This is a genomic window from Homoserinimonas aerilata (assembly GCF_006716125.1).
GTDB lineage: Bacteria > Actinomycetota > Actinomycetes > Actinomycetales > Microbacteriaceae > Homoserinimonas > Homoserinimonas aerilata.
In genome coordinates this window covers 56709-111360 of the sequence record NZ_VFOM01000002.1, presented here as the reverse complement: position 1 = coordinate 111360, position 54652 = coordinate 56709, and the positions used below count along the sequence as shown (strand labels likewise).

64 protein-coding genes (2 of these 64 only partly in view) are annotated in these 54652 nt (G+C 68.1%); 18 read left to right on the top strand and 46 right to left on the bottom strand.

Going from position 1 to position 54652, the window contains the following annotated elements; all coding sequences use genetic code 11:
- Positions 1-56, bottom strand: the beginning of a protein-coding gene (locus tag FB562_RS10700) for a dihydrolipoyl dehydrogenase family protein (RefSeq protein WP_141881295.1). The gene continues 1336 nt to the left of window position 1, outside the view; the window shows 56 of its 1392 coding nt (coding positions 1-56); the start codon lies at positions 54-56; the stop codon falls past the left edge of the window.
- A 278-nt stretch (positions 57-334) separates the two neighbouring features.
- Between FB562_RS10700 and FB562_RS10695 the strand changes: the two genes are divergently transcribed.
- Positions 335-1192, top strand: a complete 858-nt coding sequence (locus tag FB562_RS10695) for a DNA/RNA non-specific endonuclease (RefSeq protein ID WP_246081460.1) — start codon at positions 335-337, stop codon at positions 1190-1192.
- A gap of 67 nt (positions 1193-1259) precedes the next feature.
- On the opposite strand, the gene FB562_RS10690 is transcribed toward FB562_RS10695, so the two are convergent.
- From FB562_RS10690 to FB562_RS10625, 14 genes are all read right to left on the bottom strand, one after another.
- Entirely contained in the window at positions 1260-1604 is a 345-nt protein-coding gene (locus tag FB562_RS10690) for a carbon storage regulator (protein ID WP_141881294.1), read from the bottom strand.
- A gap of 13 nt (positions 1605-1617) precedes the next feature.
- Positions 1618-2688: an FMN-binding protein gene (locus FB562_RS10685; RefSeq protein ID WP_141881293.1), complete on the bottom strand. Its 1071-nt coding sequence runs from the start codon at positions 2686-2688 to the stop codon at positions 1618-1620.
- Complete coding sequence (locus tag FB562_RS10680) at positions 2663-4714, bottom strand: flagellar biosynthesis protein FlhA (RefSeq protein WP_141881292.1); 2052 nt, start codon at positions 4712-4714, stop codon at positions 2663-2665. Before FB562_RS10680 ends, FB562_RS10685 begins: the two co-directional genes overlap by 26 nt.
- 10 nt (positions 4715-4724) lie before the next feature.
- Complete coding sequence (locus tag FB562_RS10675) at positions 4725-5867, bottom strand: EscU/YscU/HrcU family type III secretion system export apparatus switch protein (RefSeq protein ID WP_141881291.1); 1143 nt, start codon at positions 5865-5867, stop codon at positions 4725-4727.
- The gene (locus FB562_RS10670; protein ID WP_141881290.1) at positions 5868-6635 is read right to left on the bottom strand and encodes a flagellar biosynthetic protein FliR; all 768 of its coding nucleotides are present in this window, start codon (positions 6633-6635) and stop codon (positions 5868-5870) included.
- A 4-nt stretch (positions 6636-6639) separates the two neighbouring features.
- Positions 6640-6912 carry a flagellar biosynthetic protein FliQ gene (locus tag FB562_RS10665; protein WP_141881289.1) on the bottom strand — a complete coding sequence of 91 codons (273 nt, stop codon included), beginning with the start codon at positions 6910-6912 and terminating at the stop codon, positions 6640-6642.
- Entirely contained in the window at positions 6912-7664 is a 753-nt protein-coding gene (fliP, locus tag FB562_RS10660) for a flagellar type III secretion system pore protein FliP (protein WP_185740564.1), read from the bottom strand. Before fliP ends, FB562_RS10665 begins: the two co-directional genes overlap by 1 nt.
- Positions 7665-7798: 134 nt before the next feature.
- Entirely contained in the window at positions 7799-8275 is a 477-nt protein-coding gene (locus tag FB562_RS10655) for a FliO/MopB family protein (RefSeq protein WP_141881287.1), read from the bottom strand.
- Position 8276: 1 nt separating this feature from the next.
- Positions 8277-8987: a flagellar motor switch protein FliN gene (gene fliN, locus FB562_RS10650; protein WP_141881286.1), complete on the bottom strand. Its 711-nt coding sequence runs from the start codon at positions 8985-8987 to the stop codon at positions 8277-8279.
- Positions 8988-9027: 40 nt separating this feature from the next.
- Positions 9028-9927: a flagellar motor switch protein FliM gene (locus FB562_RS10645; RefSeq protein WP_141881285.1), complete on the bottom strand. Its 900-nt coding sequence runs from the start codon at positions 9925-9927 to the stop codon at positions 9028-9030.
- A 155-nt stretch (positions 9928-10082) separates the two neighbouring features.
- Positions 10083-10976 carry an OmpA/MotB family protein gene (locus FB562_RS10640; protein ID WP_185740539.1) on the bottom strand — a complete coding sequence of 298 codons (894 nt, stop codon included), beginning with the start codon at positions 10974-10976 and terminating at the stop codon, positions 10083-10085.
- Positions 10973-11767: a motility protein A gene (locus FB562_RS10635; protein WP_141881284.1), complete on the bottom strand. Its 795-nt coding sequence runs from the start codon at positions 11765-11767 to the stop codon at positions 10973-10975. Before FB562_RS10635 ends, FB562_RS10640 begins: the two co-directional genes overlap by 4 nt.
- Positions 11767-12087, bottom strand: a complete 321-nt coding sequence (locus tag FB562_RS10630; RefSeq protein ID WP_141881283.1) for a flagellar FlbD family protein — start codon at positions 12085-12087, stop codon at positions 11767-11769. Before FB562_RS10630 ends, FB562_RS10635 begins: the two co-directional genes overlap by 1 nt.
- A gap of 251 nt (positions 12088-12338) precedes the next feature.
- Positions 12339-13091: a sulfite exporter TauE/SafE family protein gene (locus tag FB562_RS10625; protein ID WP_185740563.1), complete on the bottom strand. Its 753-nt coding sequence runs from the start codon at positions 13089-13091 to the stop codon at positions 12339-12341.
- 165 nt (positions 13092-13256) lie between these two features.
- On the opposite strand from FB562_RS10625, the gene FB562_RS10620 reads away from it, so the two are divergent.
- The 9 genes from FB562_RS10620 (at position 13257) to FB562_RS10580 (ending at position 21335) form a co-directional block, all read left to right on the top strand.
- Entirely contained in the window at positions 13257-13736 is a 480-nt protein-coding gene (locus tag FB562_RS10620) for a histidine kinase (RefSeq protein ID WP_141881281.1), read from the top strand.
- A 91-nt stretch (positions 13737-13827) separates the two neighbouring features.
- Positions 13828-14673 (top strand): DUF4097 family beta strand repeat-containing protein, encoded by an 846-nt coding sequence (locus tag FB562_RS10615; RefSeq protein ID WP_141881280.1) that lies wholly within the window; start codon positions 13828-13830, stop codon positions 14671-14673.
- A complete protein-coding gene (locus FB562_RS10610; protein WP_141881279.1) occupies positions 14670-15605 on the top strand; it encodes an ATP-binding cassette domain-containing protein in 936 nt (311 codons plus the stop codon). The genes FB562_RS10615 and FB562_RS10610 overlap by 4 nt, the downstream gene beginning before the upstream one ends.
- Complete coding sequence (locus FB562_RS10605) at positions 15602-16447, top strand: ABC transporter permease (RefSeq protein ID WP_141881278.1); 846 nt, start codon at positions 15602-15604, stop codon at positions 16445-16447. The genes FB562_RS10610 and FB562_RS10605 overlap by 4 nt, the downstream gene beginning before the upstream one ends.
- A 50-nt stretch (positions 16448-16497) precedes the next feature.
- On the top strand, positions 16498-17508 hold the full coding sequence (locus FB562_RS10600; protein WP_221625407.1) for a FecCD family ABC transporter permease: 1011 nt from the start codon (positions 16498-16500) through the stop codon (positions 17506-17508).
- The gene (locus FB562_RS10595) at positions 17505-18629 is read left to right on the top strand and encodes a FecCD family ABC transporter permease (RefSeq protein ID WP_221625406.1); all 1125 of its coding nucleotides are present in this window, start codon (positions 17505-17507) and stop codon (positions 18627-18629) included. Before FB562_RS10600 ends, FB562_RS10595 begins: the two co-directional genes overlap by 4 nt.
- Entirely contained in the window at positions 18626-19471 is an 846-nt protein-coding gene (locus FB562_RS10590) for an ABC transporter ATP-binding protein (RefSeq protein WP_141881277.1), read from the top strand. The genes FB562_RS10595 and FB562_RS10590 overlap by 4 nt, the downstream gene beginning before the upstream one ends.
- Positions 19472-19485: 14 nt before the next feature.
- Positions 19486-20484 carry an ABC transporter substrate-binding protein gene (locus FB562_RS10585; RefSeq protein WP_141881276.1) on the top strand — a complete coding sequence of 333 codons (999 nt, stop codon included), beginning with the start codon at positions 19486-19488 and terminating at the stop codon, positions 20482-20484.
- A gap of 56 nt (positions 20485-20540) precedes the next feature.
- On the top strand, positions 20541-21335 hold the full coding sequence (locus tag FB562_RS10580) for an alpha/beta fold hydrolase (RefSeq protein ID WP_141881275.1): 795 nt from the start codon (positions 20541-20543) through the stop codon (positions 21333-21335).
- A gap of 125 nt (positions 21336-21460) precedes the next feature.
- On the opposite strand, the gene FB562_RS10575 is transcribed toward FB562_RS10580, so the two are convergent.
- The 16 genes from FB562_RS10575 to FB562_RS10500 all read right to left on the bottom strand — a co-directional run bounded on the left by FB562_RS10575 (position 21461) and on the right by FB562_RS10500 (position 35030).
- Positions 21461-22636 carry a flagellar hook protein FlgE gene (locus FB562_RS10575; RefSeq protein ID WP_141881274.1) on the bottom strand — a complete coding sequence of 392 codons (1176 nt, stop codon included), beginning with the start codon at positions 22634-22636 and terminating at the stop codon, positions 21461-21463.
- Between the two features lie 29 nt (positions 22637-22665).
- Positions 22666-23094: a flagellar hook assembly protein FlgD gene (locus tag FB562_RS10570; RefSeq protein ID WP_141881273.1), complete on the bottom strand. Its 429-nt coding sequence runs from the start codon at positions 23092-23094 to the stop codon at positions 22666-22668.
- Between the two features lie 45 nt (positions 23095-23139).
- Entirely contained in the window at positions 23140-24531 is a 1392-nt protein-coding gene (locus FB562_RS10565; protein WP_141881272.1) for a flagellar hook-length control protein FliK, read from the bottom strand.
- A complete protein-coding gene (locus FB562_RS10560) occupies positions 24528-24968 on the bottom strand; it encodes a flagellar export protein FliJ (RefSeq protein WP_141881271.1) in 441 nt (146 codons plus the stop codon). Before FB562_RS10560 ends, FB562_RS10565 begins: the two co-directional genes overlap by 4 nt.
- Complete coding sequence (locus FB562_RS10555; protein ID WP_141881270.1) at positions 24965-26293, bottom strand: FliI/YscN family ATPase; 1329 nt, start codon at positions 26291-26293, stop codon at positions 24965-24967. Before FB562_RS10555 ends, FB562_RS10560 begins: the two co-directional genes overlap by 4 nt.
- Complete coding sequence (locus tag FB562_RS10550; RefSeq protein ID WP_141881269.1) at positions 26290-26901, bottom strand: FliH/SctL family protein; 612 nt, start codon at positions 26899-26901, stop codon at positions 26290-26292. The genes FB562_RS10555 and FB562_RS10550 overlap by 4 nt, the downstream gene beginning before the upstream one ends.
- Positions 26891-27910 carry a flagellar motor switch protein FliG gene (gene fliG, locus FB562_RS10545; RefSeq protein ID WP_141881268.1) on the bottom strand — a complete coding sequence of 340 codons (1020 nt, stop codon included), beginning with the start codon at positions 27908-27910 and terminating at the stop codon, positions 26891-26893. Before fliG ends, FB562_RS10550 begins: the two co-directional genes overlap by 11 nt.
- A complete protein-coding gene (gene fliF / locus FB562_RS10540; RefSeq protein WP_141881267.1) occupies positions 27907-29496 on the bottom strand; it encodes a flagellar basal-body MS-ring/collar protein FliF in 1590 nt (529 codons plus the stop codon). The genes fliG and fliF overlap by 4 nt, the downstream gene beginning before the upstream one ends.
- Positions 29496-29825: a flagellar hook-basal body complex protein FliE gene (fliE, locus tag FB562_RS10535; RefSeq protein WP_141881266.1), complete on the bottom strand. Its 330-nt coding sequence runs from the start codon at positions 29823-29825 to the stop codon at positions 29496-29498. Before fliE ends, fliF begins: the two co-directional genes overlap by 1 nt.
- A complete protein-coding gene (locus FB562_RS10530; protein ID WP_141881265.1) occupies positions 29825-30217 on the bottom strand; it encodes a flagellar basal body rod protein FlgC in 393 nt (130 codons plus the stop codon). Before FB562_RS10530 ends, fliE begins: the two co-directional genes overlap by 1 nt.
- Before the next feature lie 55 nt (positions 30218-30272).
- Entirely contained in the window at positions 30273-30614 is a 342-nt protein-coding gene (locus FB562_RS10525) for a flagellar basal body rod protein FlgB (RefSeq protein ID WP_141881264.1), read from the bottom strand.
- Between the two features lie 232 nt (positions 30615-30846).
- Positions 30847-31182, bottom strand: coding sequence for a hypothetical protein (locus tag FB562_RS10520; RefSeq protein ID WP_141881263.1), 336 nt, complete (start codon positions 31180-31182; stop codon positions 30847-30849).
- 3 nt (positions 31183-31185) lie between these two features.
- Positions 31186-31695, bottom strand: a complete 510-nt coding sequence (locus FB562_RS10515) for a flagellar export chaperone FliS (protein WP_342777296.1) — start codon at positions 31693-31695, stop codon at positions 31186-31188.
- Positions 31692-33077 carry a flagellar filament capping protein FliD gene (gene fliD / locus FB562_RS10510; RefSeq protein WP_141881262.1) on the bottom strand — a complete coding sequence of 462 codons (1386 nt, stop codon included), beginning with the start codon at positions 33075-33077 and terminating at the stop codon, positions 31692-31694. The genes FB562_RS10515 and fliD overlap by 4 nt, the downstream gene beginning before the upstream one ends.
- A gap of 136 nt (positions 33078-33213) precedes the next feature.
- The gene (locus tag FB562_RS10505; protein WP_141881261.1) at positions 33214-34065 is read right to left on the bottom strand and encodes a flagellin N-terminal helical domain-containing protein; all 852 of its coding nucleotides are present in this window, start codon (positions 34063-34065) and stop codon (positions 33214-33216) included.
- Positions 34066-34208: 143 nt separating this feature from the next.
- Positions 34209-35030: a sigma-70 family RNA polymerase sigma factor gene (locus tag FB562_RS10500; RefSeq protein ID WP_141881260.1), complete on the bottom strand. Its 822-nt coding sequence runs from the start codon at positions 35028-35030 to the stop codon at positions 34209-34211.
- A gap of 430 nt (positions 35031-35460) precedes the next feature.
- On the opposite strand from FB562_RS10500, the gene flgN reads away from it, so the two are divergent.
- Genes flgN through fliW form a run of 4 tightly spaced genes read left to right on the top strand, consistent with a single transcriptional unit; the run spans position 35461 to position 38689 of the window.
- On the top strand, positions 35461-35943 hold the full coding sequence (flgN, locus tag FB562_RS10495) for a flagellar export chaperone FlgN (RefSeq protein WP_141881259.1): 483 nt from the start codon (positions 35461-35463) through the stop codon (positions 35941-35943).
- An 8-nt stretch (positions 35944-35951) separates the two neighbouring features.
- On the top strand, positions 35952-37367 hold the full coding sequence (flgK, locus tag FB562_RS10490; protein WP_141881258.1) for a flagellar hook-associated protein FlgK: 1416 nt from the start codon (positions 35952-35954) through the stop codon (positions 37365-37367).
- A 3-nt stretch (positions 37368-37370) separates the two neighbouring features.
- The gene (flgL, locus tag FB562_RS10485; protein ID WP_141881257.1) at positions 37371-38255 is read left to right on the top strand and encodes a flagellar hook-associated protein FlgL; all 885 of its coding nucleotides are present in this window, start codon (positions 37371-37373) and stop codon (positions 38253-38255) included.
- On the top strand, positions 38252-38689 hold the full coding sequence (gene fliW, locus FB562_RS10480) for a flagellar assembly protein FliW (RefSeq protein WP_141881256.1): 438 nt from the start codon (positions 38252-38254) through the stop codon (positions 38687-38689). Before flgL ends, fliW begins: the two co-directional genes overlap by 4 nt.
- 18 nt (positions 38690-38707) lie before the next feature.
- Here the strand turns inward: fliW and FB562_RS10475 are convergent, their stop codons facing one another.
- The gene (locus FB562_RS10475; RefSeq protein ID WP_141881255.1) at positions 38708-39223 is read right to left on the bottom strand and encodes a DinB family protein; all 516 of its coding nucleotides are present in this window, start codon (positions 39221-39223) and stop codon (positions 38708-38710) included.
- A gap of 43 nt (positions 39224-39266) precedes the next feature.
- Here FB562_RS10475 and FB562_RS10470 point away from each other — a divergent pair, with 43 nt between their 5' ends.
- Both FB562_RS10470 and FB562_RS10465 read left to right on the top strand, forming a co-directional pair.
- Entirely contained in the window at positions 39267-39575 is a 309-nt protein-coding gene (locus FB562_RS10470) for a DUF2470 domain-containing protein (RefSeq protein ID WP_246081459.1), read from the top strand.
- A gap of 119 nt (positions 39576-39694) precedes the next feature.
- Positions 39695-40336, top strand: coding sequence for a biliverdin-producing heme oxygenase (locus FB562_RS10465; protein ID WP_141881253.1), 642 nt, complete (start codon positions 39695-39697; stop codon positions 40334-40336).
- A gap of 523 nt (positions 40337-40859) precedes the next feature.
- Here FB562_RS10465 and FB562_RS10460 read toward each other — a convergent pair.
- Positions 40860-42149, bottom strand: a complete 1290-nt coding sequence (locus FB562_RS10460) for an ATP-dependent DNA helicase (protein ID WP_141881252.1) — start codon at positions 42147-42149, stop codon at positions 40860-40862.
- A 92-nt stretch (positions 42150-42241) separates the two neighbouring features.
- Here FB562_RS10460 and FB562_RS10455 point away from each other — a divergent pair, with 92 nt between their 5' ends.
- Complete coding sequence (locus tag FB562_RS10455) at positions 42242-43279, top strand: hypothetical protein (protein WP_141881251.1); 1038 nt, start codon at positions 42242-42244, stop codon at positions 43277-43279.
- 92 nt (positions 43280-43371) lie between these two features.
- Here FB562_RS10455 and FB562_RS10450 read toward each other — a convergent pair whose 3' ends face one another.
- Positions 43372-45333, bottom strand: a complete 1962-nt coding sequence (locus tag FB562_RS10450) for a bifunctional copper resistance protein CopD/cytochrome c oxidase assembly protein (protein WP_221625405.1) — start codon at positions 45331-45333, stop codon at positions 43372-43374.
- A gap of 190 nt (positions 45334-45523) precedes the next feature.
- Here FB562_RS10450 and map point away from each other — a divergent pair, with 190 nt between their 5' ends.
- Positions 45524-46306, top strand: a complete 783-nt coding sequence (gene map / locus FB562_RS10445) for a type I methionyl aminopeptidase (protein WP_141881250.1) — start codon at positions 45524-45526, stop codon at positions 46304-46306.
- A 58-nt stretch (positions 46307-46364) separates the two neighbouring features.
- Here map and FB562_RS10440 read toward each other — a convergent pair whose 3' ends face one another.
- From FB562_RS10440 to FB562_RS10385, 12 genes are all read right to left on the bottom strand, one after another.
- Positions 46365-46652 carry an HU family DNA-binding protein gene (locus FB562_RS10440; protein ID WP_141881249.1) on the bottom strand — a complete coding sequence of 96 codons (288 nt, stop codon included), beginning with the start codon at positions 46650-46652 and terminating at the stop codon, positions 46365-46367.
- Between the two features lie 131 nt (positions 46653-46783).
- A complete protein-coding gene (gene rpsN, locus FB562_RS10435; RefSeq protein ID WP_141881248.1) occupies positions 46784-47089 on the bottom strand; it encodes a 30S ribosomal protein S14 in 306 nt (101 codons plus the stop codon).
- 2 nt (positions 47090-47091) lie between these two features.
- Positions 47092-47259: a 50S ribosomal protein L33 gene (gene rpmG, locus FB562_RS10430; protein ID WP_141881247.1), complete on the bottom strand. Its 168-nt coding sequence runs from the start codon at positions 47257-47259 to the stop codon at positions 47092-47094.
- A complete protein-coding gene (gene rpmB / locus FB562_RS10425; protein WP_141881246.1) occupies positions 47259-47495 on the bottom strand; it encodes a 50S ribosomal protein L28 in 237 nt (78 codons plus the stop codon). The genes rpmG and rpmB overlap by 1 nt, the downstream gene beginning before the upstream one ends.
- Before the next feature lie 153 nt (positions 47496-47648).
- Positions 47649-48044: a Fur family transcriptional regulator gene (locus tag FB562_RS10420; RefSeq protein WP_141881245.1), complete on the bottom strand. Its 396-nt coding sequence runs from the start codon at positions 48042-48044 to the stop codon at positions 47649-47651.
- An 11-nt stretch (positions 48045-48055) separates the two neighbouring features.
- Positions 48056-48952 (bottom strand): metal ABC transporter permease, encoded by an 897-nt coding sequence (locus FB562_RS10415; protein WP_141881244.1) that lies wholly within the window; start codon positions 48950-48952, stop codon positions 48056-48058.
- Positions 48952-49818, bottom strand: coding sequence for a metal ABC transporter ATP-binding protein (locus tag FB562_RS10410; RefSeq protein ID WP_141881243.1), 867 nt, complete (start codon positions 49816-49818; stop codon positions 48952-48954). Before FB562_RS10410 ends, FB562_RS10415 begins: the two co-directional genes overlap by 1 nt.
- A gap of 65 nt (positions 49819-49883) precedes the next feature.
- The gene (locus tag FB562_RS10405; protein WP_141881242.1) at positions 49884-50879 is read right to left on the bottom strand and encodes a metal ABC transporter solute-binding protein, Zn/Mn family; all 996 of its coding nucleotides are present in this window, start codon (positions 50877-50879) and stop codon (positions 49884-49886) included.
- Between the two features lie 105 nt (positions 50880-50984).
- Complete coding sequence (locus tag FB562_RS10400) at positions 50985-52334, bottom strand: dihydrolipoamide acetyltransferase family protein (RefSeq protein ID WP_141881241.1); 1350 nt, start codon at positions 52332-52334, stop codon at positions 50985-50987.
- Positions 52335-52362: 28 nt separating this feature from the next.
- Entirely contained in the window at positions 52363-53349 is a 987-nt protein-coding gene (locus FB562_RS10395) for an alpha-ketoacid dehydrogenase subunit beta (RefSeq protein ID WP_141881240.1), read from the bottom strand.
- Entirely contained in the window at positions 53346-54461 is a 1116-nt protein-coding gene (locus FB562_RS10390; RefSeq protein ID WP_246081458.1) for a thiamine pyrophosphate-dependent dehydrogenase E1 component subunit alpha, read from the bottom strand. Before FB562_RS10390 ends, FB562_RS10395 begins: the two co-directional genes overlap by 4 nt.
- A 118-nt stretch (positions 54462-54579) precedes the next feature.
- A protein-coding gene (locus FB562_RS10385; RefSeq protein WP_246081457.1) for a histidinol-phosphate transaminase crosses the window boundary here: on the bottom strand, positions 54580-54652 show its end. It continues 1010 nt past the right edge of the window; the window shows 73 of its 1083 coding nt (coding positions 1011-1083); its start codon lies beyond the right edge, outside the window; the stop codon is at positions 54580-54582.

Sequence of the window (54652 nt, the reverse complement as noted above, 5' to 3'; positions counted from 1 at the left end):
TTCTCCCCGACCGGCCCTGCTCCGATCACGATGACGTCATATTCGGTGGTCGACATGGTCCTCCTCGTCTGCGTGCGGCCCGGTTCCGCGCTGGCCCGGTTCGCGGCCAGCCTAGGTCGCGTTGCTGCGAGCGTCGAGGGTGGATGCCCAGCCCGTGCCCAGAAAACGAGGAGAAAGCGGCGTAAGGCGGTGAAAACCTCCGCGATGTGGTGCCGATGGCAGATTTCCTCCTCGTTTTCGGGGCGCGGGCTCAGCATCCGCCCCTGTGAATCGCGCGCGAAGCCGACGACAATGACAGGGTGAGCGAACGCACGCGGATGATCGCAGGCACCGGATGCCCCGCACGATGACGCAGGACGACGCGCCCGGATACGACCCCGGCTTTCTCGGGGTCGACGTGCCGCTGCCCCTGCCGACCGTGCACCGCGAGCTGCGGCGCCTCGACTACACGCACTTCACCGTGCTGCTCGACCCCGCGCGGCGGCTCGCGGCGGCCACCGCCGTCACCATCGACGGTGCCCGGCTCAGGTCTGTCACGCGCGGCGACCACTGGCATCTCGACGAGCGCGTTCCTCCCTCCGAGCAGGCAGGGCCGGAGCTCTACGCTCACAACGATCTCGATCGTGGGCATCTCGTGCGGCGGCGCGACCCCTGCTGGGGCGATGCCGCCACCGCGGAGCGGGCCAACCGCGACAGTTTCGCGTACACGAATGCCGCACCCCAGGCGGCCACCTTCAACCAGGGCCGGCAGCTCTGGGCCGGGCTCGAAGATCATGTGCTCGCCTACGCTGAGGATCACGGGCACAGGGTGAGCGTCATCACCGGGCCCGTGCTCGACGCAGGCGACCCCGTCTACCGCGGCGTCGGCATCCCTCTGCTCTTCTTCAAGGTCGCCGCCTGGCGCGGGCCCGCCCTGCAGTCGGCCGGTTTCGTGCTTGATCAGAGTCCGGCGCTCGACGATATCGACATGGGGGCCGTGGCCGGCGCGGTGCCGCCGCTGGGGCCGTTCCGCACCTTCCAGGTGCCGGTCGCGCAGATCGAGGCACTCGCCGGCCTGCGTCTGGGCCCGCTCACCGCGGCCGATGTGCTCGCGCGGCCGGGCATCCGCGGCCCTCAGCCTGTCGCGAGGTCGAGCTGGGTGCCGCTCGAACGGGCATCCGACATCACGCTCGTGCCCGCAGGGCAGCGCTGACCTCGGCACAGAAAGCAGACGAGTGGCGGATGCTCGGCTCGAGCAGGTCCAAGGAGGCGGGGTCGAACTATGCGGGGTCGGCCGAGCCCGCACCAGCCGCAGGCGACTCAGGCTCAGCAGAAGAAGGCTCAGCAGAAGAGGCCTCAGCCGGAGAGGCCTCAGCAGCAGCCTCGGCCGGCAGCGCCAGCCCGAGCGCGGCCTTGAGCTGGGCTTCGGCGTCGTCGGAGGAGAGCTGCGCGGCGGCAACGTTCGCCTCGGTGACGGCCTGCACGATCTCGGCCCGCTGGATCTTGACGCCACGCGGGGCGTCGATGCCGATGCGGATGCCGTCGCCGCGGCCTTCGAGGATGGTGATGACGATGTCGTCGCCGATGAGCACCCGCTCCCCCGGTTTACGCGTCAACACCAGCATGCGCCCAGCCTATCTAACCGTCGTAGTCCCAGCTCACGGGCAGGCCGAGCTCGCGCACCGTTTCTGGGCTGACGGTCGCCTCTCTGCCGATGCCGGCCACCGCATCCGGTGTCGCCACGGACGAGAGCGCGACCACCCAGCGGGCCGTGTCGTCGGCCTTGCGGCCCGCGTCGACGGCGAGCCACAACTGGTCGGCCCGCAACTCGACGAGCGACTGCGCCTGCCGGGCCACCGTGTCGCCGGGGGTGAGGCCGTAGGCGACGATGACGAAGCGTTCGCGTTCGACGCCGCGCGCCCTGGCGGTGATGGCCCCGCGCCGGTCGTCGATGCGGCTGAGCCCTTCGGCGACGGCCGCCCCGGCGACGACGACATCGGCGGGCACCGTGAATGACATGGCGCGGGCGACGGCGAGCGCCTCCGCGGCGAAGCCGACCACGACGACGAGGTCGCCGACGCCGCGTGCGAGCGGCGGGGCTGCGGGCACGCGCGGTGCTGCGGGAGGCATGGGGGTGGCTCCGCGTGAGGAGGAGAATCCGGATGCGGTGCCCGCCTGCGCGTAGGCGGTCGCGCCCGCGGCGGCGAACCCTGTTGCGGTCGCCTCCGGCTCGGGCACCTCGGTGACGGCCTGCAGTTCGTCGAGGATGGCCGCGAATTCGCGGGACGCCGTCGACACGGGCGCGACGGAGAGCGGCACGCCCGAACCGACGGAAGCGGATGCGGCGGAGCCGGGCCCCGAGCCACCAGACGCCGAAGCAGAGGATGCAGGAGCAGAAGACGCCGAAGCAGCCGCACCCGGCCCGAGCGTCTGCTCCGTGGCATCCGCCTCATCGAGAAGTGCGGCCAGGCCGACGCGCGCGCTGCCGTCGAGCGTGTGCGCGTCGACCGCCTCGCGCACTGTGCCGCCGGGCCTGTCGGGCACCTCGACGGTGGCCTCGTAGCGGCGGGTGGCGAAGAAGCCGCCGAGGCCGCCCGTGGTGACCTGCTCTATGGCGACGATGCGCGCATCCGCACCGTGTTCCTCGCGGGCGCGCTGCCTCACCTCGTCGAGGCTGCCGCCGTCAAGCCGGAATCTGCGCGGTGACACGAACCACCCCCACGGTCTCGATGTCGACGTTCGCGGCGGTCACTTCCTGGTACGAGAGCACGGGCAGCCCGCCGATCTGCGCGGCGACGATGCGCCGGATGGCGGGGCGCAGGGCGGGGGCGCAGACGAGAACCGCGCTGCGCCCGGCGGCCTCCTGCACGGTGGCGATCTCCTTGACGGAGCCGATGATGGCCTCCAGCGCCTGCGGTTCGAGCAGCAGCTGGGTGCCCAGCTCGGAGGGGCGCATGCTCTCGAGCATGGACTGCTCGAGCATGGGGTCGATCATCATGACGCGCAGAAGAGTGCCCTCGCTGTGCCGGCTGGTGATGGCGGGGCCGAGCGCCTGGCGGGCGGCCTCGATGAGCCCCTCCGGGTCGGTCGACGCCTTGGCGCGCAGAGACAGCGCCTCGTAGATGCGCGGCAGGTCGTTGATGGGCACCTGCTCGCTGAGCAGCCCCTGCAGCACGCGCTGCACCTCGGCGAGGCTGAGCGGGTGTGGCACGAGCTCGTCGACGGCGGCCGGGTTGACCTGCTTGACGCCCTCGGTGAGCACGCGCACATCCTCGCGGGTGAGCAGCCGGGCCGCGTTGGCGGTGACGAGCGAGGAGAGGTGGGTGACGAGCACGGAGACGCGGTCGATGACGGTGGCGCCCATCATCTCGGCGCTGTGGCGCATCTCGCCGGGAATCCATTTGCCGGCGAGGCCGAACACGGGCTCGATGGTGGCGGGGCCGGGCAGCGTGTCGAGGTTGTCGCCGAGGGCGAGCACCTTGCCGCGCGGGGCGACACCGCGGCCCGCCTCCACGCCGGCGATGCGGATGACGTAGCTGCCGGCGGGCAGCTCGACACTGTCGCGGGTGCGCACGGGCGGCACGACGACGCCGAGGTCGAAGGCGATCTTGCGGCGCAGGGCGCGCACGCGGGCGAGCAGATCGTCGGATGCTCCGGAGACCAGGTCGACGAGGTCGGGCGCGAGCTGGATCTCGAGGGCGTGCACCCGCATCTGCTCGATGAGGTCCTCCGTGGTGTCGCCGGGTGGCACAACGGCTGCGGCGATCTCCTCCGCCTCCGCGTCTGCGGCCTTCTTCGCGTCGTTCGCCTTGATGCGCTGCGAGGCGATGATGAGCACCGCCCCGACGATGATGAAGGGGAGGATCGGCATGCCGGGGATGAGCGCCATCACGATTGCGGCGCATCCGGCGATCATCAGCGCCTGACGCGACTGGGTGAGCTGCTGCGACGAGGTGGAACCCATGTCTTCTTCGACATTGGAGCGGGTGACGATCATGCCGGTGGAGACAGCCATCAGCAGTGCCGGGATCTGGGTGACCAGACCGTCGCCGATGGTGAGGATCGTGTACGTCTCGAGGGCTTCGCCGATCTCCATGCCGTGCATGGCCATACCGATGGCGAGCCCACCGACGGCGTTGATGATGACGATGATGATGCCGGCGATGGCGTCACCCTTGACGAACTTGGATGCACCATCCATGGCGCCGTAGAAGTCGGCCTCGGCGGAGACGGAGGCGCGGCGGGTGCGGGCCTCAACATCGGTGATGAGCCCGGCGTTGAGGTCGGCGTCGATGGCCATCTGCTTGCCGGGCATGGCGTCGAGCGTGAAGCGGGCCCCGACCTCGGCGACGCGCTCGGCACCCTTCGTGACAACAACGAACTGGATGACGACGAGGATGAGGAAGATGACGGCACCGATGATGAGCGAACCACCGACGGCGACATGACCGAACGCCTCGATGACCTGCCCGGCGTAGCCATTGCCGAGCACGAGGCGGGTGGAAGCAACGTTGATGCCGAGGCGGAACAGGGTCGCCACCAGCAGCAGCGACGGGAACACCGAGAAGTCGAGCGGCTTCTTCACGAACATGCTGGTCAGCAGGATGACGAGCGCGAACAGGATGTTCAGGATGATGAGCACGTCGAGCAGGCCGGCCGGAATGGGCACGACGAGCAGCAGGATGATGCCGACAACCCCCACGGGTACGGCGAGCATCACAAGGTTGCGTTTCATGTCAGGCCTTTCACGAGCTCTCGGCCAGCGCGGCGAGTGGCCGTGCTGCGCTGACGCGGGGGAATGCCGGCGTTGTGCCGGCGATGGTGTGGGTTCCGGATGCCGCGCCACGCTTCTTGAGGGCCATGACGAAGGCGAGAATGCGGGCGACGGCGTCGTACAGTTCTGCGGGGATTTCGTGCCCGAGCTCACAGGCGGCGTGCAGCGCGCGGGCGAGCGGAATGTCGCGCACCATGGGCACACCCTTCGTCTCGGCTTCCTCGCGGATGCGCGCGGCGATGATGCCCGAACCTTTGGCGACAACGCGGGGGGCGGACTTTCCGGGCTCATATTTGAGCGCGACGGCGACATGTGTGGGGTTGACGAGCACGACATCCGCATCGCCGATGGCTGCGATCATGCGGTTGCGGCTCATGGCGAGCTGGCGGGAGCGGCGCTGCGACTTGATGAGGGGGTCGCCGTCGGTGTTCTTGTTCTCGTCGCGCACCTCCTTCTTGGTCATGCGCGTCTTCTTGCGGTTGCGCTTCATGACGACGAAGACGTCGGCGGCGGCGAGAACGAGGCCGGCGGCGACGGCGAACTGCAGCAGCGCGGCCGCCCCTCCCCCTGCCGCCTCGATCAGCGCGGTGACGGAATGGCCGCCGGCAGACATGAGCACAGGCATGAGGCCCTGGATGACAAGGAACAGCACGAGCCCGACAACGGCCGTCTTGAGCAGCGCCTTCGCCCCCTGCCAGAGCGCCTGCATGCCGAAGGTGCGCTTGATGCCGGCAACGAGGTTGAACTGTTCGAACTTGCCGCGGAACTTCTTCAGATGGATGCCACCCTGAGCGGCAGCACCGATGACGACGATCACAAGAACGGCGACGAGCATCGGGCCCAAGATCACCATGATCGCGCTCAGACCCTCGCCGAGCAGTTCGAGCGCGACCAGCGGGTCGGGCGCTGCCGCGATGGTGGCGACACCGAGAAGCTGATCGATGCCCGCTGCGGATGCCGCGGCAATGGTGCCCGGGATGGCGACGGCGGCGGCCCCCACACCGAGCCATGCGGTCACATCCTGTGACTTGGAGAGCTGCCCCTTCTCGCGCACATCCTTCATGCGCTTCTCGGTGGCCTGCTCTGTGCGTTCGCCTGAAGGCTCCTCGGCCATCTACCTCACCCCCAGCACGGTATCGACGGCCTCGCCGGCGAGTGAGCTGACGATGCCGGGCAGCGCCGCGAAGACGACGACGGCCAGGGAGAGCGTGAGGAAGATCTTCAGCGGGAAGCCGAGCGCGAAGGCGTTCAAGGCGGGCGCGACCCTCGTGAGCAGGCCGAGCCCGGCATCCGCCAGGAACAGCACCACCAGCAGCGGGCCGGCGATCTGCACGGAGGCGAGGAACATCTGGGTGACGCCGGCGATCATGGTCTGCGCCGTGCCGGCCAGATCGACGCCACCGCCGAGAGGCATCGCGGTGAAACTGCGGACGAGACCGCCGATGACCAGCTGGTAGGCGCCGGAGCTGAACATGAGCGCGATCGCCGTCATGTGGAACAGGCGCGAGAACTGGGCACCGTTCACCTGCGAGCCGGGGTCGAAGGCCTGCGCCATCTGAAAACCACCGAACATGTCGATGAGGCTTCCGGCCGACTGCAGCGCAGAGAACACGATGAAGACGAGGAAGCCGAGCACGGCACCGACCACGATCTCCATGACGAGCGCACCGAAGAACTCGGCCTCGCTGAGCGAACCGAGCGTCGAATACTGGGCGACGACCTGTGGCGACACGGCCAGCGCCAGCCCGATGGCGAGCGTCGCCTTCACGCGCGCGGGGAACGCGCGGTACGAGAACGGCGGCGCGATGACCACGAACGCGGTCATGCGCACGGCGGCGAGCATCACCGCCTCAAGCCACACCAGATCCAGTTCGACGCCCATGCGGTCACCCGCCCAGAAGCGCAGGGATCATGTCGAACAGGCGATGCGTGAAGGAGACGATCTCGCTGATCATCCAGTGCCCGCAGACGACGAGCGCGATGGAGACGGCGGCCGCCTTCGGCACGAACGAGAGCGTCACCTCCTGGATCTGCGTGATCGACTGCAGCAGAGAGATCGCAAAACCCACCGTGAGAGCGGTGACAAGGATCGGCGCCGACAGCTTCGCCGCAATCAGGAGCCCCTGCATCCCGATGTCGAGGACCGCACTGCCGTCCATCAGCGGTAACTCTCTACGAGGGAGGTGATGATGAGGCCCCAGCCGTCGACCAGCACGAAGAGCAGGATCTTGAACGGCAGCGAGATCATGACGGGCGGAAGCATCATCATTCCCATCGACATGAGCGCCGCGGCGACGACCAGGTCGATGACGAGGAACGGCACGAAGATGACGAAGCCGATGATGAACGCCGCACGCAGCTCCGAGATCATGAACGCGGGGATCAGCGTGGTCAGCTCGACCGCGGAAGGATCTGCCGGGTTCTCGATGCCGCCGGCGCGGGTCATCAGCGCCAGATCCTCCTCACGGGTCAACGAGAGCATGAACTGTCGCAGCGGTTCGGATGCCCGCTCCAACGCCTGCGTGAAATCGATCTGCCCCTCAAGATAAGGCTCCACCCCGGTCGTGTTCATGTCGCCGATGACCGGCGCCATGATGAACAACGACAGGAACAGGGCGAGACCAGCAAGCACCTGGTTCGGCGGGATCGACGGCAGCGCGAGCGCATTGCGGGTCATCGCCAGCACAACGAAGATCTTCGTGAACGACGTCATCATGAGCAGCAGCGCGGGCGCCACCGACAGCAGCGTGATGCCCAGCAGGGTGACGATCGACGACGACGGGGTGCCGTTGGGTCCATTGATCTCGATCGACAGGCTGCCGATGTCGTCGAGTGGCGCCACGGGGGCGTTCGGGTCCGTCGGATCCGTCGGCGGGTCGACGGCGTAGGCAGCCTGCAGACCCAGGTTCATCACTGCGATGACCGTGATCAGCGCGAACAGCAGGAGGGCAAGGGTTCTGGGGTTGAGCCAGGGCCGCGCCTCGGAGGCGAGGACGAGAGGCGCGCCACCACGGCCCCGCAGCCCGCGGCCATTTCCGAACCCCATCAGAGGGCCTTGCGGAGAGTCGCGGCAGCCTGCTTCCAGGTCTGCGGCGACAGGATGCTGCCAGCCAGAGCGCCGGAAGCGGCAGAACGCGACGCCTCGCTGCCGTCCTGCGTGAACAGCGGCTTCACTACGCGCAATGCCCCAGCATCCGACTGCGCCTGCCCGAGCGAGCGAGCGAAACTGGGCTTCTCCTCGGAGTCAAGAGCGGGCACGGACTCGAGCACGGGCTCCGGCATCTCGGCGGACTGCAGCACGGAGACACCGTGCTCGGTCACGCCGAGCACAAGCCTGCTGCCCTCCACGTCAACGACCACGAGTGACGCCTTCTGGCCGAGCGACTGCCGCGTGACCACGGTCACGGCCTTCGCCGACGGGCGCTTCACACCCCGCGTGAGGCGACGGTGCAACCACCACACCAGCGCCAGCACGGCCGCCAGCGAGACGGCCACGCGCAGCGCGACGAAAAGATCTTCCACGTCAGGCCACGCCGTCAGCGACATCGAGGATGGTGGTGATGCGCACGGCGTAGTCCTGGTCGACGACCACGATCTCGCCGTGGGCGATGAGGCGACCGTTGAGCAGGATGTCGGCGGGCGCGCCGGCCGAACGGTCCAGCTCGATCACGGCGCCAGGCTCAAGGCCCAGCACGTCGCGCACCGACATGCGGGTGCGGCCCAACTCGACCGTCAACGCCATCTCGACGTTGTTGATGCGGCCCAGCTTGCCGACGACCTCGTCGTTGCTCAGCCGGGCCGCACCACCCACGGTGCCGGACTCGCGAATGCGGATCGCAAACCAGCCGGCGGTGTTGCCCCCCTCGGACGTCAACTCGAACACCGCCGTGGCCTTGTCGGAGAACAGCGCGGACGCATCCGCCTCGACCGCGTCGCCCAGAACACCCGAACCCAGAACACCCGTCGCCGCCTCAAGGGCAGGGCGAAGCACATCGACGGCCGACACCAGCGTCGCCTCGCCGGCCGCAGCCGCAACCGCCTGCGCATCGAACAGAACGATCGCGACATCGGCGGCGGTTGCGCCGACGAACGACGCAGAGACAGCGGATGTCGCGGCGAGGGCGGCCGCGCGGCCATCCTTCGCGACGACAGGCGTCAGGGTCGAAGCGCTCGGCAGCTGCCGAACGAGAGCGGCTACCGCGTCAGAGCTGAGGGTGCTGGTGAGAACTGTCATGGCTGATCCTTAGGACGATTGGAGAGCTGGATGTGAAAAGTCAGGCCGTGGAGACCACGACGCAGGCGAGGCGAGAACCATTCGAGCCGACGGCGGCGCGGCCCATAGGCTGCCCCTCCACGGCCACCTCGAGCGGCCTGTGCTGCGGATGCGGGATGGGAAGCAGATCGCCGACCGCCAGGTTCAGCACCATGCTGGGCCTCACCATCGCCGGCTCGAGCCGCAACGACACCGACACCGGCGCCGACGCGACCTGCGAACGCATCAGGCGCGGCGCATCCGTAACCGCACTCGTCGGGTTGGCGTCGCCCAGCTGCGGCAGCAGAACCTCAGCCGGAACAGCGACAGTCGCCTTGGCGGTGCTCTCACCGACACGGATGTCGAAGCCCGCCACGATCATCAGATCGCTCGTCGCCGCCGCCTGGGCGAACTGCGAGTTGTACTGGAAACCATCGACGGAGACCCTGTTCACGAGGAGCGCGCCCAGCGAGTAGCGCAGATCCTCCAGCGCGTCATCCATGAGGCGACGCACGAGCGCCTGCTCGACCTGCGTGAACTTGCGCTCGCCCGTGTTCGTGGTGGCACCGTGGCCGCCGAGCATGTACGTGATCCACGACAGCGCCGCAGAAGTGGGGAACTGGATGACGGCCTTCGAGTCGATGTCGTCGACCGCGAGCAGCACCATCGCCGTCGTCGACGGCAGAGACGCGGCGTACTCGTCGTAGCTGAACATGAGCACCTGCTCGCAGGTGACCTGCGACAGCACGCGGACCTTCGCCGTCAGCTGGGTACCCCACTGGCGGGCGAACGTCTCGAAAGCGAGCTCGAGCACGCGCGAATGCTCACGGGCGAGCGTCGTGGGGCGGCGGAAGTCGTAGAGTTCGACCGTTCCGCCGGCACGCGAAGCGCCGCCTGCTGCTGAATGTTCCTGGACCGTCACATCCAGCACTATCGGCAGGCACCGTAGAAGGGTTAGTCGACTCCGTCGCGGGTTGAGGAGGCGCGCCAGCGCCGTCTCGAAACCTCAACCGGCTGAAGTATCCGCTGGTCGAGGTGTCGCGAAGCGGCAGTCTCGAGACCGGCCTTGAGAATTCGCTAGTGCGCCGCCTCCGTCTTCTGTTGCTCTGTGACCGACGCCGGCTCGGAGGAGACGGTCTCAGCATCCGCCGCCGTTCCGGGTTCCGGCACGGTCAGCTCGCCTGACTGCAGTTTCGGGATGAGCGCCCGCACCGCCTCCGGCAGCGCGGAGAGCACGACGATGTCGACGCGGCGGTTGGCGGCCAGTTCGCTGTCGGCGGTGCCCGCGACGAGCGGCCGGGCCGAGCCGAAGCCGACGGCGCCGACCCTCTCCGCGGGAACCCCGGTCCACTCCACCAGGTAGCGCAGCACGGTGGTGGCGCGGCCGGATGCCAGCTCCCAGTTGGTGGGGAACGGCACGACCGCGGGCCGGCCGTCGGCGTGACCCTCGACCGAGACGCCGTAGCCGCTGCCCGCGACGGGCGGGCCGGCCGCGTTGAGCACCCGGGTGGCGACGCTGCTCAGCTCGGTGCGGTTCGTCTCGAAGAAGGTCTCCGAGCCGACGAGGCGCACCGTCAGCCCGCGCTCGTCGATCGTGAACGAGACGCTCTTCTCGAGCCCGTCGCCGGCGAGGTTCGAGCGGATGTGCTCCCGCAGTTCTTCGAGATGGTTGAGCTCGAGAGAGGCGATCTCGATGTCGGTGAAGCCCTCCCCCTCCTCCGAGACGAGCTCGGCGGGCACGACGACGCCGGTGGCCGTGTCGACGGTCTCGCTTGACTCCTGGCCGAAGCCGGTCGCGAGCGAGTTCTTGAGCGCCTCGAACTTGTCCTGGTCGACGGCCGACATGGCGAACAGCACGATGAACATACACATGAGCACGGTGACCATGTCCATGTAGGAGGCCATCCAGCGCTCATCCGGATGCTCTTCGGCCGCCTCGGCCTTCTTCTTGCGTCGTTGCGGCAGACTCATGCCGCATCCTTCTGCTTGTCCTTCTGCTTGTCCTTCTCCTTGAAGGATTCAGCCGGCACCATTGCGCGCAGCCGCTCGCCGAGCAGGCGCGGCTGGCTGCCGGACTGCACCGCGAGCACGCCCTCCATGAGCAGCGTCATGTGCTCCGTCTGCAGGTCGGTGAGACGACGGATGCGGGTGCCGATGGGCAGCCAGATGAAGTTGGCGGAGAGCAGACCCCACAGTGTGGCGACGAAGGCGGTGGCGATCATGGGGCCGAGCGTTGCGGGCGATTCGAGGTTCTCGAGCACGTGGGTGAGCGAGACGACGGTTCCGATGATGCCGACGGTGGGGGCGTAGCCGCCGAGCTGACCGAAGAAGCGTGACCCGGTGCGGCCGGCACGCGCCTTCGTCTCGATCTCGTCTTCAAGCATCATCCGCAGTTCTTCGCCGTCGGTGCCGTCTGCGATGTTCTGCAGGGCGCCCTTCAGGAAGGGGTCGTCGACCTCGTCGGCCTCCTGCTCGAGCGAGAGCAGCCCTTCGCTGCGCGCCTTCTCGGCGAGCTCGACGACCTTCTCGATGGTCTCCTGAGGTTTGGCCGTCTTGCCGCGGAACGCCCCGGGGAGGGTTTTGACGGCGGTGACGAAGTCCCTGAGGGTGCCGCCGGCGATGCCGATGGCGATGGTGGCGCCGAACACGAGCACCATCGGTGCGGGCAGGAGGAGCGCCTGAACGTGGGCGCCCTCGAGCGTGATCATCGCGTACAGGGAACCGAACGCGATGACGATTCCGATTATGGTTGCGGGATCCATCAGTTCTTCCTCGGTCGCAGCGGCACGGCGTCGGCCGGCGGCTCAGTGTCGGGTTCGGTTCCGTCGACGTCGTCGGATGCGGGGGGCACGAGGCCCAGCTGCCAGCCCGGATGCGGTTCGCTGGCGGCGGTGTGGGCGAGGGCGATCACGCGAGCGCGGTAGTTCGCGATGCTGTCGATGATCTCGCCGATGGACTCGGTGACGATGTACTTTGCCCCGTCGACCATCACAAGGGTCGTGTCAGGGCTCGCGTGGATGCGCTCGATGAGGTCAGGATTGATCGCGAACTGCCGATCGTTCAATCGCGTGACAATGATCATCGTGCCCGTCCATAGGTCGTGTACTGCGCCGCCCATCCTGGGCCTGCATCAACCACTATCGGCCGGGTGTGGGCATGCGTTAGTGGCGTTTCTGGGCCCGCTCAGCGGATGTCGGGGTGTCGGCCGCCATGCTCCACCCTTCACCGACGCTGTGCAGGAGATTCGTCCGGGCACGCCGGGGTGGCGCCATCCCGGGCCGCGTGTCGCGGCAGATCTCCTGCACAACCGCGACGATGCGGCCGCCGGCGGAGTCAGCCGCCGAAGTTCTCCACATAGACGTCATGCCCGACCTTGATGATGAGCGCGGCGACGACCACGATGAACGCGATGCGGATGAACTTGTTGCCGCCGGCGACCGCCATGCGCGAGCCGGTGTAGCCGCCCAGCATGTTGGTGAAGCCCATGCCGATCGCGAGCGCCCACAGCACGTAACCCTGCGGGATGAAGAAAAGCAGGGCGCCCACATTGGTGGCGACGTTGACAATCTTGGCCTTGGCGCTGGCGAGCACGAAGTCGTAGCCGAGGGCGGTGATGAGCGCCATGATGAGGAAGGTGCCGGTGCCTGGCCCGATGAGTCCGTCGTAGAAGCCGATGACGAGGCCCAGGATGGCGGCGATCACGTAGTGCTTGCCGCCGGAGTGGCGGAGCGCGGCGATACTGCCGAGGTTTGGTTTGGCGATGGTCACAACCGCGACCACCACGAGGGCGACCACGATGATGGGCTTGAAGACCTCGACGGGCAGCATGGATGCGAGGGTCGCGCCGCCGTAGCTGCCGACAAGGGCGACGCCGGCCATGGGCAGGGCGGTACGCAGGTCGGGGTGGGCGCGGCGGTACCAGGTGACGGCGCTCGTGGTGGTGCCAAAGAGCGAGGCGAGCTTGTTGGTGGCGAGTGCCTGAACGGGGCTGATGCCGGGAACGAGCAGAAGGGCGGGCAGCTGCAGCAGCCCCCCTCCGCCGACAACGGCGTCGATCCAGCCAGCCGCGAAGCCCGCAACAAGCATGAGGATCAGGATGTTGAGGGTGATGTCACTGCCGAGGATCGAGCTGATGTCCACCGCTCCCCCTCACTGATCTGCAGCCTCCAATCTACGCGCCGACGCAACGCGACCAGCACCATGACACCACTTTCTATTGACACGACACCACAGTGGTGTCACACTGGTGTCATGGAACTGGGAAGGTATGTCGACGAACTTCAGCGCACCCTGCTGGAGGCCACCGAACACGGCACCGAAGACACCCGCACCGTCGCAGAGCGACTCGCAGGCGGCCTGGATGCCGCGACCCGCCTCGTGCTCCTCGACGCCCTCTCCGCAGCCGCCGGCGAGATCACCCGCGATCTCGCCCCCGGCTCGGTCGACGTGCGACTGCGCGGCCGCGAGGTCGAGTTTGTTGTCAGCCAGTCGACCACCGAATCCGACGACACAACAGCCGCCGTCGACCTCGACGATGTGAGCACCTCGCGGACCACCCTCCGCCTCCCTGACGCCCTCAAGGCACAGGTCGACGAGGCGGCGAGCGCCGATGGCGTCTCGGTCAACACGTGGCTGGTGCGCGCTGTCGCATCCGCCCTCAACCCCAGACAGCGACGCACCGCCCAGCGCACCCTGCGCACGGGCGACAACTTCGCAGGCTGGGCGCGCTAGGGCCGCCCGCCTAGGGTATTCGCCCGCATCATCCCACGAGCCCCGCACCAGCGGGGTGGATCGAACACGCCCACAGGAAGGGTCCATCAGCATGCCCACATTCACCACCCCAACCCCCATCGACCTCGCCATCAAGTGGCAGGTTGGAGCCATCGAGATCGTCGCCGGCGAGCGTACCGACACGGTCGTCACCGTCACCCCCACCAACCCGGAGAAGGCGGCAGACCTCCGCGGCGCCGAGGACACCCGGGTCGAGTTCGACGGCGAACGCCTCACCATTGTCGGGTCCAAGCCGAGACTCGCCATCGTCGGGCCCAAGGAGTCCGTCGACCTGAAGGTCGAACTGCCGGGCGGCTCCCGCCTCACCGCCGAGATCGCAATGGGCAGAATCCGCACCGTCGGCACCCTCGGCGCCACCCGCATCAAGGATGGGATGGGTGCCGTGGAGCTCGACACCGTCGGCGACCTCTGGCTGCGCGCCTCGCACGGTAACGCCACAATCGGCACGATCGAGGGCAACGCCGAGATCACCGCCGACCACGGGCAGATCCGCATCGGCGATGCCGGCGGGGATGCGAGCCTCAAGGCATCGCACGGCAGCATCCAGATCGAGCGCTCCAGTGGCGACGTCGGGGCATACCTCGCGTACGGTGACCTCCGCATCACCGACGCCCGGGCATCCGTCACCGGCAAGACCGCCTACGGCAGCATCGAGCTGGTCGAGGTCTCGGCGGGTTCGATCGATGTTGAGACCGCGTTCGGACAGATCGCGCTCGGCGTGCGGGATGGGGTGCCCGCGTGGCTCGACCTCTCGTCGAAGAGTGGCCACGTGCGCAACCGACTCGACACAGACCGCGCACCCGACGGTTCCGAGCAGAGCGTCGCTGTGCGCGCCCGCACCAACTTCGGCGACATCACCGTGGAGAGAACAGCATGAGCACTCCAGCAATCGAGGTCAACGGCCTCCAGAAGCGGTACGGCGACAAGACCGTGCTGGACGGGGTCGACCTGAGCGTCGAGGCCGGCACGGTCACCGCCCTTCTCGGCCCCAACGGTGCAGGCAAGACCACGACCGTGCACATCCTCAGCACCCTCGTGCGGCCCGACGGCGGCACGGCGGCGATCGACGGATGCGATGTGGTCGCCAATCCGACCGGCGCGCGCGCCGCGATCGGCCTGACTGGCCAGTTCTCCGCCGTCGACACACTGCTCACGGGCGAGGAGAACCTCATGCTCATGGCCAGGCTGCGCCACCTCGGCGCGAAAGCGTCGCGGGCCCGCACGGCCGAGCTGCTCGAACGGTTCGACCTAGTTGAGGCCGCGCGCACGCCGCTCGCCACCTACTCGGGCGGCATGCAACGCCGTCTCGACCTCGCCATGACGCTCGTCTCTGCGCCGAGCGTGCTGTTCCTCGACGAGCCCACCACTGGCCTCGACCCGCGCAGCCGCCACACCATGTGGGACATCGTGCGGGAGCTCGTGGCCGACGGCACCACCGTGCTGCTCACCACCCAGTACCTCGACGAGGCCGACGAGCTTGCCGATCGCGTGGCCGTGCTTGACAATGGCCGCATCGTCGCCGAGGGCACCCCGGCCGAACTCAAGCGGCGCGTGCCCGGCGGCCACATCCGCCTCAGCTTCGCGGATGCCACAGCCCTGGCCGCCGCATCCGCCCTGCTCGACGACTCAACCCCTGACGAGGCGTCACTCACACTGAGCGTTACCGGCAGCGAAGACTTCGGCGCACTTCGCACCGTGCTCGACCGCCTCGGCGACGCACGCCTCGAACCCACCGATCTCAGCATCCACACCCCCGATCTCGACGACGTGTTCTTCGCCCTGACCGGCACGAAGGGAAACCTGTCATGACCACCATCGCCACCCCGCCGAGGCCCGCCCCACCTGCGCATCGACCTGCCGGCGGCAGCCACACCGTCGCCGACTCAATCACGATGCTGCGCAGAAATCTGCTGCACGTCGTGCGCTATCCGGGGCTGTCGATCTTCGTCATCGGCGGCCCGGTTGTGTTCCTGCTGCTGTTCGTGTTCGTCTTCGGCGGCACACTGGGCGCGGGTCTCCCCGGCGTGGACCCGGATGGTGGGCGCGCCGCCTACCTCGCCTACGTGATGCCGGGCATCCTCGCCATCACGATCGCGGGCACGGCTGGCGGCGTCGCCACGACCGTTTCGATGGACATGACGGAGGGCATCACCGCCCGGTTTCGCACCATGGCGATCTCACGCAGCGCGGTGCTCGCCGGCCATGTGCTGGGCAACACGGTGCAGTCGATCGTCGCCGTCGCGCTGGTGTTCGGGGTCGGGTTCGCTCTCGGGTTCCGCCCGGTCGCCGGTCTGCCCGAGTGGCTTGCGGCGGCGGGCCTCGTCGCCCTCTTCTCGGTCGCGATCAGCTGGCTGGCCGTCGGCATGGGTATGCAGGCGAAATCGGTCGAGACCGCCAGCAACCTGCCGCTCATCCTGACCGGTCTGCCATTCCTGGGCAGCGGCTTCGTGCCCACCGACTCCATGCCCGGATGGATGCAGGGCTTCGCCCTGTACCAACCGTTCACCCCGTTCATCGAGACGGTGCGTGGCCTGCTGCTCGGCACCCCGCTCGGCTGGGAGCCTGCGCTGGCCGTCGGCTGGAGCATCCTGATCGCGGGCGCCGGCTTCGCGTGGTCGATGGTGCTCTACGAGCGCAAGTCGGTGCGCTGAACATTCTCACATCGACTGCAAGCGAGCTTAGGTAAGGCTACGCTTAGGCAATGCTCAGCGTGATCGCCACCCGCACCAAGCGCGCGACGGTCATCGGCATGCTCGCACTAGCGGTCGTCGCCATCTCGCTCGCGAGCCTCATGCTCGGCAGCAACCACCTGAGCCTTGACGCAGTCCTCACAGGACTTTTCGACCCCAGCCGCGATACGGGCGCCGTGGTGTGGGGCTCGCGCGTACCACGTACGGTGCTCGGGACGCTGGTCGGCGCGTGCCTCGGTGTGGCCGGCGCGGTCATGCAGGGCCAGACCCGCAACCCGCTCGCCGACCCCGGCATCTTCGGCGTCTCCGCCGGCGCCAGCCTCGCCATGGTCATCGGCGTCTACGTGCTCGGCACCAGCTCTGTGCTCACCACACTGTGGCTCGCCCTCGTCGGCGCGACCCTCGCGAGCGTCGTCGTGTTCTCGGTGGCTGCCCTCGGCCGCGGGCTCAGCAGCCCGGTGCCCCTCGCCATCGCCGGCACCGCCGTCTCCGCCCTGCTCGTGGCACTCACGTCCTACCTCGTGCTCTCCGACGAGGCCACCCTCGCCGCGTACCGCATCTGGGTGGTCGGCTCCCTCTCGGGCCGCACCCTAGAAGGCGTGGCGCCCGCCCTCGTGTTCGCCGTCGTCGGCGCCGTGTTCGCCGCCGGCAACGTGCGCTCCCTCAACAGCCTCTCCCTCGGCACCGAACTCGCCCACGGCCTCGGCGTGAATCTGCTGCGCGCCCGCCTTGTCGGACTGGCCGCCATCACCCTCCTCACAGCCAGCGCCGTCGCGCTCACCGGCCCCATCGGCTTCGTCGGGCTCACCGCACCACACATCGGCAGGCGGCTCGTCGGCGGTGACCACTACTGGTTGCTGCCGGCATCCGGACTCATCGGCGCCTGCGTACTGCTCGCCTGCGACGTGGTCGGGCGACTCATCGGGGGCACCGCCGAGACCTCGGTCGGGGTCGTGCTCACGGTGCTCGGCGGCATCGTGTTCGTCAGCATTGTGCGCCGCGGAACGATGGCGACACTGTGAGCGTCGACGGCCGCAGCACCGAGACACCGGATGCAACGGGGCCCGGTTCGACCACGCCCGGTTCGACGCGGCGCAGCACCGAGCCGCACCGCTTCTTCGGCTTGCACTGGCGGGGCCGGGTCGTGGCGACGACCCTCGGCCTGCTCGCAGTCGTACTTGTGGTGAGCGTGCTCGGCATCCTCGCCGGCTCCTCATCACTCACCGTCGGAGACGTCGTCACCACCTTCCTCGGCGGAGGCACATCCGGCCAGCAGCTCATCGTCTTCGAACTCCGCCTCCCGCGGGTGGCCGGCGGAGTGCTCGTGGGGGCGGCCCTCGGGCTTGCCGGAGCCCTCACCCAGACGTTTGCTCGCAACCCGCTCGCGACCCCCGACATCCTCGGAGTCACCTCCGGGGCATCCCTCGGCGCCGTCTCGGCGATCGTGCTGGCGGGTGGCACCTACACGGTCGGCTCGGGGCTGCTCTCCCTCGGCGTGCCCGCAATGGCCACCATCGGGGCGCTCGTCACGGCGGCCGTCGTCTACGGGCTGGCCTGGCGCGGTGGGGTCGACAGCTACCGTCTCATCCTCATCGGCATCGGCATCACCGCCACCCTCGGCGGCCTCACCGCCTACCTGATCGCCAGGGCCCAGATCACGGCGGCGGCGACGGCAGCCCAGTGGCTCGTGGGCAGCCTCTCCGGAATCTCGTGGGCGAGCGTGTGGCCTGTGCTCGTGACACTCGTCATCATCGTGCCTGTCGCGCTCACCCAGTCGACCCGACTCGACATCAGCCAAATGGGCGATGAGATGTCGCGCGGGCTCGGCGTGCCGGTGCAGCGGCATCGGGTCATTGTCATCGTGTGCGCCGTGCTGCTCACAGCGGCGGCGGTCTCGGCGGCGGGGCCCATCGAGTTCGTCGCCTTCGTCGCCCCGCAGATCGCCCTCCGGCTGGCTAGCACGGGCCGGCCACCGCTGCTCGCCTCCGCCCTCATGGGCGCCGTCATCGTCACCGGCGGTGACGCCCTCGCCCGCGGTGTGCTGCCCGGCGAGGTGCCGGTGGGTATCATCACCGCCGTCATCGGGGCGCCGTACCTGATCTGGCTCCTAACCCGCCGCAGAGAGAGGGAGAACCTCGCATGAACTCAACCCCGGATGCCACCACCGCCGCCCTCGAGGCGCGCGCCATCACACTGGCCTACGACCGCAACATCATCTTTGAGGGGCTCGATCTGCGCATCGAGCACGGGCAGGTGACCACCCTCATCGGGGCGAACGGCAGCGGGAAGTCGACCCTGCTGAGGGCCTTCGGCCGCCTCATCGCGCCGAGCGCCGGCACGGTCGAGATCGATGGCGAGTCGATGAGGTCGCTGTCGGCGAAGGAGGTCGCCAGGCGCCTGTCGATCCTGCCGCAGAAGCCCCTCACCCCTTCGGCGACGAGCGTTCGCGACCTCATCTCCCGCGGACGCCACCCGCACCAGAGTCTGTGGCGGCCGTGGCGGCCCGAGGATTCGCTCGCGGTCGACGCGGCGCTGGAGGCCACGGGCCTCGTCGAGTTGGCCGATCGCGAGGCGGGGTCGCTCTCCGGCGGTCAGTTGCAGCGGGCCTGGGTGGCGCTCGTGCTCACCCAGCAGACGCCGACGATCCTGCTCGACGAGCCCACGACGTTCCTCGATCTCAGTCACCAGCTCGAGGTGCTGCGGCTCGTGCGCTCCATCAACCGCGAGCAGGGTTCCACAGTGGTGATGGTGCTGCACGACCTGACGTTGGCCGGACGCTACTCCGACCGCCTCGTCGTGGTCGGAGGCGGCAGGGTCATCGCCGATGGTGCGCCCTGGGAGGTGCTTACCGCGGAGACCCTGCGCGAGGCGTTCGACCTGGAGGCTATGGTGATCCCCGATCCTCATACGGGCTCGCCGATGGTTGTGCCGATCGACGCGGCGGAGTTGTCAGAGCCGCCCGTATATTCTCGTAGCTTAGGTTAAGCTAACCTAACTTCATGAAAACTCTCGCGAGAAGCACCGCCCTCCTCCTCATCCCCATCCTCGCCGTTTCGGCCCTCGCCGCCTGCTCCACCGGGGCCGGCGACGACTCGTCTGCAAACGCTGAGGGGGCCTGGAGTTATACCGATGACACCGGCCGCACCGTCACCCTCGACGAGCAACCCGAACGCATCGCCGCCTACAGCGACTATGCCGTCGGCCTCCTCAGCACCGGCATCGACCCTGTTGCCCTCTTCGGCCGCTTCGATGTCGACACCGACGCCCGCTTCGACGACTACGACATTTCTGAGACCCCCATCGTCGGCAACAGCTACGGCGAGATCGACCTCGAGGCTCTCGCCGAGACGGCACCCGAACTCATCGTCGTGGGCATCTACCCGATCGACCGCGAAGGCACCCTCGACACCGAAGGCGCCTACTACGGCGTCGCAGACGTCGAACAGCAGGAGCAGCTCGAGAAGATCGCCCCCGTCGTCGCCATCAAGGTGGGAGGGAAGGGCATCGACGTTGTCGAGAGCATGACCAACCTGGCCCTCGCGCTCGGCGCGAGCGAAAAGCTTGTCGAGGAGGGCAAGGCCGAATACGAGATCGCCGCCGCCGACCTCACCGCCGCCGCAGAGGAATCCGGCGTGGAGGTCACCTACCTGTATGCCGACCCCGATGGCGTCTACGTCACCAAGACACTCGACGAGCCGGAGACCGAGCTGTACTCGGAGCTCGGTGTGAACTTCACGAGCCTCAAGACCGATGGCGACTTCTACTGGGACATCTACAGCTGGGAGAACGCGGAGCAGATGATGACCGGCGACGTGCTGCTGGTCAACAACGAGGGCTTCCAGAAGGACGACCTGCTCGACCAGCCGACATTCGCCTCACACCCCGCGCTTGTCGCCGGGCAGATCCACACATGGAACAGCGCAGCCCTCGACTATGCCTCGCAGGCCGTCCACATGGGCCAGCTCGCCAAGATCCTCCGCGAGTCGAAGCAGCTCTAGCGCAACCGGGCGCCCGGCCACGCCGGGCGCCCACCCCCGCCTCCTACACTCGGCCCATGACCTTCCTTCCGATCGGCGACGCCGAGCTCTACACGGAGACGAGCGGATCGGGCGAGCCAGTGCTCCTCCTCCACGGCGGCTTCTGCTCCCTCGAGACGATGCGCCCTCAGGCGGATGCCCTCGCCACCACCCACACGGTCGTCGCCTATGAGCGCCCCGGCCACGGACGCACCGCCGACATCGACGGCCCCTACGACTACGCACGCGGCGTCTCGGATGCCGCGGCAGTCCTCGATCGCCTCGGCATCGCCTCCGCACACTTCGTCGGCTACAGCGATGGTGCGATCATCGCGCTCATGCTCGCGCTGGAGCAGCCTGAGCGGGTCCGCTCGATCGTCGCCATCAGTGCCAACCTCCACCCCTCGGGCTTCACGAGCGCCATCACCGAGATTGCGCAGGCCGGTGTCCCGGTCGGGGCCGAATCCACCCACGCAACAGCCGACGCCACCACGGCGGAGGTCAGCGCACCCGAGCTCGACGAAGAGGAGGAGTGGTACGCGAGGCTCTCACCCGACGGGCCGGAGCACGCGCCCATGGTCATCGAGAAGCTCCGCCGCCTCTGGACCAACGAACCAGACATCGACCCGGCCTCCCTCGCCACCATCGCCGTGCCGAGTCTCATCGTCGCTGGCGAGTTCGACGCCATCCGGCCGGAGCACACCGCCCTCATTGCCTCGTCCATCCCTCGCGGGCGACTCCATATCGTTGCTGGGGCCAGCCACGGTGTCGTGTCGGAGCAGCCCGAGCACATCACGGCCCTCCTGCAGGAGTTTCTCGCCGAAGCCGAGTAGGCCCGCCCTCGCGGCGCCATCATCGCTATGCCGCGACCCTCAGCAGCACCACGCGACATGTCGCAAACGCAGCAGTGCCCGCCCTGCGAGGCAGGACGGGCACGTTTCGCCTTGGGGGGCTGTGGTTAGCGCTTCAGGTTGGTGAGCTCCTGCAGCACCTCGTCGGAGGTGGTGATGATGCGGGCGTTCGCCTGGAAGCCGCGCTGGGCGACGATCAGGTTGGTGAACTCCTGCGAGAGGTCGACGTTCGACATCTCGAGCGCGCCCGCGGTGAGCGTGCCGAGCGCGCCCTCGCCGGGGGTGCCCATCTCGGCGTTGCCCGAGTTGAAGGTGGCGCGGTAGGTGGAGTTGCCGGCCTTCTCGAGCCCGCCCGGGTTGGTGAAGTTCGCGAGCGCAATGCGACCGATGGCCTCGGATGCGCCGTTGCTGAACGATCCGATGAGGGTGCCGTCCTTCGAGAGGGTGAAGGTCTCGAGGGTTCCGGCGCTGCGGCCGTCCTGGCCGCTGATGGCGGCGGTGGTGAGGCCCGCGAAGCCGGTCATGGCACTCAGGTCGATGGTGATTCCGGCACCACTGAGCGTGAGGGCACCGCCGGCGGTGAGCGCGCCGTCGGTGAATTCGAGCGTGCTCGTCCCGATGCCACCGTTGCCGTCGTCACCCGCGACATCCCAACCTGCAGCCGTGCGCGTGAAGGTGAGTGTGAGTTCGGAGGCGTTGCCGTCGGCGTCGTACGCCTGACGGGTGCGGGTGATCACATCGCCCACCTCGGCGTCGGCGGGCAGGTTGCCTCCGACGGTGGCCGAGGTTGTGGCGATCGCGTCGGCGATCGCGTCGAGCGGCAGCGTGATGTTGCCGATGGCGCCACCGGTCTGGATGACGCCGTTCACGGCCGGCCAGCCCTGCAGGATGGCGCCGTTGGCGACCAGGCGGCCCGCGGCATCCGGGTCGAAGGATCCTGCACGGGTGTACAGGGTCTCTCCGTTGACGTTGACGACGAAGAAGCCGTCGCCGGAGATCATCATGTCGGTGGAGCGGCCGGTCGCCTGGGCTGAGCCCTGCGCGAAGTTGGTCGAGATGCCGGCGACCTGCACGCCGAGGCCGATCTGGGCGGGGTTGGTACCGCCGGCGTTCGCCTGCGGTCCGGCCGCGCCGGCGGTCATCTGCGAGAGCGTGTCCTGGAACTGCGTGGCGGATGACTTGAATGCGGTCGTGTTCACGTTGGCGATGTTGTTGCCGGTGACGTCGAGCATGGTCTGGTGCGAGCGGAGGCCGGAGATTCCGGAGTAGAGCGAGCGAAGCATTGTGGTGACCTTTCCGTTGGTGCTGGGATCTATTCGGTGATGCGCTTGATGCCGGAGATGACGTCGAGCGCGATGTCCTTGCCGTCGACCGAGACGGTCGGGATGGGGCCGCTGAATGACACCGATTCGGCGACGCCGGTGACGGTCTCGCCTTCTGCGGTGTCGTAGCTGACCTGCTGCCCGATGAGCGCCGCTGCCGCGATGCGCATCTGCAGCGAGAAGTTCTCCTCGTTGAGGGTGGTCAGCTTGGTCATCTGCTCCATGGATGCGAGCTGCGCGCTCTGCGAGATCATCGCGTTGCTGTCCATGGGCGAGCTGGGATCCTGGTTGCGCAGCTGGGTGACGAGCAGCGACAGGAACACTTCGCTGTCCATGGTCTGCTTCGGCGTGCGCTCGAGCGTCGTGCCGGTGTGGATGCCGGTGGACGTTCCGACGCCGTCGACTCCTGCGATCGTCATGTGTTCTCCTGTCGTGTTCTGTCTGCTGTTCGCGGCGGATGTCCGCTAGGCGAGGATGTCGATGCTGCCGGCGCCGAGGTGGTCGAGGGCGGCGGTGCGGGTGGCTTCGGGTTCTGCTGCCTCGGCGGCGCGGTGGCGTGCACGCCCTTCGGGCTGCTGGCTCGGGCTGTCGTGCGATGACAGTTCGAGGCTGGCCTGACCGCCCGCCTGCTGGCCGGTCGCCGACTGCCCTGCCTGCTGGCCGGTCGAGAGCTGGGGCACATTCACCCCTGCTGCGGCGAGGTCGCGGCGCAGATCGGGCAGGATCGCCTTCAGTGCTTCGCGGCCGGCGTCGCTGGGGGCGAACAGTTCGAGCCTCATGCCGTCGGCGCCGACATGGGCGCGCACAGTGACGGGCCCGAGGGTGTCGGGGGTGACGCTGACGGTGATGGTGTGTTCCCCGGCGGCGAGCGTGCTGAGGGCCACGATCGGTCGGGTCAGCTGGGCGGCGAAGCCCTGCGGAACCTGCTGGGCCTGGGCGACGGGGGCCGAGGGCTGCGCGGATGCGGTGGCGAGCGGTGCCGAGGCGGGCGTCATCGCTGCGGCGGCGGGCTGCGCCGGCGTGGCGGGTGCCGGCTCCTCGGCGGGTGCCGACGAGAGCGGGGCGACGGATGCGATGGGTGCGGCCGTCGGGGCAGGTGCAGTCTGCTGGGCAGCGACAGCGACGGGTGCAGCGCTCGCGGCGGGGCGGGGCGCCTCGGTGTCTGCGGTTGCCTCTGCGGTTGCGGCCGCATCCGGCGTCTCGCGGCTGATCGGCTGGGCCGCCTGAGCCTGCGCGGCGGTTGAGCCCTGCTGGCGGGCACCGTTGCGGAGCGGCCCTGCCGCCGTCTCGGAGAGCTGGGCCGACGCTGCCAGCGGCGTGACGGCATCCGGTGTCGTCTGCTGTGTGGTGGTCTGCGCGGCGGTGTTCGGCTGGGCCGCAGCAGCGGTCGCAGCAGAAGATACGGCAGCGGATGCGACGGCGGATGCAGCACCCGCGACGGCCGAGACATGGGCGGATGCGGACAGCGGCGTCGTGGCGCGCTCGCCTGCGGCCGCCGGGTCGGCGTCGTCGACGGGCTCGGTGCTCAGCTCGCCCTCGAAGTCGGTGTCGACGTCCATGTCGAGCCCGGGGATGGTGACCGGCGGTGTGGCCTGCGCCGCGGCGGGCACGATGGCGGAGAGCAGGGCGTCCGACGCGGTCGGCATCGATGCGGCGTCCTCGACTGTCGCGGAGAGGGAAGGGGCGTCCTGGCCGGTGCCGCCGCTCGTCTCGGCGGCGGTGCCGAGCGAGTCGAGCGCATCCTGCATGGCGCTTCCGAAGGCACCCGCGCCACCCGACGCCGAGGTCGAGGCTGCGGACACCGCCGTGGCGGCGGGGCGGGCGGCCGCTGGCGCGCCCAGGGTGAGGAGGCTCATGATTCGGGCCTTTCGGTTGTGGTGTCGCGGAACCAGGTGGTGGAGGCGAGCTCGTCGAGCGTGTTCTGTTCGGCGACGAGGTCTTCTGCGGCGAGGCGTTCGGCGTGCTTCTTCTCGAGCTTCTCGAGCCCGATCGACTCCCGGCGGGCGGTGCCGAACACCTCTTCGGCGAGTTCGGCCTCCTGACGGTAGCCGCGCCCGAGGGCGTCGAGGTCGGAGAGGCTGCTTCTCATCGATGCCCGCCCTGCGGCGAGCGCCGACAGCGATTCGGTGCTGGTCACGTCGGTTGTTGTGGCACCGAGCGCGGCTCTGGCGCGATCCTGGCGCACGGTGGTGACGTCGAGGCGGCCGCGGGCGGCGGCGAGCTCGCCCGCGGCGAGGTCCTGCTGGAGGTGGCGCAGCCTGAGCAGGCCTGCGAGTGAGAACTGGCGGCTCATGCTGCCACCCCCAGCCGCTGCACGAGTTCGGTGAGCTGCCGCCACGATTCTTCGTAGGGGGCGCCGTCGCCGATTCCCTGCTGCAGGAACGCGTTGATCGCATCCTGGTGGTCGACTGCGGCGTCGACGAGCGGGTTGCTGCCGCGCTGGTACGCGCCGACATCGAGAAGGTCTTGGGCGCTGGCGCGGGCGGCGAGCACGCGGCGCAGCGCGGTGGCGGTGGCGGTGCGGTCGCGCGGGTTCACGCGGGAGGCGACGCGCGAGACGGATGCGAGGGCGTCGACGGACGGAAAGTGGCCGGTGATCGCGAGCTTGCGATCGAGCACCACATGCCCGTCGAGGATGGATCTGGCCGAGTCGGCGATGGGCTCGTTGTGGTCGTCACCGTCGACGAGCACCGTGTAGATGCCGGTGACGGAGCCGCGCTCTGCGGTTCCGGCGCGCTCGAGCAGTTGCGCGAGCAGCGAGAACGTCGATGGCGGGTAGCCGCGCGTTGCGGGCGGTTCGCCCACGGAGAGGCCGATCTCACGCTGTGCCATGGCGACGCGGGTCAGGGAGTCCATCATGAGGGTCACGTCGGCGCCGCGGTCGCGGAACGATTCGGCGATGCGGGTGGCGACGAAGGCGGCGCGCAGGCGCATGAGGGCGGGCTCGTCTGAGGTGGAGACGACGACGATGGAGCGCGCGAGGCCCTCTTCGCCGAGGTCGTCCTCCAGGAATTCGCGCACCTCGCGGCCGCGCTCCCCCACGAGGGCGATGACGGAGATCTCCGCCTCGGTGCCGCGGGCGATCATGGACAGCAGGGATGATTTGCCGACGCCCGATCCGGCGAACAGGCCGAGGCGCTGCCCCTTTCCGGCGGTCGTGAGGGTGTCGAGCACGCGCACGCCCAGCGACAGGGGCGTCTCGATGCGGGCGCGCTGCAGCGCGGGTGGGGTGTCGTTGTCGAGGGCCACCCAGGCGTCCGCCTCGAGCGGGCCCTTGCCGTCGATGGGGCGACCGAGTCCGTCGAGCACGCGCCCGAGCAGGCCTGTCCCGGTGGGCACCAGAACGGGGCGACCGCGCGGATGTGCGGGGGCGCCGGGGGTGATTCCGGTCATGCGGGAGAGGGGCATGCAGCGCACGCCGTCGCGAGTGGTGGCGATGACTTCGGCGTCGATTCCGGGGCGGCCCGCGCTGCCTCCGACGGTGACGAGCTCGCCGACGGCGCATTCGACCCCGACGACCTCGATGCCGAGACCGACGACCGAGGAGACGCGTCCGACCCGCTGCGGGCGTGCAACGGTGAGGGCGGCGGCTCGGCGGTCGGCGAAGGCGATGGTCATGACTGGCCTTCCAGCAGGGCGGCCTTCGCGCGTTCCAGGGCGGTGCTGATGCGGCCGTCGAGGTAGCCGTCGGCGAAGTCGACGATGACATCGCCCGGCGTGAGCGACTGGTCGGCGCGCAGCACGAGGGCGTCGTCGAGTTCGATGTCAGCCAGAAGCGCGATCGTCTCGGGGTGCATCCGCACGGCGAGAACGAGCGAGGGGTCGACGGTGGAGAGCGCCCGGGCGACGACGGAACGTGCGGATGCCTCACCGTCGGCGAGTTCGAAGCCCACGACCGCTTCGGCCAGGTCGATGGCTGCTGAGGCCATCGTCTGCTGCGCCTCCTCCACGACGGGTGCGACCCTCTCGCCGAGGCGACGGGTGGCGGTCTTCAGCAGCGCCAGAAGCACGTCGGCGTCGGCCTGCGTGCGGGCGAGCAGCGCTCGGTGTTCCTCTTCCTGCGCGGCGGCGCGGCGACGCAGCTCCTCCTCGGCCACGCGCAGGCCGGCCGTGTAGCCGGCGGCGTGCCCGCGGGTGCGCGCCTGCGCGACGACGTCCTGCCCTGCACCGCCGGAGCCGTGCAGTTCAGGAAAACCGATCGTCGAGAACACCGATTCAGTAGACATACTCGTCCTCGTCTGCGCGCTGCACGGTGATGGCGCCCTGCGATTCGAGATCGCGGATGGCGCGCACGATCTCGGCGCGCGCCTCCTCCACCTGCGACATGCGCACGGGGCCGAGCGCGGCGGCCTCGTCGTCGAGGATCTCGCGGTTGCGCTCCGACAGGTTCGAGCGGATGACCTCGATGACGTTCTCGGGCGAGCCCTTCATGGCGAACGCGAGCACGGCCGCGTCGATGCCCCGCAGCACCTGCTGCACGTCTCGCTTCTCAAGCTTGACGATGTCGGCGAAGGTGAGCATCCGGGAGCGCACCTCTTCTGCGAGGTCGGGGTCGCGCTCGTCGAGGGCCTCGAGGAGGGCGCGCTCGGTGGCGACGCTGGAGCGGTTGATGATGTCGACCAGCGGCTGCACGCCGCCGACGACCTCGACGGAGTCGCGGGTGGAGACGACGGCGCCGGCCCTCACCCTGAGGGTCTCGGCGACGGTGCGCACGGCCTCGGGGGTTGCGGTGCCCATGGTGGCGATGCTCTGGGCGACGTCGGTGCGCTCGTCCTCATCGAAGCCGGCGAGCACGGCGCTGGCGTGCTCGGGCCGCAGGTGGGCGAGCACGAGGGCTGTGGTCTGCGGCAGCTCGCCCTCGAGAAGGGTGGCGACCTGGCCGGGCTCCGCCGACTCGAGGAACTCGAAGGCCTTGCCGGCCATGGAGGAGGCGACGCGGTTCATGACGCCGGCGGCGCGCTCGGCACCGAAGGATGCCTCCAGCAGGCCGACCGCGATGTCGCGTCCGCCGCGCGCACTGGTCACGCCGTGCATGGCGAGGCTGTGGAATTCAGACATCGCCTGCTCGGTCACGACCGAGTCGACGCGCTTGAGTCGCACGATCTCGGCGACGATCTCCTCGGCCTCCGACTCGGTGAACTGCTTGAGCACCTCGGCGGCGCGCTGGTTGTCGAGGTTCATGAGAACCACGGCGACCTTCTGCGTTCCGGTCAGCCCGGTTGCGGCCTCACTCATGCGCGGGCCCTGCTGTCATCCATGAGGCCGCGCAGGAACTCTGCCGTCTTCTGGGGGTCGCTTGCGGCGAGCGCCTCGATCTCGGCCTTCTGGCGGTCTGCGTCGCCGCCGATGGGCATCGGCGCGGTCGTCCCGGAGAGTTCGAGCGCGGGGGCCGGCGGCTGCAGCTGCATGGGCACCGTCGGCGAGTCGAGGATGTCGCTGAGCTTGCGCAGTTCGCCCGCTTCGACCGCGTGGCGGCGTCGGCGCGAGTACATCACGAGGCCGATGATGACCGGCAGGGCGATTCCGGCGGCGATGACGGCGGTGGTGACGAGCGCCCACATGCGGTCGGTCTGCACTGCGGCCTCGGCGGCGGCGATCGCCTCTGCCGCGGCTGCGGCTCCCGCCACGTTGAAAGGCAGCACCTCGACCGTGACGAGGTCGCCCCGGTCGTCGTTGATGCCGGCGGCGGTGGCGACGAGCGCCGAGATGGCGGCGGGGCTGAGCCCGGCCGCGGCGGCCTCATCGACGGCCACGGACACGGTCTGGCGGTTGATCGCACCCGCCGGGATGACGCGCGACTCGGTGACCTTGTTGAGGGCGTTGTTGCGCGTGGCCGACTCTGAGGCGTAGAGCCCGTCCTGGGTGGCGCCGGGTACGGCGATGTTGTCGGGGCCGAGCACGCCGGCCGCGGTGTCGCCGGTGCCGCCGCCCGTGTAGTTCTCGGTGTCGGTGGCCTCGTTCAGCACGGGCCCGCCCTCGGGCGTCGTGTAGCTCTCCTCGAGGCGTTCCGCGGATTCGTAGCTCATGTCGGCGGCGACGACGACGCTCGAGTTGCCGGGGCCGAGGACGCGGTCGAGCATGGTCTGAACGGCGCCCTGCACGCGCAGCTCGTAGTCGTTCGCCTGCTTGCTGGCCGAGCCGCTTGCACCGACGCCGACGGCGCTGAGAACTGTTCCCTCAGCGTCGATGACGGCGACATCCGTGGCCTTCATGCCGTCGATGGATGCGCTCGTGAGGTGCACGATCGCCTGCACCTGGTCGCTGCTGAGGCTGACGCCGCGCTCCGTCTCGACGAACACCGAGGCCGTCGGGTCGGACTTGGTCGACACGAACACGGTCTCCTCGGGGATGGCGAGGCGAACGGATGCGAGCTTGACGCCCTTGAGGGCCTGGATGGTGGCCGCCAGTTCGCCTTCGAGGGCACGCTTGTAGGTGACCGACTGCTGGAACTCGGAGGAGGTGACCCCCATGTCGTCGAGCAGCGAGTAGCCGCCCGTGCTCGAGGAGGGCAGCCCGGCGGAGGCGGCCTTGAGCCGCTGCTCGTACACGTTCGCCTCGGGCACCATGATGGTGGCGCCGCCGGCGGCGAGCTCGTAGGGCACGTTGTCGGCCTTGAGCTGCTCGACGACCGCGCTGGCGTCGGATGCGGCCAGCCCGGAGAACAGCGGCGTGTAGCTGGGCTTGCTCAGCCAGAGGCCGAGACCGGCGACACCCAGAACGAGCACGGCAACGCCGATGAGGGCGAGGGTGCGCTGGGCGACGGTGAATTCGCGGATGGCGGCGATGAAGCGGCCGAATGCCGACCTGACCTGGGCGGGCATCAGGCCTGCATCCTCATGATCTCGTTGAACGCATCCACGCCCTTGTTGCGGATGGCGGCGACGAGTTCGAGCGTCACCTGCGCCTTCGTGGAGGCGATCGTGGCGTCGTGGATGTCCTGCAGGTCGCCGGTGACGGCCTTGAGGGCGAGCTCGTTCGAGGTCGACTGCAGCGACTGCAGTTCGTTGATGGCCGTTCCAAGTGAGAGCTGGAAGGCGGGGGCGGATGCCGCGCTCGGCTTGGCAGCGTCGGCCAGGTTGGTGGCCTGCGTGCCGAGCAGCTCCGAGATTCCGGAGATGCCCGAGATGCCGGGGATCGAGGGGATGGCCATTATGAGCGTCCGATCTGCAGTGCCGCCTGGTAGGTCTCCTTGGCGCGGTCGACGACCGCCGCATTGGCCTGGTAGCCGCGCTGGGCCATGATGAGCATCCCCATCTGGCTGGCCATGTCGATGTCGGGGTAGCGCACGTAGCCGCCCTCGTCGGCGAGCGGGTGGTCGGGTTCGTAGACGAGCCGACCCTCTGCATCGCCCCATGCCGCACCTGCGACGTAGGCCCCGGATGTTCCCTCGCCGGCCTGAGCGACCACGTAGCGCGCCCGGAAGGCCTCGCCGTCTGTGCTCGTCGCCGTGTTGGCGTTGGCGAGGTTGTCGGAGACGGCGTCAAGCCATTTGCGGTGCAGGGTGAGCCCTGTGCCTGCGATGCCGATCGCGTCGAATGTCATGTGAATCCCCCGGGTGGTGCGAAGTGAGAAGTGTCTGCTGGCTGTGCGGTGTGCGCTAGCTGGTCCTGATGGCCGACCTGATGCTCGTGAACTGTCCTTCGATGGAGCGCGCGGCGAACTGGTACCGCAGCACGGTGTCGATGTTGGAGAGGGTCTCGGTGTCGAGGTTCACGTTGTTGCCGTTGAGCTGTGTTGGCTCGAGCGAGTCTGCGGTGGTGGCGGTGACCGCCCCGTCGCCTGCTTTCACTGAGCGCGCGAGGGCGTCTTCGAACAGCACCCGCTTGGCCTTGTAGTCGGGGGTGTTGACGTTGGCGATGTTGTTGGCGATGGCGCGCTGGCGCGCCGAGAGTCCGTCGAGGGCGCTGCCCATCGCGACGGAGGTCACCGAATCGAACACGGTCGTCCCATTTCATGGTTGTGACATGAGCGGCCGATCCATGGCCTGACGATGAGCGATCCCTGCTCATTCCCTAGCTATCGGCATTCGCCGGCGGTCCGTTAGGAGACCGCAGAACAATCTGTCTGGAGGTGTCGCACAATGCGTCGCACAACGCGTCGTGGAGTGCGCGAGGTGTCCGCCGAGAGACCAGGCAGAAAGAGATGCCGGATGCTCCGGCGTGCGGCTCTCGTCAGCCTGCGACGTCGAGATAGACGGCGGCTTCGCGCTGCTGCATGTGCGGCACGGTCTGCAGTGCGGCGAGGTGGCGCGCGGTGTCTCTGCGGCGTTCCTCGAGGCGGGCGACGGTGGCGCGCTGCGCGTCGAGGATGGCGCGGGCGCGGTCGACAAGTTCTGGCGGCAGGCTGCCGAGGCCCGTTGGCGCGACCCAGTCGTTGCCGCTCAGTTCGCCCAGATCATCCGGCTCGCCCAGTTCGTCGGCGAGTGCGAGTTCCTGTTCGAGCGCGTCGAGCGCCTCCGACCACGCCTCGAAGGAGGTGGCGGTCAGTGCGGCGGCGTCGTGCGGCATGGTTCAGGCCACGCCGAGCGTTCCGCCGAGGTGCGTGATGGGCGCCGTGACGGGCACCATCTCGGCGGCGGCGTGCCAGGTCTGGCGCAGCGGTTCGAGCAGCGAGATGCAGACCCGGGTGCTGTCGACGTCGCGGCGCGTGTTCGAGTAGATGAGCGCGCGGTTGACGAAGGTGTAGATGCCGAGCAGGTCGTGCGCGCCGTCCCAGTCGTCGATCTTGAGTGACGAGGTGAGCTCGGCGACGATGTCCTGCGCGTGCAGCAGGTGCTTGCTGGCGGACTGCCAGTCTTCGACGTCCTGGGCGATCTCGGCGCGGCCGAGGTCGAGCAGCAGCCTGTCGTAGAGCATGGTGAGGAGTCGGGCGGGCGAGGCCGAGAGGATGGCGTCGCGGTTGAAGGCTGCGCGGCGAGCGTCGGCGGCAGGGCTGCTCTGCCCCATGGCGCTCATGGCTTCGCGTCCTGTCGTGAGCGGCTGGACCTCTCCGGTGGCGTGCTCGGGCATCGTCATGGTCATTTCGTGTTACCTCCGTACGTCGGGAGTGAGGCGATCTGCGAGGTGAGCCAGGCGGACTGCGAGTTGAAGGCGCCCATGCGCACTTCGAGGGCGGCATAGGTGCGCTCGAGGGTGCTCTGCCGCTTCTCGAGGCGCAGGTCCCACGCTTCGATCTGGTCGTTGTATGTGCTGACGAGCTTTTCCTGACCATTGATCTTGGATGTCAGGAGGCCGTCGTATTTGTCGGACTGCGCGGTGGCGGTGGTTGCGACGCGGTCGGCGAGGCCGGCCATGGCCGTTTCGACCTTGGCCGGGTCGGATGCGAGCGCGGCCGCGAACTTCTCGGCGTCGAATTCGATCGTGCCCGTCTTGGTGATGCTGATGCCGATCTCAGACGGCGAGTGGCCGTTGATCGGCATGGTGATGGCGGAGAGCAGCGCCTGCTTGGCTCCCCGCACGGTGCTGTCGCCCGTGAAGATGCCGCCCTTGGCGGTCGAATCGCTTCCGCTGCCAGCGGTGGTCACCTTCGAGCGACTGTCGATGAAGATGAAGATGTCGGTGAGCGAGGCCACGAGGTCCTTCGCGACCTTCGTGGCGGCTTCACTGTCGCGGGCCACCTCGATCGTGACCGGATCGGTGCTGGTCTTCGTGACGTTCACGTCGACTCCGGGCAGCAGCGCCGTGAAGGTGTTGCTTGTCGAGGTGACGCTCTGCTCAGCGCCGGTTCCTCCCCACAGGGTGATCTTGGCGTCCTGCGCCTGCTTCACCATTGCGGCGCCGGGGGCGGCGAGCAGATCGGTGGCGGTGCCGCCGTCGACCTCGGCTGCGCTGCCCTGGTAGATGCTGAAGGCAGCGTCTGCGCCGGTCGTGGCGGAGGTGAGCTGCAGCCTGAAGAGCGGGTCGCCGTTGCCATCGGCACCCGAGGCGACCTTCACGGCCTTCACCCCGGCATCCGAGGCGTTGATGGCCCGCACGACGTCGTCGAGCGAGGCGGATGCGGGGCTCAGTTCGGTCTGGGTGCCGTCGGCGCCCACGATGGTGATCGGCCCGGTGCTCGGCCATTCGGTCAGTGCGGCGGTGACGGCCGACTGCGACTGGGCGAGGGCGTCGACCGTGAATTCGAGCGACCCGGCCGAGGCTCCCGTGCCGACGGATGCGGTGACGGCATCCGTGCTGCTGGTGGCCTTGTGCAGGTCGAGGGCTGCGGGCTTCGCCGCCGTCTTGGCCAGCTCGGCGAGGGAGGCGATGCGGGTGTTGAGCGCCTGCAGCACGGTGACGGTGCTGCTGGTGACGGTCGCCTTGTTCTTGAGCAGGGTCTGCGGGATCGCCTCAAGCTGCATGAAGGAGGCGATGAGGTCGGCGCTGTTGAGGCCGCTGGCGAGGCCCGGGAGGGTGATGCCCATGGTGTCCCTCCTTTCAGAAGGCGATGCGAGACGTACGGATGCTGATGTTCCGGTGTGAAGAACACCCGGCGGCGACCGCGCGCGGAGGTCCAGATCCTCGCGCGGCCGCCACCGAGTGTGGCTTTACCTACCGCGCCTAGCCGAGGAGCTGGAGAACGCCCTGGTTGGACTGGTTCGCCTGCGCGAGCATGGCGGTACCGGCCTGCGACAGGATGTTCGCACGCGTGTAGTTGACCATCTCCGACGCCATGTCCGTGTCGCGGATACGCGACTCGGCCGCGGCGAGGTTCTCCGCCGAGACGTTGAGCGAGTTGATCGTCGACTCGAAGCGGTTCTGCACGGCACCAAGGCTGGCACGAGACGTCGAGATCGCCTTGATGGCGGTGTCGATCGTTCCGATCGTCGTTGTTGCCTCGGCCGCAGTCGAGACGAGGAAGCCCCCGGCCGCGGCGGCGTCGGAGAGCGTTCCAAGGGTCGTTCCAACATTGCCGAGGGTGACCGAGATCACGTCGTTCGCGGTGGCACCTGCACCGACCTGGAACGACAGAACGCCAGCAGTACCGGCTGTACCGTCCAGCAGCTTGATGCCGTTGAAGTTCGTGGCACCGACGATGCGGTTGAGCTCCTGGCCCAGCTGGTCGGCCTCACCCTTGATCGCGAGACGCGAGTCGGTGTTGTTGGAGTCGTTACCACCCTGCACCGCGAGGTCACGCATGCGCTGGAGGATGGAGTGGACCTCGGTCAGGGCGCCTTCCGCGGTCTGGATGACCGAGATGCCGTCCTGGGCGTTGCGAGCCGCGATCTTGGAGCCGCTGACCTGCGAGCGCAGGCCCTCGGAGATTGCCAGACCTGCTGCGTCATCCGCTGCACGGTTGATGCGGAGGCCGCTCGAGAGCTTCTCAAGCGACTTCGACAGGTCGTTCTGCGTGTTGGACAGGTTGCGGTACGAGTTGAGCGCCGCAACGTTGGTGTTGATCTGCATACCCATGATGTTTTCCTCCGTGATGTGGGTGATGTACGCCGGCCCATCCGTGGTCCGGTAACCCTAGCTATCGGCCGTCTCGCGACATCCGTTAGCCGGGGGGTCTGTGAATCTTTTCAGTTGTGAGTTCGTGCCGCCAGTGCGTGTTGCTACGAGGCGACCGTGTTGTTCAGCCCGATCGGCCCCGCGACCATTCTGCTCATCCCGGCAACCGCCTGGTTCGCGAGACGTGCGAGGTAGGCGTTGCGGCTGGCGGCTGACACCCTCGACTCCGCCTCGTATTCGGCGTCGGGGTTGTCGGAGTAGTGGGTGCCGAGGCCGTCACGCAGCAGACGGATGGCCTCCGAACGCTGCTGGGAGACGGCCGAGTGGGTGATGCCCAGCTCCTCGGCGATCTCCTTCACCGGCCGGTCGTCGAAGTAGACGGCGGTGACGATGTGGCGCATCTTCTCCGGAAGCGCCTCGACGGCGGCACGCAGGTAGGCGGTGCGCTCCTCCTCCAGGAGGCTCTCCTCCGGAAGCGCCGTGTCGGCGATCATGGTGTCTGCGGTCATGTCGTCGAGCGTGGTCACGGTGCGCGAGGCATCCGCCATCGCTTCTGCCGCTGTGTCGCGGTCGACGCCGAGGGCCGCCGCGATCTCGTCGACCGAGGGGCTGCGGCCGAGGCTCGCGGTGAGCGAGTCCTGCACGAGCAGGGTCTCCTTGATGCGCTTGCGGGTGCCGCGGCTGGCCCAGTCGCCTGCGCGCAGCTCGTCGGCGAAGGCGCCGGTGATGCGCTTGCGGGCGAAGGCGCCGAAGGGGATGCCGAGGCTCGAGTCGAACGACTCGGCCGCGGTGATGAGGCCGATGGCGCCGACAGAGGCGAGATCGTCTCTCGACAGATGAGTGGCGCGAGCGCACAGCTCCGACACCAGGTAACCCACCAGTGGCAGGTTGTCGATCACCAACTGGTTTCTTTCAATGCGGTTCAACAGCAGGACCCCCGTTGTGCAGCAAAACTAAATGGAACAGAACGCGGGTAAGCGTGGTGGTGCAGTACTACTCATGTGATCGTGCCGGCTGATGCAGAAGTTTCGGGCCTCGGCGCCTGCCGTGATCGCTCGATCACCTTTTTCTGGCCGTCACCGCCAGGTTGACCTTCGAATCGCTTCGACTGCCATAGCGCAAACACTATGAGGTTGTACGCAACAAAAGGCGTCCTGCCAGGTTAAATCTTTGTTCACCTGCCCCCCCTCCGGGGGAACTGCTCCCCACAACTGGGGGAGCATTACAACGGTGTAATTCGCTCGTTTTTGAGCGCATCCGTGTCTTACGCAGCGGCTAGCCTTGCCGATAGTGGCCAGTGACCCGCACAGACCGTGCAGGCGACACGAGGCAATGCCGACAGGAAGCAGGGGAGCGATGGGCGCGAATGAGGTCTCCGCCATCCTGTGGCGCGAACGCGAGCTTCTCGAACTGCTGCTCTTCAAGCTCGAAGAGGAGCAGTTGCTGCTCACGGCAGGTAAGGCCCGCTGGCTCTCGCACGCCACGCGAGAGGTCGAGCAGGTTCTCGAGCGCCTCCGCGACTCCGGCCTGAACCGCGCCATCGAGGTCGCCGCCCTCGCCGAGGAGTGGGGCGCCGGCTCCGATGCATCCCTGCGCGAGCTCGTCACCCACGCCCCCGAGGGCCCCTGGGGCGAGATCTTCGACAACCATCTGCGGGCCATGACCGAGCTGACCGCCGAGATCCAGCAGCTGCGCGACCTCAACGAGCAGTTCCTGCGCTCCGCCCTGCGCTCCACGCAGGAGACCCTCGCAAGCCTGTCGCCGGATGCCGGCACCTACGACTCCAGCGGAACCGCCAGCAGCGGCGCCGACGCCCGCCTGATCGACAAGAGACTCTGAGCAGCCCTATGAGCACATTCAGCGGACTGAACACCGCCTACACCGCCCTCACCGCCGCCCGGCTGGGGCTCGACGTGGTCGGCCAGAACATCGCCAACGCCAACACGTCCGGCTACACCCGGCAGCGCATCACCACATCGTCCATCGGCGGGGTCGCCAACACGGGCGTTCTCTCGAACGGCATCCGCGTCGGCCAGGGTGTCTCCACCGAGGGAATCGCCCGCCTCGGCAACATCTTCCTCGACGCCAAGGTGCGCACGACCACGGCGAGCGCCGGCTACTGGGGCGTTCAGGCGAACGCCATGGCCTCGCTCGAGGCGACACTGCAGGAGCCCGGCGAGAACGGCCTCTCCGCCCAGCTGCAGGACTTCTGGGCCGCCTGGCATGACGTCTCCAACCGGGCCGGCGAGCCGGCGGCCGCGGGGGTGCTGCTCGAGAAGGCGGGCGTGCTCGCCTCCCAGATCGCTCGCGGTTACACGGATGCCGAGACCCAGTGGTCGCAGTTGCGGCAGCAGGCAGACGGCATGGTCGCCGAGCTCAACAACGCGGGCGTCCAGCTCGCCGATCTCAACAAGCTCATCCGCTCGACCCAGAACGCGGGCGGCAACGTCAACGAGATGCTCGACAAGCGTGCCGATCTCGCCACGACCATCGCAACCCTCTCGGGCGGCGTCGCCCGCGAGAACGCCGACGGCGAGTACGAGGTGCTCATCGGCGGCAACCCCCTCGTCTCGGGCGAGACCTTCAAGCCTGTGAAGACGAGCGGCAGCTATCTCATGCGCGACGGCGACCCGATCCATCTCGAATGGGCGCACCGCCCGGGCGCGATCGCCCTCAGCGGCGGCGAGCTCGGCGGCGCACTGGCCATGCTTGCTCCCTCCGACGGCAGCCAGACGGGCGGCGCCATCGCCGAGGCGGCCGAGTCGTACAACTCCCTCGCCCAGCTGCTCGCCGACAAGGTCAACATGGTGCACCGCACGGGCGAGAGCAAGTCCGGGGCCACCAACCTCGACTTCTTCGGCTTCTCCGCGGGCATGCCCGCCGCACTCGGCCTCAGCGTCGTGCCGACATCCGTCGACGGCATCGCCTCGGCCCTCCCCGGGGCCGGCGGCTACAACGGCAGCGTGGCAGACCAGCTCGCGCAGCTCGGCACCGCCCGCGACGGCGCCGACTCGCTCTGGTCGTCGATCGTCACCGGAATCGGCGTCGCCTCCCGCACGGCGGCCCAGCAGTCCGGCCTCGCCGATCTCGCCGCAGGCTCCGCCATCGGCTCCCAGCTCTCGCACTCCTCCGTCGACCTCGACGAGGAGAACGTCAACATGATGAGCTTCCAGCTCGCCTATCAGGGTGCCGCGCGCGTCATGACCGCCGTCGACGAGATGCTCGACACCCTCATCAACCGCACCGGCCTCGTCGGAAGGTAAGCCATGATCACGCGCACGACATCCAATCTGCTGATGCGCAATGCTCAGCAGAACCTCGACCTGAACAAGGCCGCCCTGGGCCGGCTTCAAGATCAGGCCTCCAGCCTGAAGAAGATCGGCAAGCCCTCCGACGACCCCACCGGCACGGCCAGTTCGCTGCAGGTGCGCGCCGCGCAGCGGGCCACCGAGCAGTACTCCCGCAACATCTCCGACGGCGACGGATGGCTCAGCACCGTCGACTCCACTCTCATGGGGGTCGACAGCCTCCTGAACCGCGTGCGCGATCTCACCGTGCGCGGCGCCAACGACGGCTCCATGTCGCCCACCGCCAAGGAGGCCATCGCCGTCGAACTCGAGGGCCTCAGCTCCGAGCTCCTCACCCGCGCCAACTCCCAGTATCTGGGCCGCTCCATCTTCGCCGGCAGCTCGGATGCGGGAGTCGCCTTCAACCCCGACTACAGCTACACGGGAGCTGCGGGTGCCACGGTCGAGCGTCGCATCGACGCCGTCACCACCGTGCGGGTCGACGCGAGTGGCGACGAGGTCTTCGGAACCGGAGCGACATCCGTCTTCGCCCTCGTCGACAACATCGTGGCCGACCTGCGCAGCGGCACCAATGTGAGCACCCGGATCGGGGAGCTCGACACACGCCTCGAGGCCGTTCGTGGCGCCCAAGCCACCATCGGAGCGCGACATTCGCAGATTCTGAACGCCAAGGAGACGAACGTGAACCAGACGGTCGCGCTGGAGATCCAGCGCTCCGACGTCGAGGACCTCGACCTGGCCAAGGCCCTCATCGACCTGCAGGTGCAGGAGCTGACCTACCAGTCGACGCTCTCTGTGACAGCCCGCGTTCTGCAGCCGACGCTGATGGACTTCCTGCGATGAGCACCGCACAGGCCATCGGCCGCCCCGTGAACACACGCCCCGCCGGTGCCCGCCCGAACGCGCCCATCGCCGAGCTGCGCTTCATCACGCCGCCCCCCGGCTTCGCCCCGCACACCGACTTCCTGCTCACGCCCGTAGCCGGTGCCGTCGGCCTCTTCACCCTGCAGGCGCCGGGCGGCCCGCGCATCTTCGTTCTCGATGCCGGCGTCTACCTGCCCGCCTACTCCCCCGAGCTCAGCGACGAACAGGCCGACGAGATCGGCCTCACCTCCGCCGACGACGCCCTCGTGCTCGTCGTCGCGAACCCCGGAACCGACGGCACCACGACCACCAACCTGATGGCGCCCATCGTCGTCAACTCGCTCGACGGCCGCTGCGCCCAGTTCATCCTCGACAACCAGAAGTGGCCGCTGCGGGCATCCCTCGGCAGCTGATCCGCAGTCGAGGCTGAGCTACCTCACATCCCAGAGGTGGTGCAGCGAGTCGTGAATCAGGTACTTCGCGAAGGTGTCGATCGTGAAGCTCGCGCCATCGCTGCGGCGACCCGTGCGACCCCACGCCTGGTTGTCGACCGAGTCCAGCAGCGCGGCCATCTCTGCGGCTGCGGCGACCAACTCGCGGGCTACAGTGCCCGGATCCTGCTCGCCGTAGCGCTCACGCACGGCCGTCTCGTCCTGATCCCAGTCATCGAAGACCGGGTCGACCTCGTCGAGCATGAGCTGCAGCCGCGCACGGAACAGGCCGAACACGTCACGCACATGAGCCGCATACTCCAGGGGCGACCAGGTCGTGTCATTCGGCCGCACCGACGCATCCGGATGCCTCAGAATGGTCGGCCACGCATCCGCATTCGAGCGCACCATCTCCGCGACATCGCGCGAGCTGAAGGTGGAGGCGTCGAAATGGCATTCGGGGCACGGGCGCTCCAGCACCCAGGTCCAGTTCTTCGTGTCAGGTGTGATGGGCATACCCCATAGTCGCGCAGAACCGGCACCGGGTACCGTATGTTTCGTGCCAACTTCACAGAACACCTTCACCCCCGACGTCATCGCCGCAGTGCTCCACCACATGAACGACGACCACAGCGACGACAATCTGCTCATCGCGCGCGCCTTCGGAACACCGGATGCCGAGTCGGCGACCATGATCGACCTCGACCAGCACGGCGGGCAGTGGACGTACAGCGCCGCCGGCCAAGCGCAGGCACTGACCGTGCCCTGGACGGCCGAGATCTCGGAGCGCGCCGAGATCCGTCGAGAGATCGTCGTGCTCTACGACAAGGCCTGCGCGACGCTGGGCGTGTCGCCGCGACCGCACTGAACTACCTTTTCGGGGTTTCAGGCCACGGTTTCGGGTCACAGTTACGCAAATGTGCTGACAACGTGTCAGTAACCCGCTACTATATTAGGGTTGCCTAACCCAATCTTTGGAGACCCTTCGTGACCGTCATTCCCTTCTCCCAGGCCCTCCGCGAGCGCACCTGGACCAGCCACGGCCAGAGCGAGGGTGCGGGCTTCATGACCGACCTCATGAAGGGCACCGGCACGCGTGACGACTATGTTGCGCTCGTCGCCCAGCACTTCTTCATCTACGAGGCGATCGAGGCGGCCGCCGCCCGCCTCGCCGACGACCCCATCGCATCCGCATTCATCACGCCGCAGCTCACACGCCTGCCCGCGATCGAGGCGGACCTCGAGTTCCTGCTCGGCGCGGACTGGCGCGCACAGATCACCCCGCTGCCCACCACGCAGCGCTACGTCGACCGCGTGAACGAGGTCGCCGACTGGACGGGCGGATTCATCGCCCACCACTACACGCGCTACCTCGGCGACCTCTCGGGCGGGCAGCACATCTACAAGGTCATGCAGCGCCACTTCGGTTTCGACACGAACGGCGTCGGCTTCTACATCTTCGACCAGATCGCGTCGCCCGCCGAGTTCAAGAACGAGTACCGCGAGCAGCTGGATGCTGTGGACTGGTCGCCGGAGGAGCGCGAGCGCGTCATCGACGAGGTTCTGCTGGCCTACCGCTTCAACACGGAGCTCTTCGAGGACCTCGCGGCGGCAAAGGCCGCCGCCTAACGGCGACCGCGCGCCCACTCCCTCCCCCTCTCGCCTCTCGCCTCTCCGCCGCCCGCGCGCCCCTCGCCACCGCGCCCGCTCCACCTCTGCGCTGCACCGCGCCACTCGCGCCTGCGCTCAACAGGAGATGCTCGTCGACACGCCGGGCTCCACCACCCGTTCCCGGCGCGCCGCCCACAATCTCCTGCCGAACGAACCCCTTCCCCGCTGGTCCGGCACCCACCCCTCCCCGCTGGCCAGGCCCCACTTCCCCTGCCGATCGGCCGCCCTTCCCTGCCGATTGGGCCGCCCCTACGACTGATTGAGCCTGTCGAAATCTCCCCCCGAGCACACCCCGCCCGGCCATCTCCGCCTCCACCGACTCACTCAACAGGAGATTCTTCGCGACACGCCGGGTTTCGCCGCCGCTCCCCGCGCGTCGCCCACAATCTCCTGTTGAACTCGCAGGCTTGATTTCGGCAGGCTCGATCACCGCGGGGGCGGCGGCTCGATCAGCGCAAGGGGCGGCGCAGGGGGCGGCAGGCTAGGAGGCGGCGATGCCCGGCACTGTGGCAGCCTGCGACATGAAGCGGCGCACGTTGTCGTCGACGATGATGTCGGATGGCCGCAGCGGCCTCGTCAGGTAGAGGCCGTCGAGTGCCGTGATTCGGCTGAGGGCGACGTAGGTCTGCCCGGGGGCGAAGGAGCGTTGGCCGAGGTCGATGACGGCGCGCTCGTACGTTTTGCCCTGCGATTTGTGGATGGTGACCGCCCAGGCGAGCCGCAGCGGAAACTGCGTGAACTCGGCCACGATCTCGCGGCGCAACTGTTTGGTGGACGCCGAGTAGCTGTACTTGATCTTCTCCCACACGGCGGGCAGAACCTCGTGCTCGGTGCCGTCGACCTCGACCCGCACGGTCGAGTCGATGCGGGTGACCCGGCCGACGGTGCCGTTCACCCAGCGTTGGTCGCCGTCGTTGCGCAGGAACATGACCCGCGCCCCCACCTTGAGTTCGAGGTTCTCGTCGGCGGGGTAGGCCCGCCCGCCGAAGTCGCCCGAGACCTCCGCCCGCGCCGTCTTCGCCGCGCCGCCGAGCTTCGCGAGCGAGCTCGCGTTGATGCGATTGACGGTGTCGTTGCGCGTGGCCAGCGTGATCGCGTCGTCGACGGGGGCCGGCCGCGCGCCTGTCTCGTTGAGCCGCTGCGCGATCTCGGCCGTCACCATGCCGTGGCGCACGGCGTTGAGCATGAACTTGAACTCCTCTTCGTGCTGGCGGTGGATGACGCCCAGCTCGAAGATGCGCAGTGAGGTGTCGTTCCACACCTTCGCGTCGAAGAACCACATGGATCGGTAGTTGTCGGCGAAGTAGGCACGCTCGTCGCTGTCGCCGGGCACGGGTGCCAGCTGGTACGGGTCGCCGAACATGACCACCTGCACGCCGCCGAACGGTTCCTCGCGGCGCTGCCGGGCCTGGCGGAGGCTGCGGTTTATGGCGTCGACGAGGTCGGCGTTCACCATGGAGACCTCGTCGATGACCAGCGTGTCGATCGTGTTCAGCAGCTTGCGAACATCCGCATTCTGTTCGATGCCGTGGTCGGCGATGACGCCGATCGGCAGCCGGAACAGCGAGTGGATGGTCTGCCCGCCCACGTTCAGCGCGGCGACGCCCGTGGGCGCGCAGATGACGACCTGCTTGGATGTGTTCCACGACAGGTGGTTCAGCAGCGTCGATTTGCCGGTGCCGGCGCGGCCGGTGACGAAGATGTTCTCCCGTGTCGTCTCGATCGCCTCGAACACGGCCGCCTGCTCCGCAGAGAGCGTGATGTCTTCCACTCTCGCCCTCCTGCCGTGGTCATCGTGCCCGACCAATCTACCGGGCGCGGGCCGGGCATCCGTCGTTCAGCGCCTCCGCTTAGGATGGCGGGATGGATTCGGCGCACGGTGAGGAGGAGTCGGGCGCCCCCGCATCCGCCGCCCGAACATCACGCTCCCTCTCCCCCGCTGTGGGCTTCGCGATCGCTGCCGCCGTTCTGCTGCTGGGCTTCTTCGGCACCGTGCTCGCCCTCAACAGCACGGTGTTCAGCGCATCCGGTTTCGTCTCCTCGTACATGGGCGCGCTCGAACGGCACGACGTCGCCGCCGCCCTCGCGATGCCCGGTGTCGGCGAGGGCGCGACGGTCGAGGCGAGCCCCGCACTGCTGCGTCGCGACGCCATGGGGCAGCTGCAGGATGCCTCGGTCGTCTCCGATGTCGACGAGGGCGACGGTCTGCACAACGTCACCGTCGAATATGTGCTCGCCGCCGGCAGCCGCGGCGCCACCACCTTCTCCGTACGCCACACGGGCCCGCATCTGGGTGTGTTCTCGTCGTGGGAGTTCGCCTCCTCGCCGCTCGGGGTGCTCGAGGTGGTGCCACACAACACCGTCGAGTTCGACGTCAACGGGGTCACCGTCGTCGCCGAGCAGGGGGCCGATCAGGCGAACGGCTTTCAGGTGCTCGTGCCCGGCTCGTACACGCTCGAGTACAGCTCCGATTTTCTCGAGGCCGAGCCCGCGACCCTGCTGTTGGGCTCGCCGGCCACGACCGAACGCTTCACGCTCGAGGTGCGCGCCAGTGCTGCCTTCGTCGACGCCGTCGATGAGGAGCTCGCCTCCTATCTCGACGACTGCGCCACCCAGCAGGTGCTGCAGCCGACCGGATGCCCCTTCGGCAAGTCCATCAGCAACCGCATCGTGGGGCTGCCCGGATGGTCGATGGTCACCTACCCGAGCGTGGCGATCGAGCCGGGCGAGACGAGTGGAACGTGGCTGGTTCCGCCCGCCGCGGGGAGCGCGCGCCTCACCGCCGACGTGATGTCCCTGTTCGACGGCACAGTGTCGACCCTCAGCGAGGACGTCACCTTCACCGTCTCCTACCTGGTCACATTCACCGCAGACGGCGGCATTACCTTCACCCCGCGCTGAGCGACCGCACCCAGCCCGCGCGGGCCGCGTGAGTGGTCGATATCCGCCCCAAGATGATGCGCTTGGGGGCGAGTTCTGACCACTCGCGAGCCTCACTCGAGGTCGTGCTCGGCCCGCTTCGCGAGCATCTCGTTGTAGGCGCGCAGGTCGGAGTCGCCGTCGCGGTCGGCCTTGCGGTCCAGTCTCTTCGTGAGTTTCGCGTCGCTGCGCGACCACGATATGGCCACACTGATGGCCAGGATGATGGTGGGGATCTCTCCGATGCTCCAGGCGATGCCGCCGCCCGCCTGTTGGTCTGCCAGAGCATCCGTGCCCCAGCCCATGGCGCCGTACCAGTCGGCCAGGAGCAGCCCCTGGCCCATCATGAGCCCGAGCCCGAAGAAGGCGTGGAACGCCATCGTGCCGAGCAGCAGGAGCAACCTCAGGGGGTACGGCGCGCGGTACGGGACGGGGTCGACGCCGATGAGCGCCTGCACGAAGAGGTAGCCCGTGAGCAGGAAGTGCACGATCATCCACTGGTGACCCAGATGCTCGGTCGTCGCCCAGCGGAAGAGCGGCGAGTAGTAGAAGACCCAGAGCGAGCCGGCGAACAGCACGGCCGCCACGATCGGGTTCGCCAGCACGGCCGCGTAGCGCGAATGCACCGCCCACAGCACCCATTCCCGCACGCCGCGGCTGCCGTCGTTGCGCTTGCGCACCGCGCGCGAGATGAGCGTCACGGGCGCACCCGGCACCAGCAGCACCGGGATCATCATCGTCAGCAGCATGTGGCCGAGCATGTGCATGCTGAACAGGTACTTCTCGTACACGTTCAGCGCGCCGTTGGTCACATAGAACAGCAGCACGAGCCCGGCCAGCCAGCTCACGGTGCGTAAGCCCGGCCAGCGGTCGCCGCGCCGGTGCAGCCGCCACACGCCGGCCAGATAGAAGAAGGCGAGGAACACGACCACGAGCGTCCACAGCGAGTCGAAGCGCCACTCGGTGAGGAACGACATCGGCGTCGGCGGTGCGGGCAGCGGTTCGCCCGTGAGGATCGTCGCCGGGGTGAAGACCACGACCTCCTCCTTCACCGGCGTCGCCGTACGGGCCAGCGCCGCAGCGACGCCCGAGGCGAGCCCCATGAAGCCGAGCTCGGCGACGACCAGCCACCAGAAGTAGCCGCGCCTGCCCGGCCCGGCCACGCGCATCCGGGCGATGACGAAGCGGCGGTGCAGCATGCCGAAGAAGCCGAGCGCGAGCAGGGCGAGAACCTTGACGAGGACGAGGATGCCGTAGTCGGTGAGCAGCCTGTCGAGGCTGCCGATGCGCAGGGCCGCGCTCACATAGCCGGAGATGGCGACGACCACGAAGCACACGATCGCGAGCGTCGAATAGCGTTCGATGACCTCGACGATGCGCCCGCGGTCGAGGGTGCGCTGCAGCAGCACGATCGCGATCAGGCCGCCCAGCCAGACGGCGGCGAAGACGAGGTGCAGCCCGAGCGCGTTGACGGCGGCGTCATGACCGGCCGTGCCTGCCGCGTGCCCCTGTGTCGCCATCGGAACGAGGCCCGCGACGGCGAGCACCGTCACGAAGGCGACGGCGATGGGGTGCCGCACGGCGAAGCAGAGCGCGGTCACGGCCGCGGCGATGAGGATCGTCACCAACCAGGACACGCCCAGTTCCGTCTCGGTGACGAACTGGCCGAGGATGCGCCCGAACGCCGGATCAGATGAGATGGGCTGCTGGTACACGTTCATGAAGGTCAGGAACGCTGTGGCGGCGGATGCGACGGCCCAGACGGCCGCGCCGGCAGCCGCGATGTCGATGGAGACTCCCCAGGCGTCCTCGTCTCTCGCGAGCGCGAAGCTGGCGAGCACGAGGGCACCGATCGCGGTCGCCGCGCCCAGGTTGACGAGCAGTTTGGCGATCGGCAGGCCGAAGCGCACGACAGGGCCGGGGTCGGTGAACTGCGGCGCATCCGCCCCTCCGCCGTACAGCAGTGCCGCGACGAGTGCCGCGAACGAGACGGCCAGCAGGAGCGCTGGACCGGCGATGCGTACGAGCCTGGTCACCCCTCAAGCCTAGGCGAGCGCGGCTGTGCGCCCGCGCGGTCGCTGATGGCTTTCAGTGGTTGCGTGCCGGGCTCGCCACGCTGCCCTTATACGCTTGAGACCAGCCGCCGTTGTGTGTGGGGGCTCAGACTGTAGATCCGCGGCGGCACACTGATGCCCGGATGACGATTGCTTCACTGAAGGGCGCCGCATGATCGAGATCCTCAACCCCGCCGAGTTGGTGCGCGCCCGCGCGACAGGCACCTTGGTCGCAGACATCCTGCACACGCTGAAGGGTCGCATCACGGTCGGCACGAACCTTCTGGACATCGACCGCTGGGCCAAGGCCATGATCATCGACGCTGGCGCCGTGTCCTGCTACGTCGACTATGCGCCCTCCTTCGGGCGCGGGCCGTTCGGCCACTACATCTGCACGGCCGTCAATGACGCTGTGCTCCACGGCCTACCGCACGACTACACGCTCGCCGACGGAGACCTGCTGACGCTGGATCTCGCCGTACTCCTCGACGGAATCGCCGCCGACTCCGCCATCAGCTTCGTCGTCGGCGCCTCACAGCCTGCGGAGAGCCTGGCGATGATCGGCGCGACCGAGCGCGCACTGAGCGCGGGAATCGCCGCCGCCGCGCCCGGGGCCCGCATCGGCGACATCTCACACGCCATCGGCTCGGTGCTCAGCGAGGCGGGCTACCCGATCAACGTCGAGTTCGGGGGTCACGGCATCGGAGCGACGATGCACCAGGACCCGCACGTCTCGAACACCGGCCGGCCCGGCCGCGGATACCAGCTGCGCCCGGGGCTGCTGCTCGCCCTGGAGCCCTGGGTGATGGCCGACACCGACGAACTCGTGACCGATGCCGACGGGTGGACGCTTCGGAGCGTGACCGGATGCCGCACAGCTCACAGCGAGCACACGATCGCCATCACCGACGACGGCGCCGAGATCCTCACCCTGCCATCACTGACGCGTCCGTGAAACGCGAAGGGGCGCCACCCCTGACGGGTGGCGCCCCTTGCGGTGCGTGAAGCGAATACTACTTCGCGGCTGCCTTCAGCTTGCTGCCGGCGCTGACCTTGACACTGTGGCCGGCCTTGATCTCGATGGCCTCACCGGTGGAGGGGTTGCGGCCGGCACGAGCGGCACGGAAGGTGCGCTCGAACGAAAGCCATCCGGGGATGGAGATCTTCGTGCCCTTGCCGACCTCGGTCGCAACGGTGTTGAAGAACGCGTCGAGCGTCGAGTTGACAGCAGCCTGGCTCTGGCCGGATGCTGCGGCAACAGCCGCGACGAGCTCGGTACGGTTTAGTGACTTGTCAGCCATGTGAAGTCCTCCTCGGACGTTATGCTCTGCAGTTCAAACCTGACCATTCGTGAGAATGACCCGGAATGTCGATCGGTTGGCAGTTGAACGTATGGAGGCTAGCAGTAGTCAGCCTCACATTTAGCTCGAATTTACCAGCTTGACTTGGTAATTCCGGGCAATTCGCCCCGGTGAGCCATGTCGCGGAAGCGAACACGCGAAACACCGAACTCGCTGAGGAAGCCGCGGGGGCGCCCATCGATCGAGTCGCGGCCGCGAACGCGGACCGGCGATGCGTTGCGGGGAAGCTTCTGCAGGCCCAGGCGGGCGGCCTCGCGCTGCTCGTCCGTCGAGGCGGGGTCGACGAGCGCCTTCTTCAGCTCAAGGCGCTTCGCGGCGTAACGCGCCACGATGACCTTGCGCTGCTCGTTCTTGGCAATCATGCTCTTCTTCGCCATGGTTAGCGCTCCTCGCGGAATTCGACGTGCTGGCGGATGACGGGGTCATACTTCTTCAGCACGAGGCGGTCAGGGTTGTTGCGGCGGTTCTTGCGGGTCACGTAGGTGTACCCGGTGCCCGCGGTGGAGCGGAGCTTGATGATCGGACGAACGTCCTGTGCCTTGGCCACTAGATCTTCTCCCCACGTGCGAGCAGGTCCTTGACGACCGACTCGATGCCACGGGCGTCAATGACCTTGATGCCCTTGGCGCTCAGCTGCAGCGTGACGTTGCGGCGAAGCGACGGCACGTAGTAGGTCTTCTTCTGCACGTTCGGGTCGAAGCGGCGCTTCGTGCGGCGGTGCGAATGTGAAATGTTGTGTCCGAAGCCGGGAATGGCTCCGGTCACCTGGCAGGTTGCTGCCATGGTCACCCTCTTCTCGATACCGTAGGGCGGTCTGCCCTACCCAAGATCTCTTGTCGGCGCGCACCACTCACCCGGATATTGCCAGTGGATGATTGTGCGCACATGTGGGCAGAACGCCCAACCTGTAAATAGTACGGGCTGTCTGCCTGTTTCTCAAGCTGGGAGCTGCGCAGAGCAGGCCGCGCACAGCCCGAAGACGTCGACGACGTGCTCCGCCCGGGTGAAACCGTGCTCGGCCGCGACCTCGTGCGCCCACCGCTCCACAGCATCCGCCTGGATCTCGACCGTGGTTCCGCAGTTGCGACAGATCAGGTGGTGGTGGTGGCCGCTCAGCGAGCACGCCCGGAACAGGCTCTCGCCCTCCTGCTGCAGCGTGTCGGCCTCGCCGCCCGAAGCCAGGTCGGCGAGCGCGCGGTACACCGTCGCGAGGCCGATCGTGCTGCCGCCGTCGCGCAGCGACGAGAACAGGGTCTGCGCACTGACGAAACCGTCGTTGCGGGCGAGCGCCTCGCGCACGGCCTCGCGCTGCCACGTGTTCCGCTTCTTCACATCCGCACTCATCACAGCATCACCTGGGGGCTCGACGCCGCCTGTCTCCTCGCATCCAGTCCGTTGCGCTCACGGTACCAGCCGATCACACGGCACACGATGTAGATGAGGAACGAGATGGTTGTGACGAACGGGCTGATCGGCAGCGCCCCGCCGAGCGACAGCATGATGCCGCCCACGACGGAGACGACGGCGAACAGCACGCTCAGCAGCGGCGTCTTCACGGGCGAGGAGGTCACGCGCATGGCCGCGGCCGCGGGCGTGACGAGCAGCGCCATCACGAGAAGTGCGCCGACAATCTGGATGCTGATGGCCGTCGCGAGACCCAGCAGCACCATGAATGCCATGGAGAGGCCCGTGACGGGTACCGCCCTGGCGCGCGCGACATCCGGGTCGACGCTCGCGAAGATGAGCGGGCGCCAGATCACGAGCAGACCGGTGACCACGATCGCCGAGATCACGAGCATGAGCACCAGTTGCGGGTTGTCGACCGAGACGATCTGTCCCGTGAGCAGGCCGAACTTGTTGGCCGTGCGCCCCTCATAGAGGGAGAGGAACAGGATGCCGAGACCCAGGCCGAAGGGCATCAGAACGCCGATGATGGAGTTGCGTTCGCGGGCGCGCGTGCCGAGCAGCCCGATGAGCACCGCGGCGATGAGCGAGCCACCGATCGAGCCGGCGACGACATTCACACCCAGGAGTAGGGCCGCGGCGGCCCCCGCGAACGACAGCTCGCTGATGCCGTGCACCGCGAAGGCCAGATCGCGGCTCATGACGAAGGGGCCGATGAGGCCGCCGACGATGCCGAGGATGGCGCCCGCGATGAGCGAGTTGCGCACCAGGTACAGCAGATCGCCGTAGTCGGTGAAGTCGAAGAGCGCCGTCATGACGTCGCTGAGCTGCGCCATCATCGGTGCCACCCGTCGTCGACGTGGTGCTCAAGGTGATCGTGCACCCCGTAGCCCTCGGGGGCGCCCAGCACGGCGACGCGGCCGCGGGTGCGGATGACCTCGACGGGCGTGCCGTACATGTACGACAGCACCTCGGAGCGCAGCACCTCCTCCGGCGTGCCGATCCTGAAGTTGCCGCCCGCCAGATAGAGCACCCGGTCGACCTTGTCGAGGATGGGGTTCACATCGTGCGTGACGAAGAGCACGGCCGTGCGCAGGGCCTTGCGCCGTTCGTCGATGAGTTCGCTCACGACATGCTGATGGTTGAGGTCGAGCGAGATGAGCGGCTCGTCACAGAGCAGCAGCTTCGGGCTGTCGGCGATGGCCTGGCCGACACGGATGCGCTGCTGCTCACCGCCGGAGAGGCTCGCGACGGGCGCACCCGCGAAAGAGGTGGCGCCGACACTCTCGAGCACCTCGTCGACGCGACGGCGCACGGCGGGGGAGGAGACGGGAAGCCCCCAACGGTGGCCGGTGATGCCGAGCGTGACGAGGTCGCGGGCGCGCAACGGGGTGCCCTGCTCGATGAGCTTCTGCTGCGGGATGTAGCCGATCTGGCGGCTGCCGCGTCCCACCGGCCGGCCGAGGAGTTCCAAGGTGCCGGAGCTGAGCGACTGTTGGCCGAGGATGGCCTTGAGCAGGCTCGTCTTTCCGGTGCCGTTGGGGCCGAGGACGGCGATGAACTCGCCGGGCCTGACATCGAGGTTGAGCCTGTTCCAGAGCACCCGATCGCCGAACCTCAGGGTCGCCGATCGCATCCGCAGCACAGGGTCGGCCGTCGCGGCCAAGGGTGCGGAGGCGTGTTCGCCTGTCGTTTCGCTCATTGTCTTCATCTTCAACGGGTGAGGGCCGCCGGCATTCCGGCGACCCTCAACGATAGTCCGGTCGCTCAGGCGAGTGCCCCCGCGATGGCCGCGAGATTGTCGCTCATCCAGTCGATGTAACCGGATCCCTCCGGCAGTGTCTCCGTGAGGGCGATCACCGCGATGCCGGCCTGCGTGGCGGCATCCAGAAGCCTCTCGGTCTCGGCGCCCGCGGTCTGCTCGTTGTAGGCGAGCAGCCTCACCTCGCCGCCCTCGACCTCCGCGATGGTCGCCAGGAGCACGCTGGGGGAGACCTCGCTGCCCTCCTCGACGGCCTCGCTGAAGGCATCCGGAGTGTGATTGACGAGGCCGATCGCCTCGAACAGGTACAGCGGCACGGGCTCGGTGATCGCGACGCCCTCACCCGCGTGCTGCGAATGGAGCGCCTCGGCCTCGTCCGTGAGCGACTGCAACTGCGCCGAGAACGACTCGTAGTTCGTCTCGTAGGCTGCCGCGTTTGCGGCGTCGAGCGCGCCGAGCTCATGCGCGAGTTCGTGGGCAAGCCGGTCCATGGCCTCGAAGCTGTACCAGACGTGCTCGTTGAAGCCCGCGACGTGATCGTGGCCGGCGTGATCGTCGGCATGCGCGTCGTCGGCATGATCGTGGTCATCCGCGGCGTGGTCGTCCTCCGCGTGGTTGTCCTCAGCACCGGGCATCAGGCCGGAGACCTCGGATGCCGAGATCACGACGATTCCGCTGCTGTCGACCGACGAGAGCATGGTGTCGACGAAGGGGTCGTAGCCTCCGCCGTTCTCGATGACGATGTCGGCACGCGAGAGGGCGAGCTGGTCCTGCACTGTCGCCTCGTAGCTGTGCGGGTCCTGCGCGGCGCTGTCGATGATGCTCGTCACGCTTGCCAGATCGCCGGCCACGGCGGAGGCGATGTCGCCGTAGACGTTCGTGGAGGCGACGATGCTGAGCCTGCCGTCGTCGGGTTCGGCGGATGCCGCGCAGCCGGTGAGGGCGAGTGCGGCCGCGGAGACGAGCGCGAGGATTGAAAGGGAGCGGTGCTGTTTCGTCACGGAGTGACCTGTTCTAGTTCAGGGATTCGGGCGCGTTCGGCCCGGATCACAACCCTAAACGCTATTGATAACCATTGTCAAAATGGCCACTCGCGCACATCCCACTCAGTCGAGCAACAGCGCCGGCTCCTCGATGATGCTCGCAACATCGGCCAGGAAGCGGCTGGCGACATCGCCGTCGACCACGCGGTGGTCGAAGCTCGCGCCCAGCGTCGTCACGAATCGCGGCCGAACCTCACCGTCGACCACCCACGGCTTCTGCTTGATCGTGCCGAGCGCGACGATGCCGACCTCGCCGGGGTTCAGGATGGGGGTTCCCGTGTCCATCCCGAAGACGCCGATGTTGGTGACCGTGATGGTGCCGTTCGACATGTCGGCCGGCTGCAGTTTGCCGTCGCGCGCAACGTTCGTCATCTGCTCGATCGCCTGCGCGAGTTCGCGCAGCGACAACTCCTGCGCATCCTTGATGTTCGGCACGACGAGCCCGCGCGGTGTCGCCGCGGCGAAGCCGAAGTTCACGTAGTGGTGCACGACGATCTGCTCATCCGTCCACGTGGAGTTCACGGTGGGGTTGCGCCGCACCGCCCAGATCATGGCCTTCGCCATGACGAGCATCGGCGAGACCTTCACGCCCGCGAAGTCGGTCGAGTTCTTCAGCCGCTTCACGAACTCCATCGTGCGCGTCGCATCCACGTCGACGAAGACACCCACGTGTGGTGCCGTGAAGGCGCTCTTGACCATGCCCGTCGCGATCGCCTTGCGCACTCCCTTGACCGGGATGTACTCCTCACGATCGACGCCCCACGCCGGCGTCTCGATGTTGCGGAACACGCTCGCCTGCGAGGCCCCCCGAACGACGTCCTCGCGCAGGATCTCGCCCGCGAGACCGCTCGGGTTCACCTGGCTCAGGTCGACGCCGAGGTCCTTCGCAAGCTTGCGGATCGGCGGCTTCGCGATGACAGACGATGCGGATGCCGCGGGCACGCGATCGAGGCGAAGCCCGGCAGGGTCGATGGTCGGCATGGCGGCGGCCCGGGCGCCTCGGCGCGAGGCCACCTGCCCCTTCAGTCCGTAGCCGACGAGAACCGCGCCCGGCTTGTCGTCGGCCTTCGTGGCATCCGGCCCCTGATCTTCGGGGGAGATGGTGTCTGCCGTGTCGGCGACCACATCGTCGGCGGGCCCGCGGGCCGGCGCGGGAGCATCCACCGGCTCGGCACCCGTGGAGACGGAGATGATGGGGGTGCCGACGTCGACCGTCGCGCCCTCCTCGACGAGCACGGCGGTGACGACACCCGTGAACGGCGACGGCAGTTCGACGATCGACTTGGCCGTCTCGATCTCGACGAGGGTCTGGTTGACGGTGACCTGGTCGCCCGCCTTGACCTTCCACGACACGATCTCGGCCTCGGTGAGCCCCTCGCCGACGTCCGGCAGCAGGAATTCGGATGCGCTCATGCTGTGTCCTTGTCTGTTGTGGCCCGCGTCAGTACGCGAGAGCCCTGTCGACCGCCTCGAGCACGCGGTCGGCGTCGGGGAGGTACGTCGTCTCCAGCTTCGCAGGAGGGAACGGCGCATCAAAGCTCGAAACCCGCAGAACGGGCGCCTCGAGTGAGTAGAAGGCACGCTCGGTGACGGTCGCCGCGATCTCGGAGGGGATGCCGACGAAACCGGGAGCCTCCGAAGCGATCACGAGACGACCGGTCTTGCGCACCGACTCGACGATGGGGTCGTAGTCAACCGGCGACAGTGAGCGCAGGTCGATGACCTCGACGCTGCGTCCTTCGCCGGCGGCGATCTCGGCCGCCTGCATCAGCACGTTCACCATGGCGCCGTGCCCGAGCACGGTCACGTCGTCACCGGTGCGCACGACCTTGGTGGCGTGCAGCTCTGCGCCGTTGCCGGAGAGATCGACGGGGCCCTTGTGCCAGTAGCGGCTCTTCGGCTCGAAGAACATGACCGGGTCGTTCGAGGCGACGGCCTCCTGGATCATCCAGTAGGCGTCGTGCGGCGTGCTGGGGCTCACCAGGCGCAGACCGGGGGTGTGCGCGAAGTACGCCTCAGGGCTCTCCTGGTGGTGCTCGACCGCGCCGATGTGACCGCCGTAGGGAACCCGGATGACCACAGGCATCCGCACCTGCCCCTCATGCCGGTTGGTCATCTTCGCCAGCTGCGTCGTGATCTGGTCGAAGCCGGGAAAGATGAAGCCGTCGAACTGGATCTCGCAGACGGGGCGGTAGCCGCGCATGGCCAGGCCGATCGCGGTGCCGATGATGCCGGACTCTGCGAGGGGGGTGTCCATTACGCGCTGCTTGCCGAAGTCGCGCTGCAGGTGCTCGGTGACGCGGAACACGCCGCCGAGCGGGCCGATGTCCTCGCCCATGAGGATGACCTTCTTGTCATCCTCCATCGCCTTGCGCAGGCCCGCGTTGAGGGCCTTCGCGAGGGGCATCTCCTCGAACTGCCCGCTCATGCGCCGCCTCCGAACGATGCCTCGTAGTCGGCCAGCCATCTCTTCTGCTCCGTGATCACCGGATGCTCCTCCGAGTAGACGTGGTCGAAGATCTTGTCGGTGGAGGGCTTTGCGAGCTCGAGCGTGCGGCGGCGAATGTCCGCGGCGAAGTCCTCCGCCTCGGTCGCGACATCGTCGAAGAACTGCTGGGACTCCCCGCGCGAGCGCAGGTATGCCTCGAAACGTGCAATCGGATCACGGGCCACCCACGACTGCAGCTCTTCATCGCTGCGGTACTTGGTGGGGTCGTCGGAGGAGGTGTGCGCTCCGATGCGGTACGTGAGTGCTTCGACGAGCTGCGGCCCGCGGCCGGCGCGGGCGTCGTCGAGGAGCTTGGCGGTGACGGCGAAACTGGCGAGCACGTCGTTGCCGTCGATCTGAACGCTGGGGATGCCGAAGCCCTCCGAGCGCAGGTAGAGCGGCGTGCGCGACTGGACCTCGACGGGGACCGAGATCGCCCAGTGGTTGTTCTGCAGGAAGAACACCTGCGGGGTCTGGTAGCTGGCCGCGAAGACGAAGGCCTCGCTGACGTCACCCTGCGAGGTGGCGCCGTCGCCGAAGTAGACGACGACGGCCTCGTCGGAGGAGGGGTTGCCCGTGCCGGCGCGCCCATCGAGCTGGATGCCCATGGCATAGCCGGTCGCGTGCAGCGTGTGCGAGCCGATGACGAGGGTGTACAGGTGGAAGTTGCCGGTCTCCGCGGGGTTCCAGCCGCCGTGCGTGTTGCCGCGCAGCAACTCGATGATGTGGATCAGGTCGAGGCCGCGGATCATGCCGACGGCGTGCTCACGGTAGGCGGGAAAGATGTGGTCCTGTGCGCGGGTCGCGTAGGCCGAGCCGACCTGAGCCGCCTCCTGGCCGACGCTCGGGACCCACAGACCCATCTCGCCCTGCTTCTGCAGATTGGTCGCCTCGCGGTCGAAGCGGCGCACCACGACCATGTCGCGGTGGAACGTCCTGAGCTGGTCATCGCTGAGCGCGTCGACATACTTCAGGTAGTCGGCGGCGACGCCTTCCGTGGAGAGCACGCCGTTGGCGTCGAGCAACTGTACGGTCGTCGGGCTATCTGTCACAGGGGTGACCTCCGCTGTCCTTCGGGTCGTTGGTCCTGCCGCCGCGGCGGGTTCACCGGGCGTGCTGCGCCCCCGAGGGGTCGCATCCGGCATCGCCGACTTTCCAATCTAACCGGGCCTACTGGGCGGCTGACGGTAGCTTGGCGACAACCTCTGCCGCAGCCTTTAGGAGTGTATCGACAGATTCTGCC

What these genes read in the sequence shown, in the direction of transcription:
- FB562_RS10620 (WP_141881281.1), top strand. Translation starts at nt 13,257, where the DNA reads ATGGAACTGGGAAGGTATGTCGACGAACTTCAGCGCACCCTGCTGGAG.
- fliE (WP_141881266.1), bottom strand. Translation starts at nt 29,825, where the DNA reads ATGGCCATCCCCTCGATCCCCGGCATCTCGGGCATCTCCGGAATCTCG.
- FB562_RS10515 (WP_342777296.1), bottom strand. Translation starts at nt 31,695, where the DNA reads ATGACCATGACGATGCCCGAGCACGCCACCGGAGAGGTCCAGCCGCTC.
- FB562_RS10585 (WP_141881276.1), top strand. Translation starts at nt 19,486, where the DNA reads ATGAAAACTCTCGCGAGAAGCACCGCCCTCCTCCTCATCCCCATCCTC.
- FB562_RS10635 (WP_141881284.1), bottom strand. Translation starts at nt 11,767, where the DNA reads ATGGATCCCGCAACCATAATCGGAATCGTCATCGCGTTCGGTTCCCTG.
- FB562_RS10505 (WP_141881261.1), bottom strand. Translation starts at nt 34,065, where the DNA reads ATGGGTATGCAGATCAACACCAACGTTGCGGCGCTCAACTCGTACCGC.
- fliN (WP_141881286.1), bottom strand. Translation starts at nt 8,987, where the DNA reads ATGACAGTTCTCACCAGCACCCTCAGCTCTGACGCGGTAGCCGCTCTC.
- FB562_RS10575 (WP_141881274.1), bottom strand. Translation starts at nt 22,636, where the DNA reads ATGCTTCGCTCGCTCTACTCCGGAATCTCCGGCCTCCGCTCGCACCAG.
- FB562_RS10455 (WP_141881251.1), top strand. Translation starts at nt 42,242, where the DNA reads ATGGATTCGGCGCACGGTGAGGAGGAGTCGGGCGCCCCCGCATCCGCC.
- FB562_RS10640 (WP_185740539.1), bottom strand. Translation starts at nt 10,976, where the DNA reads ATGAGTCTGCCGCAACGACGCAAGAAGAAGGCCGAGGCGGCCGAAGAG.
- FB562_RS10440 (WP_141881249.1), bottom strand. Translation starts at nt 46,652, where the DNA reads ATGGCTGACAAGTCACTAAACCGTACCGAGCTCGTCGCGGCTGTTGCC.
- FB562_RS10550 (WP_141881269.1), bottom strand. Translation starts at nt 26,901, where the DNA reads ATGTCTACTGAATCGGTGTTCTCGACGATCGGTTTTCCTGAACTGCAC.
- map (WP_141881250.1), top strand. Translation starts at nt 45,524, where the DNA reads ATGATCGAGATCCTCAACCCCGCCGAGTTGGTGCGCGCCCGCGCGACA.
- FB562_RS10565 (WP_141881272.1), bottom strand. Translation starts at nt 24,531, where the DNA reads ATGAGCCTCCTCACCCTGGGCGCGCCAGCGGCCGCCCGCCCCGCCGCC.
- FB562_RS10475 (WP_141881255.1), bottom strand. Translation starts at nt 39,223, where the DNA reads ATGCCCATCACACCTGACACGAAGAACTGGACCTGGGTGCTGGAGCGC.
- FB562_RS10625 (WP_185740563.1), bottom strand. Translation starts at nt 13,091, where the DNA reads ATGCTTGTTGCGGGCTTCGCGGCTGGCTGGATCGACGCCGTTGTCGGC.
- flgN (WP_141881259.1), top strand. Translation starts at nt 35,461, where the DNA reads ATGGGCGCGAATGAGGTCTCCGCCATCCTGTGGCGCGAACGCGAGCTT.
- flgK (WP_141881258.1), top strand. Translation starts at nt 35,952, where the DNA reads ATGAGCACATTCAGCGGACTGAACACCGCCTACACCGCCCTCACCGCC.
- FB562_RS10415 (WP_141881244.1), bottom strand. Translation starts at nt 48,952, where the DNA reads ATGGCGCAGCTCAGCGACGTCATGACGGCGCTCTTCGACTTCACCGAC.
- FB562_RS10580 (WP_141881275.1), top strand. Translation starts at nt 20,541, where the DNA reads ATGACCTTCCTTCCGATCGGCGACGCCGAGCTCTACACGGAGACGAGC.
- FB562_RS10600 (WP_221625407.1), top strand. Translation starts at nt 16,498, where the DNA reads ATGCTCAGCGTGATCGCCACCCGCACCAAGCGCGCGACGGTCATCGGC.
- FB562_RS10400 (WP_141881241.1), bottom strand. Translation starts at nt 52,334, where the DNA reads ATGAGCGCATCCGAATTCCTGCTGCCGGACGTCGGCGAGGGGCTCACC.
- fliP (WP_185740564.1), bottom strand. Translation starts at nt 7,664, where the DNA reads ATGAACCTGGGTCTGCAGGCTGCCTACGCCGTCGACCCGCCGACGGAT.
- FB562_RS10605 (WP_141881278.1), top strand. Translation starts at nt 15,602, where the DNA reads ATGACCACCATCGCCACCCCGCCGAGGCCCGCCCCACCTGCGCATCGA.
- rpmB (WP_141881246.1), bottom strand. Translation starts at nt 47,495, where the DNA reads ATGGCAGCAACCTGCCAGGTGACCGGAGCCATTCCCGGCTTCGGACAC.
- FB562_RS10670 (WP_141881290.1), bottom strand. Translation starts at nt 6,635, where the DNA reads ATGGGCGTCGAACTGGATCTGGTGTGGCTTGAGGCGGTGATGCTCGCC.
- fliG (WP_141881268.1), bottom strand. Translation starts at nt 27,910, where the DNA reads ATGAGTGAGGCCGCAACCGGGCTGACCGGAACGCAGAAGGTCGCCGTG.
- FB562_RS10395 (WP_141881240.1), bottom strand. Translation starts at nt 53,349, where the DNA reads ATGAGCGGGCAGTTCGAGGAGATGCCCCTCGCGAAGGCCCTCAACGCG.
- FB562_RS10590 (WP_141881277.1), top strand. Translation starts at nt 18,626, where the DNA reads ATGAACTCAACCCCGGATGCCACCACCGCCGCCCTCGAGGCGCGCGCC.
- FB562_RS10610 (WP_141881279.1), top strand. Translation starts at nt 14,670, where the DNA reads ATGAGCACTCCAGCAATCGAGGTCAACGGCCTCCAGAAGCGGTACGGC.
- fliF (WP_141881267.1), bottom strand. Translation starts at nt 29,496, where the DNA reads ATGCCCGCCCAGGTCAGGTCGGCATTCGGCCGCTTCATCGCCGCCATC.
- FB562_RS10665 (WP_141881289.1), bottom strand. Translation starts at nt 6,912, where the DNA reads ATGGACGGCAGTGCGGTCCTCGACATCGGGATGCAGGGGCTCCTGATT.
- FB562_RS10520 (WP_141881263.1), bottom strand. Translation starts at nt 31,182, where the DNA reads ATGCCGCACGACGCCGCCGCACTGACCGCCACCTCCTTCGAGGCGTGG.
- FB562_RS10695 (WP_246081460.1), top strand. Translation starts at nt 335, where the DNA reads ATGCCCCGCACGATGACGCAGGACGACGCGCCCGGATACGACCCCGGC.
- FB562_RS10615 (WP_141881280.1), top strand. Translation starts at nt 13,828, where the DNA reads ATGCCCACATTCACCACCCCAACCCCCATCGACCTCGCCATCAAGTGG.
- fliW (WP_141881256.1), top strand. Translation starts at nt 38,252, where the DNA reads ATGAGCACCGCACAGGCCATCGGCCGCCCCGTGAACACACGCCCCGCC.
- fliD (WP_141881262.1), bottom strand. Translation starts at nt 33,077, where the DNA reads ATGGGCATCACCCTCCCGGGCCTCGCCAGCGGCCTCAACAGCGCCGAC.
- FB562_RS10560 (WP_141881271.1), bottom strand. Translation starts at nt 24,968, where the DNA reads ATGAGCCGCCAGTTCTCACTCGCAGGCCTGCTCAGGCTGCGCCACCTC.
- FB562_RS10410 (WP_141881243.1), bottom strand. Translation starts at nt 49,818, where the DNA reads ATGAGCGAAACGACAGGCGAACACGCCTCCGCACCCTTGGCCGCGACG.
- flgL (WP_141881257.1), top strand. Translation starts at nt 37,371, where the DNA reads ATGATCACGCGCACGACATCCAATCTGCTGATGCGCAATGCTCAGCAG.
- FB562_RS10570 (WP_141881273.1), bottom strand. Translation starts at nt 23,094, where the DNA reads ATGACGATCGCAGGAGTCGACGGCGTCGGAACGTCCACCGGCATCCAC.
- FB562_RS10690 (WP_141881294.1), bottom strand. Translation starts at nt 1,604, where the DNA reads ATGCTGGTGTTGACGCGTAAACCGGGGGAGCGGGTGCTCATCGGCGAC.
- FB562_RS10630 (WP_141881283.1), bottom strand. Translation starts at nt 12,087, where the DNA reads ATGATCATTGTCACGCGATTGAACGATCGGCAGTTCGCGATCAATCCT.
- FB562_RS10555 (WP_141881270.1), bottom strand. Translation starts at nt 26,293, where the DNA reads ATGACCATCGCCTTCGCCGACCGCCGAGCCGCCGCCCTCACCGTTGCA.
- FB562_RS10680 (WP_141881292.1), bottom strand. Translation starts at nt 4,714, where the DNA reads ATGAAACGCAACCTTGTGATGCTCGCCGTACCCGTGGGGGTTGTCGGC.
- FB562_RS10675 (WP_141881291.1), bottom strand. Translation starts at nt 5,867, where the DNA reads ATGGCCGAGGAGCCTTCAGGCGAACGCACAGAGCAGGCCACCGAGAAG.
- rpsN (WP_141881248.1), bottom strand. Translation starts at nt 47,089, where the DNA reads ATGGCGAAGAAGAGCATGATTGCCAAGAACGAGCAGCGCAAGGTCATC.
- FB562_RS10530 (WP_141881265.1), bottom strand. Translation starts at nt 30,217, where the DNA reads ATGACATTCGACGCGATCGGCATCGCAGGCACAGGGCTCACCCTGCAC.